This window comes from Domibacillus iocasae (assembly GCF_001750285.1).
Lineage (GTDB): Bacteria > Bacillota > Bacilli > Bacillales > Domibacillaceae > Domibacillus > Domibacillus iocasae.
In genome coordinates, this window is sequence record NZ_MAMP01000021.1 from 288,357 (window position 1) to 346,027 (window position 57,671).

The 57,671-nt window shown below is 41.4% G+C and carries 46 protein-coding genes, 1 pseudogene and 1 riboswitch (1 of these 48 only partly in view); of the genes and pseudogenes, 41 read left to right on the top strand and 6 right to left on the bottom strand.

Features of this window, described 5'->3' with window-relative positions; genetic code table 11:
- The 3 genes from BA724_RS10190 to BA724_RS18620 form a co-directional block, all read left to right on the top strand.
- On the top strand, positions 1 to 282 hold the end of the coding sequence (locus tag BA724_RS10190; RefSeq protein ID WP_069938549.1) for a WecB/TagA/CpsF family glycosyltransferase. The gene continues 447 nt to the left of window position 1, outside the view; 282 of the gene's 729 nt are visible here — the last part of the coding sequence; its start codon lies off the left edge, out of view; the stop codon is at positions 280 to 282.
- A complete protein-coding gene (locus BA724_RS10195) occupies positions 279 to 1,349 on the top strand; it encodes a glycosyltransferase family 4 protein (protein ID WP_069938550.1) in 1,071 nt (356 codons plus the stop codon). Before BA724_RS10190 ends, BA724_RS10195 begins: the two co-directional genes overlap by 4 nt.
- 234 nt (positions 1,350 to 1,583) lie before the next feature.
- The gene (locus tag BA724_RS18620; RefSeq protein WP_169818536.1) at positions 1,584 to 1,739 is read left to right on the top strand and encodes a hypothetical protein; all 156 of its coding nucleotides are present in this window, start codon (positions 1,584 to 1,586) and stop codon (positions 1,737 to 1,739) included.
- Here the strand turns inward: BA724_RS18620 and BA724_RS10200 are convergent.
- Entirely contained in the window at positions 1,725 to 2,597 is an 873-nt protein-coding gene (locus BA724_RS10200) for a hypothetical protein (protein WP_069938551.1), read from the bottom strand. The genes BA724_RS18620 and BA724_RS10200 overlap by 15 nt on opposite strands.
- 820 nt (positions 2,598 to 3,417) lie before the next feature.
- On the opposite strand from BA724_RS10200, the gene BA724_RS10205 reads away from it, so the two are divergent.
- From BA724_RS10205 to BA724_RS10290, 18 genes are all read left to right on the top strand, one after another.
- Entirely contained in the window at positions 3,418 to 6,504 is a 3,087-nt protein-coding gene (locus BA724_RS10205) for an S-layer homology domain-containing protein (protein ID WP_069938552.1), read from the top strand.
- Between the two features lie 152 nt (positions 6,505 to 6,656).
- A complete protein-coding gene (locus BA724_RS10210) occupies positions 6,657 to 7,148 on the top strand; it encodes a tetratricopeptide repeat protein (RefSeq protein WP_169818537.1) in 492 nt (163 codons plus the stop codon).
- Between the two features lie 17 nt (positions 7,149 to 7,165).
- A complete protein-coding gene (locus BA724_RS10215) occupies positions 7,166 to 8,698 on the top strand; it encodes an O-antigen ligase family protein (RefSeq protein WP_069938554.1) in 1,533 nt (510 codons plus the stop codon).
- Between the two features lies 1 nt (position 8,699).
- Positions 8,700 to 9,644 carry a Wzz/FepE/Etk N-terminal domain-containing protein gene (locus tag BA724_RS10220; RefSeq protein ID WP_069938555.1) on the top strand — a complete coding sequence of 315 codons (945 nt, stop codon included), beginning with the start codon at positions 8,700 to 8,702 and terminating at the stop codon, positions 9,642 to 9,644.
- A 349-nt stretch (positions 9,645 to 9,993) separates the two neighbouring features.
- Complete coding sequence (locus BA724_RS10225; RefSeq protein WP_069938556.1) at positions 9,994 to 11,823, top strand: polysaccharide biosynthesis protein; 1,830 nt, start codon at positions 9,994 to 9,996, stop codon at positions 11,821 to 11,823.
- A gap of 22 nt (positions 11,824 to 11,845) precedes the next feature.
- Positions 11,846 to 12,874, top strand: a complete 1,029-nt coding sequence (locus BA724_RS10230) for a Gfo/Idh/MocA family protein (protein ID WP_069938557.1) — start codon at positions 11,846 to 11,848, stop codon at positions 12,872 to 12,874.
- Entirely contained in the window at positions 12,874 to 14,199 is a 1,326-nt protein-coding gene (locus tag BA724_RS10235; RefSeq protein ID WP_069938558.1) for a nucleotide sugar dehydrogenase, read from the top strand. The genes BA724_RS10230 and BA724_RS10235 overlap by 1 nt, the downstream gene beginning before the upstream one ends.
- Before the next feature lie 19 nt (positions 14,200 to 14,218).
- Positions 14,219 to 15,550 (top strand): flippase, encoded by a 1,332-nt coding sequence (locus BA724_RS10240; protein ID WP_069938559.1) that lies wholly within the window; start codon positions 14,219 to 14,221, stop codon positions 15,548 to 15,550.
- A complete protein-coding gene (locus BA724_RS10245) occupies positions 15,547 to 16,692 on the top strand; it encodes a glycosyltransferase (protein WP_069938560.1) in 1,146 nt (381 codons plus the stop codon). Before BA724_RS10240 ends, BA724_RS10245 begins: the two co-directional genes overlap by 4 nt.
- Positions 16,693 to 16,758: 66 nt before the next feature.
- Positions 16,759 to 18,051, top strand: coding sequence for an O-antigen ligase family protein (locus BA724_RS10250; protein ID WP_069938561.1), 1,293 nt, complete (start codon positions 16,759 to 16,761; stop codon positions 18,049 to 18,051).
- 12 nt (positions 18,052 to 18,063) lie between these two features.
- A complete protein-coding gene (locus BA724_RS10255; protein WP_069938562.1) occupies positions 18,064 to 19,170 on the top strand; it encodes a glycosyltransferase family 4 protein in 1,107 nt (368 codons plus the stop codon).
- Between the two features lie 19 nt (positions 19,171 to 19,189).
- Entirely contained in the window at positions 19,190 to 20,302 is a 1,113-nt protein-coding gene (locus BA724_RS10260) for a DegT/DnrJ/EryC1/StrS family aminotransferase (protein ID WP_069938563.1), read from the top strand.
- A 55-nt stretch (positions 20,303 to 20,357) separates the two neighbouring features.
- Positions 20,358 to 21,062: an N-acetyltransferase gene (locus BA724_RS10265; protein ID WP_069938564.1), complete on the top strand. Its 705-nt coding sequence runs from the start codon at positions 20,358 to 20,360 to the stop codon at positions 21,060 to 21,062.
- Positions 21,063 to 21,072: 10 nt separating this feature from the next.
- Positions 21,073 to 22,305 (top strand): glycosyltransferase family 4 protein, encoded by a 1,233-nt coding sequence (locus BA724_RS10270; RefSeq protein WP_069938565.1) that lies wholly within the window; start codon positions 21,073 to 21,075, stop codon positions 22,303 to 22,305.
- A 129-nt stretch (positions 22,306 to 22,434) separates the two neighbouring features.
- On the top strand, positions 22,435 to 23,046 hold the full coding sequence (locus BA724_RS10275; RefSeq protein WP_069938566.1) for a sugar transferase: 612 nt from the start codon (positions 22,435 to 22,437) through the stop codon (positions 23,044 to 23,046).
- Positions 23,047 to 23,146: 100 nt separating this feature from the next.
- Positions 23,147 to 23,785, top strand: coding sequence for an acetyltransferase (locus tag BA724_RS10280; RefSeq protein ID WP_069938567.1), 639 nt, complete (start codon positions 23,147 to 23,149; stop codon positions 23,783 to 23,785).
- A gap of 119 nt (positions 23,786 to 23,904) precedes the next feature.
- Positions 23,905 to 25,068, top strand: coding sequence for a DegT/DnrJ/EryC1/StrS family aminotransferase (locus tag BA724_RS10285; protein WP_069938568.1), 1,164 nt, complete (start codon positions 23,905 to 23,907; stop codon positions 25,066 to 25,068).
- Between the two features lie 413 nt (positions 25,069 to 25,481).
- On the top strand, positions 25,482 to 27,734 hold the full coding sequence (locus tag BA724_RS10290; protein ID WP_083256197.1) for a family 10 glycosylhydrolase: 2,253 nt from the start codon (positions 25,482 to 25,484) through the stop codon (positions 27,732 to 27,734).
- Between the two features lie 72 nt (positions 27,735 to 27,806).
- Here the strand turns inward: BA724_RS10290 and BA724_RS10295 are convergent, their stop codons facing one another.
- Positions 27,807 to 28,514, bottom strand: a complete 708-nt coding sequence (locus tag BA724_RS10295; protein WP_069938570.1) for an SH3 domain-containing protein — start codon at positions 28,512 to 28,514, stop codon at positions 27,807 to 27,809.
- Positions 28,515 to 28,723: 209 nt separating this feature from the next.
- Here BA724_RS10295 and BA724_RS10300 point away from each other — a divergent pair, with 209 nt between their 5' ends.
- Positions 28,724 to 29,077: a hypothetical protein gene (locus tag BA724_RS10300; protein ID WP_069938571.1), complete on the top strand. Its 354-nt coding sequence runs from the start codon at positions 28,724 to 28,726 to the stop codon at positions 29,075 to 29,077.
- Positions 29,078 to 29,454: 377 nt separating this feature from the next.
- On the opposite strand, the gene BA724_RS10305 is transcribed toward BA724_RS10300, so the two are convergent.
- A complete protein-coding gene (locus BA724_RS10305) occupies positions 29,455 to 29,937 on the bottom strand; it encodes a sigma-70 family RNA polymerase sigma factor (protein WP_069938572.1) in 483 nt (160 codons plus the stop codon).
- A 393-nt stretch (positions 29,938 to 30,330) separates the two neighbouring features.
- Here BA724_RS10305 and BA724_RS18875 point away from each other — a divergent pair, with 393 nt between their 5' ends.
- From BA724_RS18875 to BA724_RS10375, 13 genes and pseudogenes are all read left to right on the top strand, one after another.
- A complete protein-coding gene (locus tag BA724_RS18875; protein ID WP_141719918.1) occupies positions 30,331 to 30,615 on the top strand; it encodes a CpsB/CapC family capsule biosynthesis tyrosine phosphatase in 285 nt (94 codons plus the stop codon).
- Positions 30,602 to 30,781: pseudogene (locus tag BA724_RS10315) on the top strand (VOC family protein); the annotation flags it as partial. The gene BA724_RS18875 and the pseudogene BA724_RS10315, both read left to right, overlap by 14 nt.
- 566 nt (positions 30,782 to 31,347) lie before the next feature.
- Complete coding sequence (locus BA724_RS10320) at positions 31,348 to 35,133, top strand: DEAD/DEAH box helicase (protein ID WP_069938574.1); 3,786 nt, start codon at positions 31,348 to 31,350, stop codon at positions 35,131 to 35,133.
- Positions 35,126 to 35,872 (top strand): hypothetical protein, encoded by a 747-nt coding sequence (locus tag BA724_RS10325; protein ID WP_069938575.1) that lies wholly within the window; start codon positions 35,126 to 35,128, stop codon positions 35,870 to 35,872. Before BA724_RS10320 ends, BA724_RS10325 begins: the two co-directional genes overlap by 8 nt.
- Before the next feature lie 697 nt (positions 35,873 to 36,569).
- Positions 36,570 to 37,652 carry a polysaccharide pyruvyl transferase family protein gene (locus tag BA724_RS10330; RefSeq protein WP_069938576.1) on the top strand — a complete coding sequence of 361 codons (1,083 nt, stop codon included), beginning with the start codon at positions 36,570 to 36,572 and terminating at the stop codon, positions 37,650 to 37,652.
- Between the two features lie 56 nt (positions 37,653 to 37,708).
- A complete protein-coding gene (locus tag BA724_RS10335) occupies positions 37,709 to 39,223 on the top strand; it encodes a lipopolysaccharide biosynthesis protein (RefSeq protein WP_069938577.1) in 1,515 nt (504 codons plus the stop codon).
- 109 nt (positions 39,224 to 39,332) lie between these two features.
- Complete coding sequence (locus BA724_RS10340) at positions 39,333 to 39,572, top strand: hypothetical protein (protein WP_069938578.1); 240 nt, start codon at positions 39,333 to 39,335, stop codon at positions 39,570 to 39,572.
- A gap of 104 nt (positions 39,573 to 39,676) precedes the next feature.
- The gene (locus BA724_RS10345; RefSeq protein ID WP_069938579.1) at positions 39,677 to 39,871 is read left to right on the top strand and encodes a hypothetical protein; all 195 of its coding nucleotides are present in this window, start codon (positions 39,677 to 39,679) and stop codon (positions 39,869 to 39,871) included.
- 371 nt (positions 39,872 to 40,242) lie between these two features.
- Positions 40,243 to 40,638, top strand: a complete 396-nt coding sequence (locus BA724_RS10350) for a Rok-like winged helix domain-containing protein (RefSeq protein WP_069938580.1) — start codon at positions 40,243 to 40,245, stop codon at positions 40,636 to 40,638.
- Positions 40,639 to 41,087: 449 nt separating this feature from the next.
- A complete protein-coding gene (locus BA724_RS10360) occupies positions 41,088 to 41,774 on the top strand; it encodes a glycosyltransferase family 2 protein (RefSeq protein ID WP_069938582.1) in 687 nt (228 codons plus the stop codon).
- 16 nt (positions 41,775 to 41,790) lie between these two features.
- On the top strand, positions 41,791 to 42,153 hold the full coding sequence (locus tag BA724_RS10365) for a DUF2304 domain-containing protein (protein WP_069938583.1): 363 nt from the start codon (positions 41,791 to 41,793) through the stop codon (positions 42,151 to 42,153).
- Complete coding sequence (locus BA724_RS10370) at positions 42,150 to 42,518, top strand: DMT family transporter (RefSeq protein WP_069938584.1); 369 nt, start codon at positions 42,150 to 42,152, stop codon at positions 42,516 to 42,518. Before BA724_RS10365 ends, BA724_RS10370 begins: the two co-directional genes overlap by 4 nt.
- A 22-nt stretch (positions 42,519 to 42,540) precedes the next feature.
- The gene (locus BA724_RS10375; RefSeq protein WP_069938585.1) at positions 42,541 to 43,734 is read left to right on the top strand and encodes a glycosyltransferase family 39 protein; all 1,194 of its coding nucleotides are present in this window, start codon (positions 42,541 to 42,543) and stop codon (positions 43,732 to 43,734) included.
- A 1-nt stretch (position 43,735) separates the two neighbouring features.
- Here the strand turns inward: BA724_RS10375 and BA724_RS10380 are convergent, their stop codons facing one another.
- Complete coding sequence (locus BA724_RS10380; RefSeq protein WP_069938586.1) at positions 43,736 to 44,791, bottom strand: acyltransferase family protein; 1,056 nt, start codon at positions 44,789 to 44,791, stop codon at positions 43,736 to 43,738.
- A 409-nt stretch (positions 44,792 to 45,200) separates the two neighbouring features.
- Here BA724_RS10380 and BA724_RS10390 point away from each other — a divergent pair, with 409 nt between their 5' ends.
- Positions 45,201 to 46,115, top strand: coding sequence for an LCP family glycopolymer transferase (locus BA724_RS10390; protein WP_069938588.1), 915 nt, complete (start codon positions 45,201 to 45,203; stop codon positions 46,113 to 46,115).
- 80 nt (positions 46,116 to 46,195) lie between these two features.
- Here the strand turns inward: BA724_RS10390 and BA724_RS10395 are convergent, their stop codons facing one another.
- Positions 46,196 to 46,822: a TetR/AcrR family transcriptional regulator gene (locus tag BA724_RS10395; protein WP_069938589.1), complete on the bottom strand. Its 627-nt coding sequence runs from the start codon at positions 46,820 to 46,822 to the stop codon at positions 46,196 to 46,198.
- A 222-nt stretch (positions 46,823 to 47,044) separates the two neighbouring features.
- Between BA724_RS10395 and BA724_RS10400 the strand changes: the two genes are divergently transcribed.
- The 5 genes from BA724_RS10400 (at position 47,045) to BA724_RS10420 (ending at position 57,199) form a co-directional block, all read left to right on the top strand.
- Complete coding sequence (locus tag BA724_RS10400; RefSeq protein WP_069938590.1) at positions 47,045 to 48,730, top strand: DUF4855 domain-containing protein; 1,686 nt, start codon at positions 47,045 to 47,047, stop codon at positions 48,728 to 48,730.
- 552 nt (positions 48,731 to 49,282) lie between these two features.
- The gene (locus BA724_RS10405) at positions 49,283 to 51,079 is read left to right on the top strand and encodes a DUF4855 domain-containing protein (protein WP_069938591.1); all 1,797 of its coding nucleotides are present in this window, start codon (positions 49,283 to 49,285) and stop codon (positions 51,077 to 51,079) included.
- Between the two features lie 121 nt (positions 51,080 to 51,200).
- Positions 51,201 to 52,664, top strand: a complete 1,464-nt coding sequence (locus BA724_RS10410; protein WP_069938592.1) for an O-antigen ligase family protein — start codon at positions 51,201 to 51,203, stop codon at positions 52,662 to 52,664.
- Between the two features lie 398 nt (positions 52,665 to 53,062).
- A riboswitch (cyclic di-GMP riboswitch) is annotated at positions 53,063 to 53,145 on the top strand.
- 14 nt (positions 53,146 to 53,159) lie between these two features.
- Positions 53,160 to 55,043, top strand: a complete 1,884-nt coding sequence (locus BA724_RS10415) for a S8 family peptidase (RefSeq protein WP_069938593.1) — start codon at positions 53,160 to 53,162, stop codon at positions 55,041 to 55,043.
- Positions 55,044 to 56,209: 1,166 nt separating this feature from the next.
- Entirely contained in the window at positions 56,210 to 57,199 is a 990-nt protein-coding gene (locus tag BA724_RS10420; protein WP_069938594.1) for a glycosyltransferase family 2 protein, read from the top strand.
- Positions 57,200 to 57,233: 34 nt separating this feature from the next.
- Here the strand turns inward: BA724_RS10420 and BA724_RS10425 are convergent, their stop codons facing one another.
- Positions 57,234 to 57,566, bottom strand: coding sequence for a helix-turn-helix domain-containing protein (locus BA724_RS10425; protein ID WP_069938595.1), 333 nt, complete (start codon positions 57,564 to 57,566; stop codon positions 57,234 to 57,236).
- Positions 57,567 to 57,671: the final 105 nt, after the last annotated feature.

A 57,671-nucleotide genomic window follows, 5' to 3' on the forward strand; every position in this document is an offset into this window, starting at 1 on the left:
CAGTCGGGCGCCCAGGTGATTTTCGTCGCACTCGGCAGTCCGCGCCAGGAGTTATGGATTCGCGAAAATATGCCGAAACTGCCGGAAGTGAAAGTCTTTCAAGGCGTCGGTGGCAGCTTTGACGTGTATTCCGGCAACGTACAGCGCGCACCGGAAATGTACCGGAAAGCAGGCCTTGAATGGCTGTACCGGCTAATGAAAGAACCGAAACGGGTAAAACGCCAAATGGCGCTGCCGAAGTTTTTGGCGGCGGTTGTGACAGCACGGGGAGAAAAGCGATGAAGATTCTTCACGTTATCAGCGGCGGCGAAACAGGCGGCTCGCGCAAGCATGTGATTACACTGCTTGAACAATTTGACCCGTCAGAAGTGACGCTCGCTGTTTTTCAGGAAGGCGCTTTGTCAGAAGAAGCACGGGCGGCCGGCATCGGGACCGTCCTGTTTGCTCAAAAATCACGCTATGACCTGTCCGTTTTATCGAGGCTCTCCGCCTTCATTAAAAAAGAGCGGTTTGACATTATGCATACGCATGGCCCGCGTGCTAATTTATTCGGCATCTATATAAAGAAGAAAACCGGCATCTGCTGGGTGACAACGGTCCACAGCGACCCGGCGCTCGATTTTGTGAAGGGCGGACTAAAAGGCACGATTTTCACAAAAATAAGTCTGTACGCGGTCCGGCAGATGGATCATTATTTTGCCGTATCTGAACGGTTTAAGCAAAACCTCGTCTCGCTCGGCATCCGTCCCGAAAAGGTGACCACGGTTTACAACGGCATCCATTTCACAGAAGAGCCGGCAAAAGCAGCGGCCATTCCAGTACCGGAGCAGGCATTTGTCATCGCCATGGTTGCCCGGCTTCACCCGATTAAAGGGCATGAGATCGTCTTTGAGGCGCTTCGCCGTCTTGACGTGAAGCCGCATCTGTTGCTGATTGGCGACGGACCGATTGAAGACGAGCTCCGTGAAAAGGTGAAAGACATTCGCGACTGCGTCCATTTCCTTGGGTTTAGGAAAGATGTCGCCAGCCTGTATGCCGCATCTGACGTGGCACTGCTCGCATCCTACAGCGAAAGTTTCCCGCTGGCGTTATTAGAAGCGGCGAACGAACGGATTCCGCTTATCTCGACCGATGTCGGCGGGGTAGGGGAACTGATCGCAGAAGGAGAAACCGGCTGGATCATTCCGCCGGGCGACGCCGAAGCACTTGCCGAAGCGATCCGGCAGGCAATGAAAGCAGACGTCAAACAAATGGGCGAAGCACTATACGAGCATGCCGCGTCCAACTTCTCGCTTGACCAGCTGCATAAAGCAACAAAAGACGTCTACACAACACTCGCGTCCCGTTAACCCGGGGCGTTTTTTGTATACCTGGCCTGAAGCCGGGTAAATGGGGCTGAAACCGAGCAAATCACGCCGAAGCCGAGTGATTTTTGTCCGAAATCGAGTAAATCACACCAAACCCGAGTATTTCATTGCGAAGCCGGGCAATCCAGCACTTTCCCGTTAAAAAACGCTTTCCATCCCGCCACAAATGCTAGAAAATAAACCCGAATTATCCATTCCAAAAGGAGGCCCCACCTAATGATCTTCCTGAAGCCCGTTCAAAAACCAGCCCGCCTGCTAAAGCTCGAAGCAGAAGCCATCGCTAAAAGGCTCCCCGACCATCAGAAAGCACTCGCCCGTGAAACAGCTGGCTTTAAAGGAGAACAAGCCGTTGCTTTTTTATTCGTCCACTGAAAACGCAGCATAAAGCGAATGACGGTTATCGTTCGAACCAACTTCCACTTGGAGCAGGAAATCACCTTTCTCCTCCGTATAGCCGTCCACCAATAACGTTTCGGTCGTGTCAACGGAAAGAAGCAGCGAATCCAGCTCCTGTCCCATTCGGAGCTCCTTCATCGACCAGGGTGTCTCCATATAAGCGGGACCCGCGGCTACAGGACCATTATAAGGCTCAATGCGGACTTCTTCCAAATCATCCCCGTTTCGCTCAAACAAGCGGTACTCCTCGTCCACAGCTAGATGATTCGGTCCCCAGTTATGAATCACCAAATGAAGCGGCTCACCCTGCTTAACCTCATCCTTGATCAGTGCCACCCCCGCGTGGTAATCAGGAAACGACGTAAACAGCGGATAATAATTCACATCCTTAAACTCACCGGCCGCATCATACACCTTAATCGTATACCGATACAATTTGCCCTCCGTCTGCGGCAGCTTCACTGTCGTCTCTTCCGCGAGATCCGCCGTAAACTGTTCAATTTCTTTCGGCTTCTCCGCACTCCGGTTCACTTCCTCCAGCACAATCCGCATCTCATACCCATCCGGAATCAGCACGGGCAAATCCGGCGTAAACGTATCGCCCGGCATCACCTCAATCGCCTCATCAGACACAAACTGCCCGTGGCGCACAAAAAAATTCCCCGTCGCCTGCCGAGACGTGCCGCCATTTACCACAGTTGCAAACACAGGAAGATACGGTTCATGATACTGGCCCATCGACGAAGGATGCTTTCCTGAAGAACGATCCGACTCCTCACTGCAGCCACTCATTAACAAAAAGATCATTCCCGCAGCAGCCAAGCTTTTTTTCATTTTAGTTCACCTCTCCACTATTCATGCGATATAAATCATTCCAAATAATTCACTTATAGTCATTTTATTAAAAACACTTCATATATTTACCATGCTGAGTCAAAGACGAAATAATGTCAAAAAAAAATCCGAAAAATAATTTATCCTATTAAAAAGAAAAAAATCAAATTCAGTCTTCAAAACCTTACCCAGTCCAGAAGACCCCTACAGCCCGCAACCCTGTTAAACTAGCAATCCAGCTCACATTTCCTTCCTGTATAAAGAAACAAACAGCCGCATACATTATTTTAAAAATATTACATTAGTATAGGAGATACATAAAAAGATAGGATAATATTCATGTGAACAAAAGTAAAAAGGAGCCGATATATAAATAGACTGAGAGAACAAATGATACAAAACTGTAATCTTGGTTTCAAAGGATTAACCCTTATACCATGGTGCTTCAAGACAAATATGACAAAAAGCATTCGGAAAAAACTTTATATTTGGTCAGTATATGGTATATAATGAATAAGCTATGAAACAAAGGAAGGATAAACCATCCGTATATTTTCAATTCTTTACATGATAGTTTCATAAACATTACAAATATTATGTTTTGAATATTTTATGGGAATATAGAAAAAATGGTTGAAAAAACCCTTTTGTTTGATAGAATATTACTAGAGTTGCAATTCTGTTAAATTCTCCTTGCAATACATAATGTTTCAATAAAAGAGAAAAACAGCTAGAGCACTCGCGCACTGTTATAAGGAACGGGCAGCCCCGCTGGCCGATTTCATAAAAAAACCACACACATACAGGAGGAACTTATTACATGGCTTACCAACCAAAGTCTTATCGTAAATTTGTTGCTACAGCGGCAACAGCTACTCTTGTTGCATCTGCAGTAACACCTGCATTCGCAGCATCTGCTGACAAATTCACAGACGTGAATAACACTTACAACGAGGCAGTTAGCTACTTGCTTGACAACAACATCACAAACGGTATTACTGATTCGAAATTCGGAACAGACCTTAAAATCACTCGTGGTGACGCTGCAGTTCTAATTGCAAAAGCATTGAAATTGGATCTTTCAGACGCTCCTGAATCTTCATTCGGTGACTTGAATAATCGTGTGAAAGACGCGGTTAACGCTCTTTATGCAAAAGGCATCATCAATGGCAAAAGCCGTACTGAGTTTAAGCCTGCCGACAATATTACTCGCGCTGAAATGGCAAAAGTAATCGCTCTTGCTTACAAGCTTGAAGCAGGTGAAACAAAAAATACATTCACAGATGTGAACAACACATTTGATCCATATGTAGATGCTCTTCTTGAAGCAGGCGTAACATTCGGTATCACAGGTGAGCTTTTCGGAGCTACTCAAGATATCACACGCGGTCAATTTGCATTGTTCATGTTCCGTGCGGGTAAGATTGAAGACGGCCAAAAAAATCTTGAAGTAAATGGCGTAGCAGCAACAACAGAAGCTGGAAAAACAACAGTTACAGCTAATGTAGCAAATGCTCCTGCAGGCGCTGAAGCAACTGTTGAAATTTTTGCAAATGGCGCTACTGCACCAGCTGCTACAAAAACTGTACTAGTAAACGATGGGAAAGTATCTGCTGAGTTCGATGGTCTTCCATCAGGCGCACACACTGCAAAAGTAACAGTTGAAGACAAATCTGCATCTGCAAACTTCTCAATCGAAGCAGCAGAAGCGGCTATTAAAGAAGTAACTGCTACAGGCGTAAAACAACTTCAAGTTGCATTCGAAGGTGCAGTAGAAAACGGCACAGACGCTGTATTCGAAGTGAAAAAAGGCAACTCTACAATTGGTGTTGTTTCAGCTTCATGGAACGAAGCGAAAACAGCTGCTACACTTGAAATCAACGCTAAGTTGACTGAAGGAACATATACAGTAAATGTAAAAGGTCTTGGTGAGGTAGCTCTTACAGGTTCTGTAGAAGTGAAAAACGAAGCAGTTGCAGAAATTAAGTTCCTTTCTGAAAACCTTGTTTTCACAAACGCTTCTGCTGACACAGCAACAGTTGGATACCAATTGCTAAACCAATACGGTGAAGACGTAACGGCAAACGTAGCTTTAGCTTCTAATGTTGACTTTACTACTTCACGTGGCACAGATAGTGCATCAAATGGTAAGTTAACAATTAGCGGTCTAGGTGCTTTAAAAGCAGGGGACAAAGTAGTTGTAACAGCAATTGACCAACAAGCAGCAGTAACTGCAAATGCAACTTTAACTCTTGTAGATGAAGCGAAAGTAGCATCTGTAACTTTAGGTGATCTTTATAATAAAAATGGTAAAGAATTGTCAGAAGATACAGCGGATGAAGATTTTTACATTCTGTTCACAGCAGTTGACCAATATGGTGAAGCAGTAACTGATGCTGCTGAAGCAATTGATGAAACTACTGTATTAACTTCTAACACAGGTATCGTAGCAGTCGGCGCACCTGAAATTGAAGAGTTGACAATTAACAATAAAAAGCAACTTGCTATTAAATTAAACCCAGCTGCACTTAAAGGCAGCGCGGTTGTTTCAGCAATTGCAAATGCAACTGGAGCTGCTGTAAGTAAAGCAGTAACAGTAGAAGAAGGCGTGAAGGTAGACACAATTACTCTTGGTACTCCAAGTGGAACACTTACAGGCAACTCTACTGTGAAAATTCCAGTTGCAGCTGTAACAAACAAAGGCTTAGAAGTGACAAAACTAGCTGATTTCGCTGGGGTAACGGCTTCTGCTTCTCAAAATAATGTATCAACTGCAGCACCTGTTTTCACTGAAGAAGATGGACAATTCTTCTTAGAAGTAAATACAGCTTCTGTAGCAAGTGGCGTGCAGAATTTGGTAGTTATCGTTCAATCTGAAACAAATCAAGTAGCTAGCAAATCATATCAAGTACAGGCTAATGCAAAAGCAACTGCTCTTGTCGGTCTAAAAACTGATGTCGCTTCTTCGATTTATGATGGAGAAACTCTTACAATTTCAGAGAGTGATTTCATTGTTGAAGACCAATATGGTAATCGCATTGAAGATACATCTACGTACGGTGTAACAGCTGTATCGGCTGATGCAAATAAAATCAATGTAACTGACGCTACTACTAACGATAGTGACGCTATTACTTTACAAGCTACTGCAGATTCTGCAATTGTAACATTCACGTTAACTGATAACGCTGGAACAGCAGTTTCTCCTGCGTCAACATTTGACAAACGCTTTACAACAGTTCAGAACAGCGACTTTACTTCTTACAAAGTAGCAAACTTTGGCACACTTTATGCTACTGCAACTAGCGATACAGCTTACGGTAAAGATGTTAAAGTTTATGGTGTCACTGCTGCAGGAACTGAAGTACTACTTCCAGCTGGACAATACCAAATTGTTGAAGAAAACAATGTTATTATCTCTAGTGGAAAAGTATTTGGAGAAACAGGCGTAGTTGATACTGATGCTAACACTGCAGCTCCAGAAACTGCTAATGCATCATACCAAGTAGTTATTAATGCTACTGGACAAACTTTAACTGCAAGCGGTCAAATTTCTGCTGTCGCTCCTAAAGCTGCTAAAGTAGAAGTTCGTCAAGGTGGACTTGTAGATGGAAAATTATTGTCAACTGTTGAAAGTACTAACAATACATTTAACAAAGCTGATTTTACATCACCAGATTCACTTTACATTGAAGATCAATACGGTGTTGTATTAACTGGTGTTGATGCTAATGTTCGTTTAACATTCTCAAATGTAGTGAATGCAGATGGTGATTCTACTGTTCCAACAATCTCATCTAACGGTACAAGCACTGCAGCAGTAACAAACCTAGAATCAGGTGACACTGCAGTTGTAACACTAACTGTTGGTGGAGTATCTACTACAGTTAATGTACGTGAAAACTAATAAAACTTATTTTTCCTCCGGGCTCCCCAGCCCGGAGTTTTTTATTTTCATATTTAAATAAATAAATAGTTTCCACAATATTATCATGACTTTTGAAATAGGGATGTTTATAATAGAAGAGTGTTTATTTTATGGGTAAGGCAGGTCGTTTTATGTCGAATATAACAGATGGAACCATTAGATGGGTGATAGCTGGATTTCTTTTTGTCATTTTAATCGGATTGATTTACACGTATACAGCAGCAAAAAGCCAAGACGAGGTGTATCTTCAGAATTACAGTAAGTATGAAAAAGCAGTGGAACTGTTTGAAGCGCAGCAGTTCGATCAGGCACTTCCTCTTTTTGAGGAGTTGGAAAAGGAACAGCCACGTTCTGCAGTCATTAAAAATTATTTGGGTATTGCTTATGTGAATACAGGTAATGTGGATGCAGCCATAACGAAGTACCAGAATGTGCTCGATTTGAACCCATATAAAGTCGAGGATGCGCAGTTTATGATTCAATTTGGCGAGATTTTGTTGTTTGCTGATCAGAAAGATGACGCGAAGAAAGTCTTGGAAAAGTGCTTAACGCTGGTGCCACCTGCGGAAATGCCGGATTATCATGAAAAAGTAAATCAACTTCTGGCGCAGACCCAGTCGTAAGAAAGGAACTTTAAAAGATGGAAGGAACGTTTTATCAAAAGAAAGAAGTGTATCGAGAGCGGGAAGAAGACCTAGAGGGTATAAAAAAAGTGGACCGCTGGATCTTTTATTTGCTTCTTGGCGTGATCGGCTTTGTTCCTTTGCTTGTAGGAGGGCATATGGCAGAAGTTATTAGCCCACATATTACAGATATATCGAGCATATCGACTGCATCTAAAGGGGACTTATTTACATTTTATAAGTTTGTTATTATGCTCATTTTAACGATTTTAGCGGTTGCTTTCTTTTTGTACAAATTGTTTTTTCTGGATTACCGTTTTCCAAAGAAAGCGCCTCTTATTATTTTCGGAGGCTTCCTTTTTGTAATTGTTCTTTCAGCGGCATTAGCCCCATACAAGACATTGGCTCTTTTCGGCCAATACAACCGGACAGACGGAACGCTTTCATACATATGTTACATAACGCTAATGTTTATCGCGATGCATATTAATTATCCCAAAAAAGCGGTTCAATTCATCCTTTTCAGCTTGTATCCATTCGTGATGATAAATGTTGTGCTCATGACAATGAATTTTACAGGACATGATGCGATGAATTATGAACCGGTACAAAAATGGATGTCGCTTACTTTGCCGGAAGGTGCTAACCTTGGCGAAGGATCCATTCTTCTCGGTACGCTCAACCAGTGGAACTATATGAGCGGAATGTTTGCAGTGATGACAGTGTTATTTCTTGCTGCATCTATGGCAGAAAAACATCTAGTGAACAAGATTCTTCATTTTGTTATGGCACTTTTGTCGATTTCAACGATGCTCATGTCTGTTTCGACGAGCGGATTTTTAACCGTCTGCCTGCTTAGTTCATTTCTCATTCTTTTTGCTTGGAAGCTTCCGAACAGGAAAAAAGCGTTCATAACGCTTGCTGCTTTTTATATGTTATCAATCCCTGTTCTGCACGTTTTATCCGAAAAAAACCCGCGTGTATGGAATGATTCGATCGGCTTTTTCATTTCGACAAATCCCTACGTACCGGAAGTGACAGCGAACGCTGCCAGCTCGACTGTTTTTGCGGCAGACAACAATTTCCAACTTCCTGAATTACCGGAATCGAGCGTTGCGGCTGGATCGGGGAGGACTTATATTTGGGGGAAAACACTTGAATTGGTAAAAGAACGCCCATTATTTGGTTATGGGCTGGATACGCTTGTGTACCATTTTCCGCACAATGATATTGAAGCCAGAAGCGGATTAAGGTCAGAAACAATCATTGTCGATAAACCGCACAGCATGTACATGGGAATGCTTTATGGAACAGGTATTATAGGCTTTGTAAGTTTTCTGCTGCTAATAGGGGCGATTACATGGAAATGGCTTGTAGCGTTTGTGAAGAATAAACAAGTTTCTACAGTCTATGTGTTTGGCCTTGCCTGGATCGCTTTTGTAGTACAGGCATTATTTAACGATACGCTGCCTGGAACAGCCGGTCCAATGTTTGCGATCGCTGGAATAGCTATCGCATTGTTAGATAAAGAAACGCTGAGGGAGAAGTGAGATGGAAGAGACCATTGAGTTGCGAGAATTAATTGATATTGTTTTAAAAGGAAAATGGATTATCATTATATGCATCATTACAGCTGTACTTTTGTCAGCGACTGTCAGTTTTTTTGTTATGAATCCAGCCTATGAATCAAAAGCAACTGTCTCTATTAATAATGGTCTAGTGGCAGGAGCTGCACCACAGCCAACTGATTTTTATTTTAATGAGGTTATTACACCAGCTGCTTATATAGAAAGAATCAAGTCTGCTCAAATTATTGAACAGGCCATTCAAAAAAGTGGCTTGGAGCAGTATACAGTTACTGGTGTCCAGGGGAATATAGCAGTAGAAAACACAGCGAATACAAACCTTGTAAACGTGACGATGAAAGCTGGATCTCCCGCAGATGCGAAAGCTCTTTTGGATGCAGTGCTCGTCACGATGCAAGATTCATTGCTTACTGAGATCCAAGGACGCATCCAAGAAGATATTAAATATTATGCAGCTCAAAGTGAAGCAGAAAAACAGAATCTCGAAGTATTGCTAAAGCAATACCGTCAGCAGGCAGAAGTATTGAACCTGCCAAAATCATTGCTCCTAGATGCCGTTATTTCCTATAACAACCAGTATATTTTGAACTTTGACCAAGACCGTTTAAGTGAAATGACGGACATTTCCGAACAAGATCTGATCGGGTTAAATGAAGTGAGCAACGAAGTGAAAACGACCGCTTCTGTGTATCGGGATTATTCAAATAAAGAACGTCAGTTAAGTGCATTTTCAGAAGTGTTTCGCGTTGACAATAAGCTGCTGACCATTTCCGGGCCGGTTGAAAATGAAGGCCCTATATCACCACAGCCACTTTTAAACATAGCTATAGCGCTTGTGATTGGTTTAATTGCTGGAACAGGTATCGTGTTTTTTCGACATTATTGGAAAAATTCCGGGCAACAACGTTAAAAAGAGCCATTGCGGCTCTTTTTTTGTGACAAAATAACCGGTTTATTTTTAAGTTTCCCTAATTTTATGTATGATTTAATGATATAATGTAGAAAAAAGTCATTTTTTTGGTAATGTCTCCTTTACCAGTATCAATGGGGACACTCGGCTGCGCGGTGGTGTTCTGAGAGACAGAATGCTTAGACGCTTGTCGTCAAGCGCGGGGTGTGAGGATGGGTTAAATGCCCAAATTTATTGTTTTTTTAAAATAAAGAAAAACAGCTAATAAAAGCACATTCACCGTAGTGTGTTTCTATTAGCTGTTTTGCGTTTCACACCCAAGACTATCAAACGAAAGAGGTGCAGCCTATTGGCTTATCCGGGAAGAATGTCCTTTTTAATTGGACTTGATTCGGCCATTGTTTTGTTTTCCATATACATCGGCTATTTTATCTTACATCCATATATGAACATTTACAGCCCGAGCACGCTGTTTATTAGTTCCTTAACACTGCTTGCCAGCCACCATTTGTTTGCGGCCCTTTACCGGCTTTATCATAAAGCGTGGGAGTATGCGAGTGTGCGGGAACTGATTGCCATCGTCAAAGCAGTCTCGTTTTCTATTGCCGCCACGGCTATTGTGCAAATGGCCGCGTTCCAGGACATTTATTTCCGCGTCTTAATGATTACCTGGATGCTGCACGTCATTTTAATCGGCGGCTCGCGCTTTTCATGGCGCATGTACCGTGACCGCTACATAAAAAAGGCGAACGATCAGCGCAAACGAACGATGATCGTCGGCGCAGGGGCAGGCGGCTCTACCGTCGTTCGCCAATTGCTGTCAAACGAATCCGAATTTAAGCCGGTTTTATTTGTTGATGACGACTTACATAAACTGCGCCTGCAAATTCACGGCATCACCGTACTCGGAACAACACGCAATATTCCATACCTGGTTGATGAACACGCTATCGACAACATTATTATCGCCATTCCGTCACTGAAGCGCCAGCAAATCAAGCACATTTACGAACAATGCGCCAAAACAGCCGCAAAAGTGCAGATTATGCCGCTCATTGAAGACGTCATGACTGGCAAGCTGTCCGTCAGCCAGCTGCGCGACGTCGCCGTCGAAGACCTGCTTGGCCGCGAGCCAATTGAACTCGACATCGAATCGATTGCCGAAACCGTCACAGGCAAAACCGTTCTTGTTACCGGCGCCGGCGGCTCGATCGGCTCGGAAATCTGCCGGCAGATCAGCATCTTCCAGCCGGAAAAAATTGTCCTCGTCGGTCACGGTGAAAACAGCATTTACCAGATTGATATGGAAATGCGCAAAAGTCATAAAGATATGATTGAAATTGTTCCGGTTATCGCCGATGTGCAGGACCGTGAGCGCATGTTTGAAGTACTTGCCGAACATCAGCCGGATATTGTGTACCATACCGCTGCGCACAAGCACGTGCCGTTAATGGAATACAACCCGAAAGAAGCGGTCAAAAACAACATCTTCGGCACAAAAAACACCGCCGAAGCATCCGCCGCAGCAGGGGTCAAACGGTTCGTACTTGTCTCAACTGACAAAGCGGTCAACCCGACGAATGTGATGGGTGCGACCAAACGAGTGGCAGAAATGGTCATCCAGCAGCTCGATCGGGAATCCGACACGACCTTTACCGCCGTCCGGTTCGGAAATGTCCTTGGTTCACGCGGCTCGGTTATTCCGCTGTTTAAAAAGCAGCTCGCAGAAGGCGGTCCCTTAACTGTCACACACAAAGACATGACCCGCTATTTTATGACGATTCCAGAAGCATCCCGGCTTGTCATCCAGTCCAGCGCACTCGCACACGGAGGCGAACTGTTTGTACTTGATATGGGTGAACCCGTTAAAATTGTCGATCTTGCCCGTAACTTAATTAAGCTTTCAGGATACACAGAGGACGAAATTGGCATTCACTTCACTGGGTTACGGCCAGGGGAGAAAATGTATGAAGAGCTGCTGAACGAAAATGAAGTTCATCCGGAACAGGTGTTTCCGAAAATTCATATTGGGAAAGCTGGAGTTGTGGAGGGAGAAATTCTTTGGCGTTTTGTTGGGTGTCTAAAAGAAAAAGACAGTAAAACATTAAGAGATCAGTTGATTGAAATCGCAAATACGAAAGATAATTTAAAACAAGTAATGAAACAAGCAGTTATATAAATAGGAAAGAAGGAATCATAAATTGAATTTTGCCATCGTCGGATGCGGCTTCATTGCCAAAAAGCACGCAACAGCCATTCAAAATATTGAAGGAGCAAAACTTGTCGCTGTATGCGATAAAGTAGAGGTGGCTATGCAGCCTTATACAGAAGAATATGGAGCGAAACTATACACTGAATTATCGGATATGCTGCAAGATCCATCAATCGATATTGTCTGTATTTGCACACCGAGCGGCCTTCATGCACCGCTTGCAGAACAAGTCGCAGCCGCTGGAAAACATATCGTGCTTGAAAAACCAATTGCTATGACAATCGAAGAAACGAATCGGATTATTGAAGCTGCAAACGCGAATAACATTAAATTAGCAGTCGTCCACCCGAACCGTTTCCGTCCAGTTGTACAAGAATTGCGTAAAATTCTGGACAGCGGCAAACTCGGCAAAATCAGTCACGCGAATTGTATCGTAAACTGGAATCGAAATCAGGAATACTATGACCAGGCTCCTTGGCGAGGGACGAAGCAGCACGACGGCGGCGTTCTCATGAATCAAGCGATTCACAATCTCGATCTCCTTCTTTGGTTCATGGGTGATGCACAAGAAGTCTTCAGCATGGAAGCGACCCGCCTACGTAATATTGAAGCAGAAGATGTTTCAACTGGCATAGTACGTTTTAAATCAGGCGCCTTAGCTAATGTACAAGCTTCAACAACTGTTTATTCGAAAAACTATGAAGAATCCATGACGATTTTTGGTGAAAAAGGAACTGTTAAAATAGGTGGTGCAAATGCCCTTTATTTTGAACACCTTCAAATAAAAGGCATGGATGAGGGCGAAGCAGCATCGTTAAAAGAAAAAGTAAAAGCAGAACCATGGGGGACACCGGGACATGAGCGGATTATTGCTGATATGATCGAAGCGGTTAAAGAAGAACGCACGCCGGCTGTTACAGGAGAAGACGGAAAAAAAGCTCTCGAACTTGTTCTTGCTTTTTATGAGTCCGCCGCATCAAACAAACTGATTCAGTTAGATAAAGGAGCAACAGTATAATGGAAGAAATTACATTAAATAGTTTAGCCGAAGAACTTATTCAAAAGCTTGAAACAAAATCAGCGACAATTGGTGTCGTTGGTCTTGGTTACGTTGGATTGCCGCTTGCTGTTGAAAAAGCGAAAGCCGGCTACAACGTTATCGGCTTTGATGTACAGGAAGAAAAGGTATATAAAGTAAATAACGGTGTGAACTATATTGGAGATGTGATTCCAGCAGATCTTGAGGAGCTCGTTAAAAGCGGGAAGTTAAAAGCAACATCTGACTATTCTTTTATTCAACACGTTGATGCACTTGCTATCTGTGTACCAACACCGCTAGATATTTATAAGCAGCCGAACATGAAATACGTTGAAAGCTCAGCGAAAGCTATCGCCGAAAACTTTACAAAAGGGACATTGGTAGTCTTAGAAAGCACAACATACCCTGGAACGACAGAAGAACTCATTAAGCCTGTCCTTGAAGCAACGGGGCTTGTTTGTGGTGAAGACTTCTTCCTTGCTTACTCACCGGAACGCGTCGATCCAGGTAACAAAGATTTTAATACAAAGAACACGCCAAAAGTGGTCGGCGGTATGACGCCATCATGTACAAAAGTAGCCGCAACCATGTATCGCTCTGTGCTAGAAGGAGACGTACACGAAGTATCCAGCCCGGCCGTAGCGGAAATGGAAAAACTACTTGAAAACACATTTCGGAATATCAATATTGCGTTAGCTAATGAGATGGCGATTCTATGTAAAAAAATGGGGATTGACGTATGGGAAGTAATCGATGCAGCCGCCACTAAACCATATGGATTTATGCCATTTTATCCAGGCCCGGGGCTGGGTGGTCATTGTATTCCGATTGATCCGTGGTACTTAACGTGGAAAGCACGGGAATACAACTATCATACAAAACTGATCGAAACAGCTGGTGAAATTAACGACAGTATGCCTGATTTTGTTGTGCAGCGCTGTATGGAGATTTTGAATGAGAAGGGTAAAGCATTAAAAGGAGCTAATATCCTTGTCCTGGGCGTAGCCTACAAAAAAGACATCGACGACTACCGAGAATCTCCTGTATTACCGATTCTGGATAAACTTACACAATTTGGAGCGGATTGGGCGGTCGTTGATCCGCATGTGGAAGAATTTAAATTGAGTGGTCAAATGCATAAAACAAAAAACTTAGATCGAGAGATTCTTGAACAGGCGGATTTAACTGTACTCGCAACGAATCACAGTGGATATGATTATAATATTATTGGTGCATTTGCTAAAGCGATACTAGATACAAGAAACAGTAAAGAATTAGATGGTGAAAATTATTTTAAATTATAGTTTGTAGAAGAGGATTTTCATGAGCGAAAATAGCAGCTTTTTAAAAAACAGTGTCATGAATTTCAGCAGTAACATTTTAACAATTATTTTGGGTTTATTAACGACTGTCATTATTGCGCGGACATTAGGCGTTGAAGGTCAAGGTCTTTTTACACTAATCACACTTCTTCCAACTATGTTAGTTACCTTCATGAATTTCGGTATTGCACCGGCGACTGTTTATTATATTGGTCGTGAAAAATATTGTATGAACATTGTAGTTTCAACCAATATTATTTTAGGATTAGGAATAAGTTTTTTGGCGATAAACGTTGGACTTGGAGCGGTTTTTCTTTTTAAAAATACTTTTTTTGACGGAGTTCCGCTTTTAGCACTATTATCTACTTTATTCGTATTGCCGTTTCTTTTCTTCAATAGTTTTTTACAAGCTGTTTACCAAGGGACGCAAAACTTTAGGCGATACAATGCCATTAACTTAACGAGTAAATGGATTCAAGTTATTTTTTTGTTAGTTGTGTTTCTCGTTTTAGATCTTTCATTGGGAAAAGCATTACTTTCATTTGCAATTGGATCAATTTTACCATCAATTTTTATTATTGAATATATGCGAAAAGATGGGATACGATTTGGAATTAGAAACTTTTCTATGGAATTGACAAAAGATTGTTTTAAATATGGATATAAAGCGCATTTGAGTAATATTATATCATTCCTCAATTATCGACTTGATATCATACTGATTTCATACTTTATCAACCCGGCAGCAGTAGGAATGTACAACGTAGCAGTCTCGATTGCAGAAAGGTTATGGGTGTTCTCCCAGCCTGTTTCCGCAGCGTTATTTCCTAGAATCTCTGCTACTAAAGGTGAAAAAGAGCGAACAGAGCTCACTACAATGGTAGCAAGAAATGTTCTGTATCTTTCAGCTGTATTCGCAGTAATATTCTTTATATTATCTGACTTTATTGTATATCTTTTATTTGGAACCGAATATAAAGCTGCCTCTTCAACAATAAAAATTCTATTAGTAGGTATAACATTATTTTCTGCGGAAAGAATACTTTCGAATGATTTAGCGGGTCGTGGGAAACCAGAAATTAATTTATATACTTCGCTAGTTACTGTAGCATGCAATTTGGTTTTAAATATACTACTTGTACCGAAATTTGGATTTAACGGAGCGGCTCTTGCAACATCAATTACTTATGGCTTAACTTTCTTTTTGAAACTGTTCATTTTTTCGAAAATAACAAAAGCAAAGATAGACGATATATTATTCTTAAAAGCGAGAGATATAGTAACTTATCAAAAAATGCTTAATCAATTAATTAAAAGGACGCGAAAATCATGAAAGTATTAATTGTGCCATCATGGTATCCAACAGAAATAAGCTCCATTTCAGGTGTGTTCTTTCAAGAACAAGCGCTAGCTCTTCAAGAAAATGGTTTAGATATTACAGTTGCTTATCCCGAAATAAGAAGTTTGAAATCTTTCAAAAAATTTCAATCTAAAGGTGGTATTCATTATGAGCTGGAAAAAGGGTTAAAAACTTACCGGTATAGGGGATATAACTATTTGCCACGCATGAAAGGTCAAATTAGAAAAAAATTCCTTGAATGGTTCGAGGTCTTATTTAATAAAATAGTTGAAGAACATGGAAAACCAGATATAATTCAAGCTCATTCAATCCTATGGGGCGGCTGGGCATCTGCACAGGTTGCGAAAAAATACAATATACCTCTAATAATCACCGAACATTCATCTTTATTTACGAGAAACCTAATTGCAGATTCTCAGAAAAAATATATTAAAGAAGCTTTAGATATTGCTGATGAAATAATAACTGTTGGTCCAACACTAAAAGAAAAAATTAGTGAATATACTGCAAAGAAAATTATTATTATTCCTAACAGTGTTGACATGACAAAATTTTATCCTGAAAAAATTAACAACAAATCAGGAATGTTTCAATTTTTCAGTTTGGCTTTTTTAACTCCGAACAAAGGTATGGATATTTTAATAAAAGCATTTTCAAAAGCATTTCCAGATGATGATGAAGTTAAGCTTGTTATTGGTGGAGATGGGCAAGAAAGAAATAGATTAGAGATGCTGGTAAAAGAACTCGAAATAGAAAGTAAAGTAAAATTTTTAGGTTTGCTTACAAGAGAAAGAACAATTCATGAAATGAAGAAATGCAATTCATTTGTACTAGCGAGCAAAAGTGAAACGTTTGGTGTAGTTTATATAGAAGCATTAGCTTGTGGCAAACCAATTATCTCCACTAGGTGTGGGGGACCAGATATGATCGTGAATGAAAATAACGGGTTGTTGGTAGATGTGGATGACATAGAGGAATTGGCCGCTGCTCTGAAAAGCATGGTGCGCGACTATAAAAGTTATAGTGAGCAAGAAATTGTTGAAGATTGCAAAAATAGGTTTAGTGAGAAGGCAGTGAGTAAGCAATTAATTTCATTATTTGAAATGTTAATTTAACTTGCTTAAACTTGTTGAAACAAATAAAATTTCAAGTTTTATATCATATTTCAATAGGAGCAAGAAATGAATTATACAAGAATTCTTTTTTTTATCACATATATCTTTGCTTTTATAGGATCTGCTCTTTTTGCATTTCCTTTAGGTGGAATCAGCGTGTTTCCGTTTAGAATATTAATGATTATACTTTTAATAATTATGGTATTTCAAGTTTTTTACCAAAGAGAAATTAAGAGTACTATATTTAAAGATAAATATTTTTGCTTTTTTTTATTATGGTGGTTTTACTCTATAGTTCAGTTGTTTTGGAGTTTAGATTTAAATAGAAGTGTAGAAAAGATATTCTTTTTTACTTTGATGTTATTATTATTTATTTTTACTAGCTATTTAATTAATGAAATTAATCAATTTGTTGTCCTATTTTATATTATAGTAATATCGGTTATAATAATTAATCTATTTGGATGGATAAATGTTTTTTCAGGAAAGTATTTAAGTAGTTCCCGCTTCTATAATTCTGATTTAATCTCACTAGTTCCATATAATATCCCTACAAGTGTTTTTACAAATGAAAATGATCTTGGTGTGTTTTTAGCTACTATGGTTCCCTTTTTTCTTTCTGCGATTGAGTTTAATAAAAAAATAAAAATTAAGTTAATATTTATTTTTTTATTAATTTCTAACATGATATTGATTATTCTTACTGGTTCCAGAGGGAGCTTTTTAGCTTTAGGTATTGGTATATTTTTATATTTAATTTCTTTATACGCTTATAGATCTAAGCTTACTGTTAAGCAAATATCTGGTAATGTATTTTTGGCTTCAATCTTGATAGTAGCGTTTACTGTAATTATAGCGAATATAGGGACTGCTATTAGTTTTACCTATAATTTTATATATAATGATGCATCTAACGACATAAGAATTAATCTTATAAAAAATGGTTTTCAATTTTTGCAATCTACATATGGTTTCGGTATTGGTTTGGGATCTTTTGAATCGTATATGCTAACCAAAGGTCCGAATTATTATGCTTCTGATATAATAAATATACACAATTGGCTGGCGGAAATATTTGTAGAATCTGGCTTTCTAATTGGGACTTTATATATTTTGGTGTATGTGTCAATACTCAAGAATATATACAAGATTTATATTAAAACACAACATAATAATACTAAAATGATAACAAAGACATTATTAATTGCTTTGCTTGTATTATTAATAGCCAGTAATGTACCTAGTAGTTTCTTTCAATTTAGAACTCATTGGATTTTAGTGTCCTTATCGGTAGTTTTTTTAACCGTTTATAAGAAACACATTGAACCAAATAAAGAGGAAATTATTAGAAGTAAATAAGGGGAGAAATAGATGAAGATCTGCCATTTAACATCAGTACACGCACACACAGATACAAGAATCTTTCTTAAAGAATGCCGTTCACTGAAAAAAGCGGGATATGAAGTGCATTTTGTGGTTCCTAGTGTACAAGATACTATAATTGACGGCGTTCAAATACATGGATTAAGAAAAGAAAAAGGCAGTCGTTTGAAAAGAATGACAAAAACGGTTAACCAAGTATTAAAAATAGGACTAGAAATAGATGCTGATGTATATCATTTTCATGATCCGGAACTTATTCCCGTTGGTCTGAAATTGAAAAAGCAAGGTAAGAAGGTCATTTATGATGTACATGAAGATGTCCCAAAACAAATAATGACAAAGAATTGGCTGCCTAAGAATCTTCGTAAAGTAATTTCAAAGACTTTCGAACAATACGAAAATCGAGCTGTGAAAAAATTTGATAAAATTATCACAGCTACGCCATATATTCGTGATCGATTTTTAAAGCTGGGGTGCGCTGTACAAGATGTCAACAATTATCCATTGTTAGAAGAACTTAAAATTGAAGACGGCAAATGGGCTGAGAAAGAAAATGTTGTATGTTATGTTGGAGGAATTTCTGTTACTCGTGGAATTAATGAAATGACAATGGCTCTCACATATACAGAAGATATTTCTCTGTTATTAGCAGGAAAGTTTGCGTTCAACACAGAAAAAGAGGCAGTAAAAAGTCTAGATGGCTGGTCAAAAGTGAAAGAGCTCGGCTTTTTAAATCGTGAACAAGTGAAAGATACATATAGAAAATCTAAAGCCGGCATGGTGGTGCTGCATCCAACACTTAATTATGTAGATGCTCTGCCTGTAAAGATGTTTGAGTATATGGCAGCTGGTATTCCGGTCATAGCTTCTAATTTTCCTTTATGGAAAAGTATTATTGAAGAAACTGACTCTGGTGTATGTGTCGATCCATTAAAACCAAAAGAAATTGGACATGCCATAAATTTTCTCATGGAAAACCCTAAGGAAGCTGAACGTATGGGCAAAAATGGTCGTATTGCAGTTGAAACTAAGTTTAACTGGGAATCGGAAAGTCAGAAATTAATCGATGTTTATGAAAACCTTTTACAGAATTAATATAGTTAAGGAGTTCAATATGAAAATTCAAATGCTCGACCTATCAGAACAATATTTATCAATGAAGGATGAGGTAATCGCAAAGCTTGATGAAGTTATGTCTTCTTCTCAGTTTATTTTAGGAAGCAATGTGAAACAGCTTGAATCAGATGTTGCAAAGTACAGCAATGTCGCTCATGGAATTGGTGTGGGAAATGGCAGTGACGCAATACATATTGCATTGCAGGCGGCGGGAGTCGGTTTGGGTGATGAAGTGATTACAACTGCATTTACGTTCTTTGCGACAGGCGGCGCTATTGCCCGTGCGGGAGCAACACCTATTTATGTGGATATCGATTTAGATACATTTAATATTGATCCATCTAAAATTGAAGATGCTGTTACGGATAAAACGAAAGCGATTATTCCGGTTCATTTGTATGGACAGATGGCAGATATGGAAGCGATCAAGGCAATTGCAGATAAGCATAATCTAGCGGTTATTGAAGATGCAGCACAGGCGATTGGTGCGAAGCAAAATGGGAAAAGTGTTGGAGAGCTTGGTACAGGCGCTACGTATAGCTTTTTCCCGACGAAAAACCTTGGAGCGTATGGCGATGGCGGCATGATAGTGACAAACAATACAGAACTGGCTGAGAAAGCAAGTGTAATTCGTGTGCACGGAAGCAAGCCAAAGTATTATCATCATGTATTAGGTTATAATAGCCGTTTAGATGAACTACAGGCAGCGATTTTAAACGTAAAGTTTCCTCATTTAGATGAGTGGTCCAATGCACGCCGTCAGCGGGCGGCCTATTATACAAAGAAATTAAATGAGCAACTGGCTGAGATGATTCAAACACCGGTTGAAAAAGAAGGAAATCATCATGTATTCCATCAATATACATTGCGTGTTCCAAACCGTGATGAACTGCAAAACTACTTAAAAGAACATGGTATTGCAACGATGATTTATTATCCAATGCCGCTTCATGTTCAGCCGGTTTTCGCAGAACTCGGTTATAAAGAAGGTGATCTGCCAAAGACAGAAAAAGCAGCGAAAGAAGCCATTTCACTGCCGATGTATCCAGAACTAAAGCAGGCGGATCAAGATTATGTTGTCGAAAAAATCATTGAATTTTATACAAAATAATACTAAGCGAAGACCGCCTGCATATGCAGGCAGTCTTTTTTAGGGAGGAACAGATTTGCAACAAGGACAAAATGTAATCATTGGTGAGAATGTAACTTTTGGAGAAAATGTAGTCATCGGTCATAATGTGGTTATTTATGATGGAACTATTATTGGAAGCAATTGCATTATTCAAGACAATGTGGTGATTGGAAAGCAGCCTACACGTGCAAAAGCATCAATTTTGCCGGAGACCAAACAATTGCCGCCAGCGGTCATAGGTGATGGAGTAACAGTTGGAACTTCCGCTGTTATTTATGCCAATGCAGAGATTGCGGATGAAGTATTTGTGGCGGATTTGGCGACAATTCGTGAGAGAGTAACAGTTGGTGAACGGACAATAGTTGGCCGGGGCGTTGCGATTGAGAATGACTGTAAGGTAGGAAAGCGTTGCAAGCTTGAAACAAACAGCTATATTACCGCTTATTCGGAACTCGGTGATTATGTTTTTATCGCACCGTATGTGGTAACTACGAATGATAATTACATGGCACGCAGCAAAGAACGTTACGACAAGTTTAAAGGTGTCACAATTAAAGACGGCGGTCGTATCGGGGCCAACTCAACCATTTTGCCTGGGAAAGTGATTCATGAAGATGGGACAGTTGCTGCTGCAAGCGTAGTAACGAAAGATGTTCAAAAAGAAGAGATAGTTGTTGGATCACCAGCGAAAAAGTTACGGAATGTACCTGAAAACCAACTATTGAGAAATCAGGAGTGAAGGTTTTAACGTGAACATATGGATCTTTAATCACTATGCAGTTGCGCCATCACATGTCGGTGGCACAAGACATTTTGATCTGGCTAAAGAGTTATCTAAAAAAGGATACAAAGTATCAATTTTTGCATCTTCTTTTAATCATTTTTCGAAAAGAGAAATGATTTTTGAATTTAATAACAATCCTTATTATGCTGAAAAAATTGATGGTGTAAATTACGTCTGGATTAATACCCCGCCTTATGAAAATGCTATAGGAAGAATCAAAAATATACTAAGTTATTCATCCAAAGTATACAGAAAAGCAATAAAAGATTATAAAATAGAAAAGCCGGATTTAATTATTGGCTCTTCAGTGCATCCATTAGCAGCAATGGCAGGTTATTTAATTTCAAAAAAAGCGAAATGCAAATTTTACTTTGAGGAAAGAGATTTATGGCCTCAAACTTTTGTGGATTTCGAGAAATTGTCTCCTAAACATCCTGTAGCTCAAATTTTATATAAATTAGAGACATTTTTATATAAAAAGGCAGACCGTATAATAGTGCTATTCGATAAAGCTACTAATTACGTTCAATCTAAAGGAATAGATTCTTCAAAAGTCATTTATTTGCCTAACGGAGTTAGTTTAGACAGGTTTGAATCTTTAAAAAAAGATAAAGAAATTGATGTTATGTTTGAAGGATTAGACAGGAAATTTTTGATGATTTATACTGGTTCACATGGTATTGCTAATCATTTATCTCCCTTAATTGATTTGATGGGTATGTTAAAAGATAATCCGCAAATCCACTTATTAATGATTGGAAATGGTGATCAAAAGAATTCTCTGATTGAAAAAGCAAAGAATGAAAAAATTAATAACATTACATTCAAAGATTCCGTCTCTAAAGAAAGTATTCCTTTTTTGTTGAGTAAGGCAGATGTAAGCATTATTTCTATGTTAGAATCTCCGCTTTATAAATGGGGTTTCAGCATGAATAAGCTTTACGATTATATGGCCGGCGGGCTTCCAATTATTATGATCGCGAATCCTAAAATGGTAGGGGAATTGTCTGAACAAAAAGGTATTCAGGTAAGTAACGACTTAAGCAAACTTTCTGAAAAAATAATAGAATATAGTAATTCGCCAACTAATGTTAAGGATGATGGCAAATTTTTAACAACATATGTAAAGCAACGCTATTCTTGGGAAGTGCTTGCTTCTAAATTGAATGAATATCTACTTAAGGATATTAAAAAGTAAGATCAAACTATTTTAAATAAATGATTTGAATTTCAAAATAAACTCTTTATAAATAGATTTTTAGAAAATTAATTAATGCTCTACCCTATAAATAGAAAATTGATAGAGTAGAACGAAAAAGGTGCAAAAATGAAAAGGCTATTCGATTTTATATGTGCATGTGTTGGCATTTTAATTTTATCACCGTTAATTTTAATTACAGCTGTTTTGATCCGTTTAAAGCTTGGATCACCGATCGTTTTTAAACAACTACGGCCTGGCTTGCACGGCAAACCTTTTTTCGTATATAAGTTTCGGACGATGACAGATGAGCGGGATGAATTTGGAGAACTGCTGCCGGATCATATTCGACTAACGCCATTTGGCAAATTGCTGCGGAAGCTGAGTCTGGATGAACTTCCACAGCTGTTTAATGTGCTAAAAGGGGATATCAGTCTTGTTGGCCCGCGTCCGTTGTTAATGGAATATTTGGAGCTGTACACGCCGGAGCAGGCGCGGCGTCATGAGGTGCGGCCGGGGATTACTGGCTGGGCACAGGTAAATGGGCGCAATGCGATTTCGTGGGAAGAGAAGTTTAAGCTGGATGTGTGGTATGTGGAGAACCAGTCGTTTTGGCTGGATTTGAAGATTTTGTTTATGACGGTAATGAAAGTGTTTAAGTCAGAAGGTGTCAGCCAGCAGGGGCATGTGACGATGACAAAATTTACAGGAACGAAAAAGGATACATTTGGATCAAAATGATTTCGCAAAAATGGCAAAGTAGCATTTTGGGTTGAAATATAATAAAATGGTAGATGGAAGATTGATAGGGAACGTTATAAAGCGAAGAGGCGGTGAAGGCGTGAGAAAGATTGTAGTGATTGGGCACGGTGGTCATAGCAAGGTCGTTCAGGATACGATTCAGTCATTAGGTGGGTATGAGTTCATTGCTATATTAGATGACCGTTATACGGATGTTTCATGTAAAAACGGTATACAATTCGGCCCGGTTTCTGAGGCGAAGAAACTGGCAACAGACCCTGGGGTGGTTTTTACAATTGCCATTGGGACAAATTGGGTTCGTGAAAAAATTGCGAAAGAACTGTTTGATTACGGTGCAATGTTTGAAACGCTTATTCATCCGTTTTCGTTTGTTAGCCCTTCTGCGCGTATTGGGCCTGGATCGGTTGTGATGGCAGGAGCCATTATTAATGCGGATGCAGTGATTGGCTCACATGTCATTGTTAATTCCGGCTCGATTGTGGAACATGACAATTTTATTGCCGATTATGCGCATATTTCGCCGGGAAGTGTGATGACTGGGAACGTAACTGTCGGGACGGGTGCTCACGTCGGCGCCGGGGCAAAAGTAATTCCTGGGAAAACGATCGGTGACTGGTCCGTTATTGGGGCCGGGTCGGTTGTGATTCATGATATACCAGATGAAGAGACAGCCATTGGTGTGCCTGCTGTTGTTAAATCCAACGTATTATTAAAGTGATCATATCAGTTGATGTATAAATTATAGCATCACTCTCAGTAAAGAACAATATCTTTCTTTATTGAGAACATTTTTCAAAAGTTTCTGCTAAGCAGAAACTTTATTTTCTTTTTAGGAGGGTGATAAAGGTGGCAGATTCATCAAAAATTTACTTGTCATCACCGCATATGAGCGGCCGGGAGCAGCTATACATAAACGAGGCATTTGACCAAAACTGGATCGCGCCGCTTGGCCCGAATGTGGACAACTTCGAACGAGAGCTGGCAGTCTATGCAGGGGTAGCGGATGCAGCAGCCGTTAGTTCGGGGACAGCGGCGATACATTTAGCGCTGCGCCTATTGGATGTGCAGGCAGGAGATACGGTGTTTTGTTCGAGTCTTACGTTTATTGCTAGTGCTAATCCGATTTTGTATCAAGCGGCGACACCTGTTTTTATTGATTCAGAACCCGATACATGGAATATGTCGCCAGGCGCACTAGGACGTGCATTACAGGAAGCAGACGTATTGCCAAAAGCAGTGATTGTGGTGAATTTGTACGGCCAGAGCGCAAAGATGGATGAGATTATGGCCATTTGTGATCGCTACGGTGTGCCGGTTGTAGAAGATGCAGCTGAATCGCTAGGTGCTGAATACAAAGGCAAAAAAAGCGGATCATTCGGAAAGTTTGGCATCTTTTCGTTTAACGGGAATAAGATTATTACGACGTCCGGCGGCGGTATGCTTGTTTCGAATGATGTAGAAGCACTTCGGAAGGCACGCTTTTTGGCGACACAGGCACGTGATCCGGCTCCTCATTACCAGCATAGCGAATCAGGATATAATTACCGGATGAGTAATATTTTAGCAGGTGTGGGCCGTGCGCAGCTTGAAGTGCTCAATGACCGTGTAGGCGCTCGCCGTTCGGTATTTGACCGTTACGTGGAGGCGTTTAATGAAGTAGACGGCTTTGACTTTATGCCTGAAATGGACGGTACGAAGCATAACCGCTGGCTAACGACACTGACGATTGATCGGGAAAAGGTGGGCTTTACGCCAATGGAGCTGATTGACCGCTTGGCGGAAGATAATATTGAAGCGCGTCCGGTCTGGAAGCCGCTTCACTTGCAGCCGCTGTTTGAAGGGATGAAATATTATCCGCATACGGGAGAGTACAGTGTGTCAGATAAGTTGTTTGAGAATGGTGTGTGTTTGCCTTCCGGGTCCAATATGACAGTGGAGCAGCAGGAGCGTGTAATCGCGGTCATTCAGGAAATGGTGGAACGTGTGAAGGTTTCTGAGTGATTTTTTTAATATGGAAGTGAACAACCTGGCCGTTAGTGTTACGGCCGGGTTATACTTGTTAGCTATATTTACTTTAGTCCGGTGATTAAATAAAGAAAGATGCGGTGCGGTGCCAAAAAGCATAAAGTATGGGTTTGTTGCGATTATTGGCTATGTGGCTTCTAATACTTAAGCGAATAAGCTATTATACTTAATTTTTGCTTTGGACATCCGCTTTTTATGTACGGAAATATGAGAGATTTACGATTTGTTAACGTTCTGTGATTTTTTAAGAATAATTACCAATTAAATCATAAATTATCGTATGATAGTAAAAAAGTATATGGAGGAAAAAAGTTGAAGAAACTATTTTTTAAGGTGTACGTGGAGGGGCAAAAAGACCAGTGAAGAAGAAAGATAGATTGAAAGCAGTAATGTCTGCAGTGATGATTTTTGTTTTGTGTATGTCTATTGTGCCTTTTCAGCCTGAAGCAGCGAGCAGTCCGCTTCCGAAGAGGGAAATGCGGGCCGCTTGGATTGCGACTGTTCAAAATAGTGATATGAAGGCGGGTATGAACAAGGCTCAATACACGGCCTGGGCGCGCCAGACGCTGGATGGATTAAAAGCGAGTAAATTTAATGCGGTTATTTATCAGGTAAAGCCGACCAGTGATGCATTGTATCCGTCAAAGCTGTCACCGTGGTCCTCGTATATCACCGGAAAAAAGCAAGGAACAAACCCGGGTTATGACCCATTGCAGATTATGATTGAGGAAGCACATAAACGCGGCATGGAGCTGCATGCGTGGCTGAATCCTTACCGCGTCACGATGCCAAAACAGACGCTAACAAGCCTTGCGCCGAACAACGCCGCGCGGAAAAATCCGGGCTGGGTTGTGAAATATGGACAGCAGTATTATTTAAATCCCGGTCTTCCTGAGGTGCAAAACTACTTAATTTCCTCTGTGAAAGAATTGGTGTCCAATTATGATATTGATGCCGTTCACATGGATGATTACTTTTATCCGTACAAAATCAAAAATGAAACATTTCCAGATCAAGCTGCTTACAAAAAATACGGGGCATCTTTTAAGAAAATAGAAGACTGGCGCCGGAATAACGTGAATCAGCTTGTAAAGAATCTTTATGCTGCGATTAAGGCGACGAAACCACATGTTCAGTTTGGCATTTCGCCGTTTGGTGTATGGCGCAACAAATCACTTGATCCAACGGGCAGCGCCACACAAGCCGGGGTGAATAATTACGATGATCTGTATGCCGACACAAGAACGTGGATCAAAAACGGGACGATTGATTACATTACGCCCCAAATTTACTGGTCGAAAAATTTGTCCGCAGCGAAGTATGGTACGCTGTTAAATTGGTGGAGCCATGAAGTCAAGACGTATGCGAAGGTTCACCCTGTGCATCTTTATATCGGGCTGGCCGATTACAAGGTCGGTAATGATACTGATCCAACGTGGAAGAATAAAATGGAGCTGCCAAATCAGATCGCTTCAAACCGGGCGGGCAACACAGCGAAAGGTCAAATGCACTTTTCACTGAAAAGCATCCAGAAAAATTCGCTTGGCTACGCAACGATCGTGAAGCAGCAAATGTACAATTATACGGCTGTTACGCCAGACACGCCATGGAAAAACGCGGCAGTGCCTGTAAAACCGACTTCTGTTCAGGTGAAAAAGGAAACAGCGGGAAGAAAGATCGAAATTAAGGATCAAACGAGTAAACAGCCGCGTAAATACGTCATTTACCGCTTTGAAGGAAACAAAGAAGGTTCGTACCAGGATCCGCGAAATATTCTGGATGTCGTGTATAACACGAAAGGGAATACCGTGTTTGTGGATAAGACGGCCCGTTCCGGCGGCGTGTATACGTATGGCATTACTTCGTTGTCCGCAACTGGCGTTGAAAGCAAAGACGCTTTCGTAGTGAAAGAGGGAAGCCAGGCAGGAAGTGCTGGCTTGTTTTATGATCTGCCTGCTGCTCACCGTGCGTATAAAGAAATTGCCTACCTGGCACAAGGAGCCATTGCAACTGGTGATGAGAACCGCTATTTTCATCCAGGCAAGTCTGTTACACGCGCTGAAGCAGCTGCCATGATTGGCCGTTCGTTAAGTCTGAACGGGACAAAACGGGAGAATACTTTTAAAGATGTGAATGCGGGCATGTTTGCCTCGGGGTATATTCAATCTGCTGTTGAAAAAAAGATTCTCTCAGGCTATCAAGATGGGTCATTCAAGCCTTATGAAAAGGTGACGCGCGGTGAAATGGCTCTCATGATCAGCAGAGCGTTCGAGTATGAATATGGCCATACAACTTCTGGAGCTCAGCAAGCACTTACCTCAAGAGGGATTGCCCAAGGGATGGGTGATGGTCATTTCGGCACTCATTTAAGTATTATCCGAGCCGACTTTGCGGTCTTTTTGGCAAGAGCCATTGACTACAATCTGCGGATAAACAATTCGCCGGTTTCGTTTAGCGACGAGATGCAGGTGAATGATGAATCTCTTCCTCTAAGAAAAGGGCCTTCTGAAAAGTATGCACAGGCTGGAGTTCTTCAAAATAATGAGAAGGTCCAAATCGCTTATCATGTCGGAAGCTGGACGCTTGTGAAATCAGGCTCCAACGTTATTGGTTTCGTTCCCCGCTCTTCTTTAACGGAATGATCTTTCTAGGCGTTAATCAATACAAAAAAGGCTGTTGAGGTTTTCCCACAACAGCCTTTTAGCATTCTGTTTTTATTTTTTTGTTAATTTCACTAGTTCAGATGTTGTTTTCCCATTGTATGTTCCTTTGACAAAACCGACATTTGGCGCGTAATGGCTGATATAGCCTTCACTTGATTTCACGGTTACCACGTTTTTAAATGTACCGGCTGATGTTTTAACCGTGCCGCTCATGCCGGTGATTTTGTAGGTAATGGCTTCATCAAAGTCATCTTTCCATGTTTTTCCGCTTTTTAATGGATAGACGAGCTCTGTGTAGTATTCTGATTCCGGCCAGCCGACGTACAATCCTTTATTGTTTTCATAGACTATAAATGTGCCGTCGCTGCTACTCCACTCGTCCCAAACGTCATATTTTCCTTTGTAAACGTTTTTGGAAATAACGCCATCCGCTTTATACGTGTACACTTTTGTTTTGTCCATGAGGAAGCTGTACATCCGCAAATAGTTTGTCGCGACGTACGCGCGTTTTTTCTTGTATGTAATTTCTGTCCAGCCGGTTTTTGTCTGGCTTGAAACGGTGACAGCTGTATTATTTGCGAGTGAGCCAACCACCTTATAGCTTGAGCCCGGACCGCTTCGTACATTAAGCGTGCCGCTGTTTATATTCACATAGCCGACTTTTGCGGCTGCTTCGGTTGGGGCAGGAGCTGCATGAAGCGAGGCTGTGAGAATAAAAATAAGTGCTAATGCAACATAAAACATTTTTTTTACATTCAAGAGAAACCCTCCTATATTCTTCTTTTTCTCATCATAACATGGTCAATTCAAAAAGGTGGATTTTTTTTCATTATTTTAATGTCTTAAGAACTAGAAAATCTATTTGGTAACAGGAAATAGTATTTTTTGTATGTTATACACGAAAAAAGAAGGATTATTTCTATTTTTGTCGAAATGTCTCTCTGGATATATTTTCAAGGAGGGATTGGGTGGATCAAATTATTCGGGTGAATCGGTTTGTCGGAGTGTCATATACGAAAGGCAAGATTGCGTTTGGATACAAGAAAGCGATTGTTCCGTATGAGCTTGGTGTTCATGGAGAGCAGGCGTATCATGTGGACATGGATGATTTAAGAATACTTATTGACAGACATCCGAATTATTTATCTTATTACAACAAACGAATTCACATGACCCGCGCATACTGGGGCAAAAACAACATTGAAGTTGGGTTGTACTGGCTTATGCAGGATGGCCACTTGACGCTGTATCGAAAAAGGCAGCTCGTGCAGTTTATATGGTCAGGTCCGGTTTGGGGGCCGAATCACCCGGAGTGGAAATAGACTGTCTAATTCATTCGGCATGCTGTCTTATTATGAGCTAGCGCCGGTATATTTCTGATTGCGCCGAAAAAATAGGTGCTAACGCCGAAAAAACTCATTTTCCGGCGTTAGCGCCCAGTATTCCGGCTTTATTTTTCTTATTCCGGTGTTAGCGGGAAAGGGCATATAATAAAAGGCTGTCCCTAAAATCCAGATTGCCTGATTTAGGGGAGAGCCTCTTTGCTTAAAATAGAAGCCGGCGGCAAACAAATGGCGCATATGACAGCAGTCCGCCAGCTACTTTATGAACATACAGACCAGAACCTGATTGGGCTTGTCGCGGCTGACAACTGAATTCGCCTTTTGGCGCCTTGTTCAGTTGTATAAGGAAGGAAAACTTATCGGTCGCCGCCAAATTGGTTTTTCAGTGCTGCCTGGGCCGCAATTTGCCATTTTCGTACAGCGGCCGGCGTGACACCGAGCTTTCGCGCAATGTCCGGGTTCGTTAAGCCTTTAATAATCGCCAGGTCGTACCATTCTTTTGCCCGGCCCGTTAACCGGTCGCCGCATAAGCGAATCAGGGTGATTTCATCAGGTGACGGCCCTGGATCTGCTCCTTCGAACAAAACGGGTTCCCCTGTTAAAACAGTTTCATCACTAAAAGACGCTTCTTTTGTTAGTGCGTGTTTCATTCGCCCCTGAATGTAAGAATAAGCGTAAGGAGGGAACGCTCCTTTTGCCTCATCAAACCGCTCATGTGCTTCCCAAAGGGCGATCATTCCCACTTGAACAAAGTCTTCTTTGTTCTTGTAAATGTGCAGCTTTTTCATGATGCGGTGAATCATCGGCGTATACTGCTCGGCTAGCTGTTCAAATTGCATGTGAAACATCCAATCTGGCCAGCGCGCCAGCCGGGGTATTCCCGGGTTGCTTTCAGCATATAACGAATGGATGAAAATGTTAATGTCCAGTCAATTTGGCGGGATGCATAGGTACCGTATTTGAGATGTGGGAAAAAGGTCATTTTTACAATAGAAGGCTCTAAATCAAGGCTGAAGCTTTTTTTAAAGAAATTATTAAGATTTCGTAAAAATTTTCAATATATTGTTAAGTGTTTAAAGTAAAGAAGAGTGGATATTGATCTTTTGTGAATGCCGTGAAAACAAAGTTTAAAAAGTAATTCTGATAACGATATTTTTGAAAAAGGAACAGATAAGATGATAATGTTCATTAATAAGAACCTATTAGGAACAGGAACGGAGGAGCAACGAGGAATGATCGATCTTCACTCTCACATATTGCCGAATCTCGATGACGGTGCAAAGGACTTAATAGAGAGCATGGCAATGGCGAAGTTGGCCACAGAGAATGGAATCACTGCGATCGCCGCAACGCCTCATCACAAAAATGGCCGGTACAACAACGAAAAAAACAGTATCGAAGCAGCAGTAAAGGCATTAAACGCAAACATCCAGACGATTTATATGAAGGGACTTGCCCATCTCCTCAAGATTACTTGGAAAACAGGTATTTCAAGGAGGAGTAATGAAGATAAATAAAATACACCATGTAGCTGTCATTTGTTCAAATTATAAGCGATCCAAACAATTTTACATGAAGGTTCTCGGTCTGGAGATCGCAGAAGAAATCTACCGTGCACAGAGAGATTCATACAAGCTGGATTTGAAAGTGGGCGGCGAGTACCAAATTGAGCTGTTTTCATTTCTGAGATTGAACTATATGAAAAATAGTACCTAAAAAATGAATATTAAAAGCTATTAATGGATAAAATAAAGTAAACGCTTACATTTGAGCGAAATTCCTTTAAGGAAGTGATATTCCATGGATGAGCATTATGAAGACGGCAATATCTTTCTAGGCCTTCAGTGGGGGATTGGCTTAAGTATCCCGTTATGGATCTCATTTTTTGGGTGGATGAAGATTTTCGCTCAATATTTATGTATGATATGCCAATAGCTTATTTATTTCCCGGAAAGGATTGTCTTTCTAGGGGTTTTTATTGAAAATAGATTGATGGTTTGGATCAAATGTGCCGCTGACCCAGGGCGACATCGCGATCGTCCTGGATCGTGCATGGAGCTGTTTCCTTTATGGGGCGGCTTTGTTATTTTTAATGAACATATGCATACAATTTGCTTTGTTTATATAGATAAATTGCCTCTCTAAATAAAAGGATATTGCTATGATCGATGTGCTATAATTCAGGAAGGAAAAGATAAAAAAGATTGTTTCGAATACCATGTATTCGGTTTTATAAAGCGGGTGAACACATGATCAAAACAGGCACCAACACATATCGATGTCCGGTAACACTGACAAATAAGGCAAAGAACAAAATGCGGGAGCTCGGCTTAGATGAGCGCTCGTTTTTTTCGTTGGAGGAATCGTTTAAGGTTTATATAGAGAAATATCCTCAGACAGCGGATCGGCTTATTTCAGCTGCGCTTTTTTTTGACAATGAAGCGAACAGGAGAATGACTGAGAAGAACAAGGGTCTGGTCGTTGTGATGCATTGTGTGGTGGAGAAGAACCGCTTTATTGCGACAAATATAACAACGAGAGCGGCACATACAGCAGTGCAGACAAACTGGCGACGTCCGGTATTTTTAACGTTTGACCAAAAAGCGCAGTCGGTTCCAATTGGACTGCTCAGCTTAATTCATGAAATGCCGGTTGCACAGGAAAGTTCGGCGTATGTGAAAAAACGCATTGCGGGCTGGGAAGGCTATTTGACAATCCAGGAGCGAGATGCAGATATTGCAGATATTCTAACGCGCTATTCAGGGCTTACGTTTAATGGCGATTTCAGCCGGGTCACCATAACGGGATGCCAGATGAACGAAAAAGAATGGAAATCGCTGAAGGATTTAAGTGTCAAAATTAAGGGGCTTGATGGAGACATCGGCAAGGTGCTGAAAGCAAATCCTGCCGCCCGGACAGTGGAAGTGGAACTGCACGGACATATGATTGAACGGGCCCGGCAGCAGCGATTCCATGCGAGCCAGAAAGAAGTTGTGTTCAGCAATTTTGCGGCGTTAAGCCAGGTGAAAAGGCTGCGGCAGGGATTTAAGCATCTGGAAAACGGCCTGGCAGCGAATCCGGATTTAGAGCGGATTTTATTTGAAAAAAAACCGCCGGTCCGGCCGCCGAAAAAGCTGGCTCCGCTGGCATTTCATAACCGGTTAAACGACTTTCAGAAAAAAGCGGTCACGGGTGCAATGGCGGCAGAAGATTTGTATGTGATACAAGGACCTCCCGGAACGGGGAAAACAACGGTTATCTCTGAGATTTGTCTTCAGAATGCAAGAGCGGGGCTGCGGACATTGGTTGCGTCTCAATCGAATCTAGCTGTTGACAATGCCCTTGGGCGGCTGCTGGCGAATAAAGACATTCGGATTCTTCGGGTCGGGCGCACCGAAAGCATCGAAGAAGAAGGCAAAAAGTTTATTGAAGAAAATGTTGGGCAGTACTGGAAGGACCACACGCTGCAAGAAGTATCGGTTCAATTTGAAGCGCGCAAAAAACGGGAAGCAGAAATTGAAGAACAATGGACGGCAAATGAAAAGGAGATAGAGCAGCTGCAGCCAATGCTTCAAAAAGCGGAAACGGCCGTTGAAACGAAAAAGAAAGCGGAAAAAGTGTATAGTGACATTCAATCTGTGATTGATAAGCAGGAGAAAGAGGTCCGGCAGGCTGAACAGGAGCTGCAAACGACGCAGCAGCATGTACGGGAAAACGAGCGGGCTGTTCATTCGTTACATGCTTCTATTGAACAGGACGAAGTATTTCTGCATGAAGAACCCGCCAGCGGAGCGATTCAAAAAGAACAGGAGGCCATTGAACAAACAATCCAGAGACTGAAGCATGCCATTGCCTGCGATGATCTCAAAAATGAAGTTGATCAAAAGAGAGAAAGCCTGGATCAAGTAAAGGCTCAATGCGAGCAGCTGGCGGAAGCATTGAAAAAGGCGGATGCAGCAGCCCAAAAAGCAGCATCGGCCAAACGGATCGGCGGCTTAAAGTGGATCATGCTGGAGCAAAACATCGAGCGTTCACTGCGTATTGGGCATCTGATGGACGAAATAGATGATATTCGGACAGAGATGAACCAGTTCTCGAAATTAAAAGCATATAATGATCAATTAAGCCGTGCAATCTCCTATGTGGAGAAGCTTTTAGCACCGCATCGTATGCCGGTTGATGGGCTGAAGCAACGGGCGGCAGGCATGACGGTCTCTTATACGTCAGATGAAATCGACCGATTTTTAAATGAGCTGCGGGAAGTGATCAAGGGAAGCCAAAACGCTGACCCTCGGATGATGGCGCCGTATCTGGGCGGTCTGTACAGCCGGAAGTATTTTGTATGGAAGAAGGCGAAACGCTTAAAGCCATATGATGTTTATAAAAATATAGCCCGGGAAATATTTCAGTTTTTAAAGCAGGAAATTTTAGCGCAGCTCGAGCAAAAACATCTTGAAAATGAAACGTCTTACAAACAGAGTTTGCGGACAATGAAGGAACAGGAGACGGCGCTGCATTCGCTTCAAAACAAGCATAATCAGATGATAGCGTCGGGTGAGCCTATTCCAAACGCAAAGGAAATTCTTCAGCAGAATGAAGCAAAAGTGCTCCAGCTGCAGAAAAAGCAGGAGCTGTACAAGCAAGTAGCGCAGCGGGTTGAAACGAATCGGAACGAACAATTAAAACGGACTGAGCAGTTGCGGACAGCTGAGCAAAAACTTGGTCAAATTGAAGTGAATTTAGCAGGGCTTCAGAATACCATCTGTCAAAAAAAAGCGGAGCTGGTGCCTTTAAATGAAATCCTGTCCACACAGCCAGAGCGGGAGCATGAAAAGCTGCTCAAGGAAATGGCGAGCCTTTCATTCACACGGGAGTCACTCAAGCAGGAAAAGAAAAAACTGCCCCTGTTTCAGTCGGTACAGGAAAAATGGCTGTCTCTGCTGGAAGAAGCAAGCGAGCATGATCTGGATGAAATTCGCAAGCTGTACGTGAAACACGCTAACGTCATTGGTACGACATGTGTCGCTTCCGCGCGGAAAGATTTTATCGATCATTATCCGGTTTTTGATGTCGTCATTATTGATGAAGTATCAAAAGCGACACCGCCGGAGCTTCTTTTGCCAATGCTGAAAGGAAAAAAGATCATCTTAGTCGGCGACCATCACCAGCTGCCGCCTTTGCTCGGAAACGATACGCTGGAAGAAACGCTTCAGGAAATGACTGGAGGAAGCCAGGACTTCGATGGAAAAGCGGAGCTGAAAAACCTGCTGAAAGAATCGTTGTTTGAGCGGCTGTTTAAGAGTTTGCCGGACAGCAATAAAACGATGCTTGCTATTCAGTACCGGATGCATGAAGGCATTATGGAAGCTATTGCACCGTTTTATGAACAGGAAACCGACGGGCTCCAATGCGGCCTGCTGGATTCTGACGCAGATCGGGACCACTTGCTGGAATCGAAAACTGTGCAGCGGGGCAATCATTTACTGTGGCTCGATATGCCGAACGAACCGGATTTTTATGAAGAAAGAATGAAAGGCGGAAAAAGCCTTTATAATCCGGCTGAATTACGGGAAATCGGTGTCCTGCTGAAAGAAATGAATGAAGCGGCCGCGCAGGCAAAGCAGGCTGGAAGAATGAAAGACAACGAGCGGAAAAGCGTTGGCGTGATCAGCTTTTACGGGGAACAGGTGAAAAAGCTCGACCGCTTGATCCAGCAAGAGCTTCAGCTGCCGCATTTAACAATCCGTACAGGCACAGTCGATCGATTTCAAGGAATGGAAATGGATGTGATCCTGCTCAGCATGGTCCGCAATCACAATAATAAGCACGACGATATCGGTTTTGCGAAAGACTACCGCCGGCTGAATGTCGCCTTATCGAGAGCAAGAGAGCTGCTTGTGCTAGTCGGCAGTACGAAAATGTTTACCGAACGGACAAAACAGAACGATACGCGAAGTATGTATAGGCATGTATGGAATGCAGTTGAAAAACAAAATGGCTTACGGACGCTTGAGGGGGTACAGCCGCATGGATAAACTTGAAAAAAGGCTGCGTGCGGGCCTGCTTGAGAATGCCGCTGTTGAAATCAGACACGCTGCTGTATGGCAGCTGCCGGTCATCGGGTATGATGCGACGTTCAAGCGGGTAAAGCGGTTGAAAATGGATATCCTTATGAAAATGCTGCTGCTCACTTTTCAGCAGGCGGATATCCGGCGGGCGGCTAGTTTGTCTGAAATGCTGCTGGTAGAGGAGCTGTTTGTTGCCGATTTAATCCAAAAAATGCAGCGGACCGGATTAATTCGGCTCGAAAAAGAGGGCTACAGGCTGACGGCAAAAGGATACGAGCATTTGAAGCGGGGCATTTTCGAAGAAGAAATGAAGGAAGAAGAAACGGAGCTGTTTTACAGTCCGGCTCACGATGCGTTTTGGACGGAAAAAGTGAGGGGAACGGAAAAAGAACGGCCGCTTTATCGCTATGCGCGTGATCGATCAGCGGATGCGGACCAAATGCTGCGAGCGCTTGCTGAAAGAGAGGAAGGCGTATTGCGGGACGGTTTTCAAACAGTGGTCGCAGAAATTACAAACTTCAATGAACAGCTGACCGAACACGTTTTATGCCTGGAATTTCAGCTTTATAATAAAGAACAGGATCTTTTTTACGCGCGCGTCTGGAATACTGCACTTAACCGGTGGGACGAAACGCTTGAACAGCAAATAGAAGAGCAGGAGCGCTTAGAATGGCGGGTCGAAGCAGAAAAATTGCTTTCAGATTAAAATAAAAAAAACAGTCCCCTGAACTGCACCCTAATTGTTAGACACCATCTAACAATTGGAGGTGCTTTTCTTATGGCTAAATTTACAGACCAATAGAAAATCAATGCCGTAAACTGCTATTTAGCCAGCATAGAAGGGGAATGCAGCAGAAGCAGTACTGCCACTATCACCAAAGCGGTAATACCGGCCACAATCATTGGAGTAGTCCGTCCAAGCCGAAATCGCTTACCATTTTAATAGGATCTCCATACGTTGGTGGTGTGTAATCAAAGCATTCCATGTCGTGCATGTTTTGTGCGGGAGGTTCCTTTTTGTTGTGAAAAAAGCGTCATAACGGCCACTCTAGTTTATAAAGAAAGCAATAGAAGTTTTTTTATTGTATTTTTGTTCGTTATAACGAATAATTGTGTTATAATAAATTCCATCATCTATTGAAGTAAGATATTTGATGAGGTGATTCGGATGGACAATGTCTCTGAAGAAGATGATATTCGTGTCAGAGCAGCTTGGACATGTGTATTCAGTTTACCACTTTGCATTTTGATAGTTGGCTGGATCGAAATCATTAGGGTGATTTCAAATGAAAGAGGGATTTACTGAGTGAAGTTGAGCCGCGCTTTTTTCCATAGTAAGAAGATGCGGAAAGGGAACTTGTATTGTTGTTTAACTAAATAAACAAAAAGGTTGGGTATAAAAGATGAAAAAAGTTATGACTTACGCGTATACGAGTTTTAATTTAGGTGATGATCTATTTCTTAAAATTTTGTTTGAACGATATCCTCATACTAAATTTGTTTTATTTGCAAATCATGAGTACAAAGAAATATTTAAATCTCTTACTAACGTAGAAGTCATTTCAAATAATTCATTATTAATGAGAGGCAGTAACTTTATTTTTCGCACATTAAAAAAACCCGTTTTGATTCAACGATGGATTGCAAAAAAATGTGACTTAGCGGTATATATTGGCGGATCACTGTTTATTCAATCCGAAAATTGGGAGTTGAGTTTGCGAAAAAACAAAGACCTTTTGATCAAGCGGCAACCGTTTTTTTTACTGGGAGCGAATTTTGGCCCATTTCAAGATGAAACCTTTTATTTAGAACATAAAGAGCTTTTTAAGCATTATGAGGATGTTTGCTTTCGTGAAAAACACTCTTATACCATGTTTAGTGACTTGGAGAATGTGAGGCAGGCGGACGATATTGTCTTTCAATTGAAGCGATCCAGTGTTGGCCTTTCAGGTAATAAAATTGTTATTTCAGTCATTAAGCCCTCGGTTAAAGAGAACTTAAAATCGTATGAGAACATTTACTATGAAAAAATGAGCGAAATCAGTAAACATTTTATTGATCAGGGATATAGGGTCACATTAATGTCTTTCTGTAAATATGAAGGGGATATGGAGGCTATAAATAAAATAATAGAAAAAGTACCGGCTGACTATCAAAAAAGCATCGATCAATACGTTTATGAAAAAAATATCGATGAAGCTTTATCGGTCATCGCTGACTCAACATTTGTAGTGGCTTCTAGGTTTCATGCGATGATATTAGGCTGGGTTTACAACAAGCCGATTTTTCCGATTGTGTATAGCACCAAAATGACAAATGTGATGAAGGATGTAGGATATTCGGGTGGATATAGTGAATTTGATCAGTTAATAAACCTGAAACCGGAAGTAGTATTTGAAAACATGTCACAAGAGCTTCTTCGTATTGAAGAACGGCAAAAGACATCAGCAAAACATTTTAAAATACTTGACGAAACTCTATCTTGAAAAATTTCTTCATTCATTTTTCTAAAAGATAGTGCTCATTTATGGAGCTGACTAAAATGAATTCAAAGCAATTAAAATTGGCCACAGCTTTAGCTTATTTATCAACCTTTTTGCAGAATGGAATTAACTTGTTTTTCACGCCTTTTTTGTTAAGGGTATTAGGGAAAGCGGAATATGGTTTGTACGCGTTAATAGGATCGTTTGTAGGATATATCGCTTTATTGGATTTTGGTCTCGGAAACACCGTTACTCGCTATATAGCACAGTACGAAGAGAAAGGTGAAAAAACCAAACAGGAAAATCTGATTGCGATTTGCTTGATCGTTTATGTATTAATAGGGCTCATTATATTGGCAGTAGGCTATGGCTTGTTTATAAATTTAGAAACCATTTTTAAAAGAGGATTAATGCCAAGTCAGATGGAATCAGCCAAAATTATGTTTGCGTTATTGCTGCTAAATATTGTATTGTCGCTGCCGATTAATATTTTCAATGCAGTTATGCAAGGATATGAAAAGTTTACTATTATTCATATCAATTCGATTATTCGCGTTATTCTCTCTCCAGTGATCATCACGGTCCTTTTGGTAATGGGATACAAGGCTGTAGCGATTATTGTCGTCAATACTATTTTGAATGTGCTGGTTGGTTTATTCAATATTTTTTATGTGCTTGTTTATCTTAAATTAAAGGTAAAGCTGCATCATTGGGATGCTTCTTTTTTAAAAGAAATAGGCAGATATTCTTTTTTTATCTTTTTAGGGGTATTTGTTGATCAAATTTACTGGCGGACCGGTCAGGTTATTTTAGGTATTTATACAGATTCAAGTACCGTCGCAGTGTATGCAATCGCGATGCAATTTTGCCTTTATTATATGACAATCTCCACAATTATTTCAGGCACCCTTTTTCCGAAGGTCAATCAAATGGTAGCAAGAGGTGTGACGAAGCAAGAGTTATCTTTGTTTTTTGCCAAAACAGGGAGCCTCCAATTGATTATACTTGGAATGGTATTAGGCGGCTTCATCGTTGTTGGCAGAGAATTCATCTCATTATGGGCTGGGAAAGATTATGCTGAAGCTTGGCTATATGCGCTGATTATTATGATCCCGCTTACGGTCCCGCTTATTCAAAGCGTTGGCATTGGTATTATTCAAGCGAAAAACCGCCATGCTTTTCGTTCTATCATGTACTTTATTGTAGCCCTAATAAATATAGCTATAAGTTTAGCAGTGGTTGGAAAGTATGGAGCAGTTGGTCTTTCTATTACTACCGCGTTAAGTCTTATTGGCGGAAACATTATCATTATAAACTTGTATTATCATTATAAAATAGGGATAGATATAGCGTTTTTTTGGAAATATAATGCTAAAAACCTTTTAGCTATTTTTCTTTCAACCGTCTGTTCCTTTTTGTTGTTAAAAAATATTTCTCTTTCAAATGAATACGTTGAGTTTATGTGTAAAACGGTCATTTTTTGCAGTATCTACTTCTTATTTGGCTGGTCAATCGTTTTAAGAAAAGAAGAAAAAATGAAAATTATCGGCAAAATGAAGTGGGTGCATTCTTAAACAAATAACATATGTAAAGAGGTTGTCTCAATGGGCTTTTGAGACAGCCTCTTGTTTTTTTAGTGATCAAGCTATCTGGAAAATAAGGATGTACCTGAAGTCTTTATCAATGTTAATCGTAAGCCAGCGCGAACATATATACGTCCGGTTAACGGGCCGCCGCACAAGAGTAAGAAAAGGAGGTGTGGTAGATTATGATGCTGCCTTTTCAAGTATGGAGCAGACCGATATCCGACGGGCGGCTAGTTTGTCTGAAATGCTGATGGTAGAGGAGCTGTTTCTTGTTGATTTAATCCAAAAAATGCAGCGGACGGGCTTGATCCAGATGAAAAAGAGGGCTATAAGCTGACATTAAAAGGGATTGAGCGGGCGGAGGCAGGTATCGTTGAAGAAGAACTGCCGCTTTATCGGTATGCAGGTCAAGAGGACGCATTTGATGGCGAGCTTGTAAATGTGGACCGGATTATGCAAGTGCTGGCAGAGTGGGAAACGGAAGTGCAGGCTGACGGGTTTCAAGCAGCAGCGGCTGAGGTAACGAACTTCGAACAGCGTATCATCGGACATGCCCCATGCCTGGAGTTCCAAATGTACAATAAAGAGCAGGATATTTTTTACGCGCGGGTGTGGAATACATGGCTTAAACGCTGAGATGAAGCTCTCGAAAAGCAGATAGAAGCACAAGAACGGCTAGAATGGCGGAAAATAGGAGATTGGAGACTTGGTGGTGTCAGGCCCCAGGTCTGCTAAAGCAACAAAAAGCAGGAAAGCTGCCCGAGCTTCCCTGCTTTTTCTTATTGTTTAGTCATAGCTAACGTTTCTTTAAAGGGAAGTTTGGGTAACATGAAGAGATAATATCGACGTCACTTTCTGCTTTTTTTATTTATACTTTTGATTCAAAAAATTTATTATTTTTCAGTATCTTATATAGTACTAAAGTATTACTTTATAGTATAGTATAGAATATAAAGAATTTTGCGGATAGTTTAACTATTATTTGCTAAGGAGGAAATCAGGAGATTGTGGGCGTAGTGTTTGATGAACAACAAGCGATTAAGTTGCGATTAAGGCAGATTGATGAAATCGAATTACGAATGGTGAAAGAATTGGAACTGGAACGGGAAATCCTTTCAAACAGGCTGCGGGATTTGGAGAATGGCGTGAGTTCCAGCAATGAGGAAAAAGGCAAGAGCCGTCGCCCGCAGGAAAGTGTACGCACATTACGAGAAATAGCGGTAGCTTATTTGCGAGAACGAAAGGTACCCGTTCGTGCGGTAGAGATTCAGCGATTTATCGAGCGGGCAAATGGAAAAAAGATTACAAACATGAGCGCATTTATGAGAGCATTGCAACCGGAATATGAGCGTGTCCAAAAGTTAGGGCGTGGTTTATATATATATGAGTACGGCGGCAAATGACAAAGAAGCATTGGCGAAAAACAGGTGGATGTTGAAAGTTTCTGCGAGGGCAGAAGCTTTTTTTGTATATAGAAAAGGGAGAGTGGCAGAACGGGCCTGGATGGATCCAGTGAAGGGTAAGGAATTTGTGTTTGTTGCTGACCCGTGTGGGCTGCCGTTAAAATTTGAATCGTTTTAAGTCTCGACAAATTGGATTTTGCTGAAGCTTGGGAAAGGTGAAGCGTTATGATAATACGGTAGTATTGATAGTCCTTCATTTGTTCGATTAAATGGCCGGGAATAGAAGGACAGCTGAAAATATTAAGGCCCTCTAAATATTCTTTCTGCCAGCCAACTAAAACAGGCTGGTTATTTTGGTGTGAAAAGCAATTGGCAAAGAAACGTCGCTTGACACTGTTGTTTTCTGCTACAATGGTGAATGGACAAAATAAAAAGTACAGGGAGTTAACATGCGTTCGAATGTGCTCATTATTGTGCCTGCTTATAATGAAGAGCAGGCGATTTTACAGACGGTGGATCAGTTAAAAAAATTCAATTATGATTTTGTTGTCATTAATGATGGTTCGTCAGACGGAACGGGGCGGATTTTGTGTGAGCATAACGTGCCGCACATATCGCTTCCGGTGAATCTGGGGATTGGCGGCGCGGTGCAGACAGGATACCGGTATGCGGAACGGCATGGGTATGATTACGCCATTCAGCTGGATGCGGATGGTCAGCATAACCCGGAAGACTTGCGGCATTTAATCAGTGAAATGGAGCGTCTTCAGCCGGATTTGTTAATCGGTTCGCGCTTTTTGGAAAAGACGAATTATAAAGGGGACGTGTCGCGCCGAATCGGCATCCTGTATTTTTACTATCTGCTCCGGCTTATTGCGGGGATTAAAGTAACCGATCCGACGTCCGGCTACCGAATTGTGAACCGGCGGGTGATTGAATGGTTCGCGCGTGACTATCCGGTCGATTATCCGGAAGTGGAAGTGCTTGTGAAACTGGCACGTAAAGGGTACACGATCCGGGAAACGAAAGTGGAAATGAATGCGCGCCAAGGCGGCGTATCGTCGATTAATGCGCAAAAATCGGTTTATTATATGGCGAAAGTGACATTTTTATCGCTCATTCGCTCGTATTTGTAAGAAAGGAACACGATACATGAATATCATTCAGCTAATTGTATCAGGCGCCGCACTGCTGCTCTTTATTCTGACAGTGACGATGACGGCGAAAAATAAATTAACAGACCAGTATGCGTTCATGTGGCTTGCTTTTTCTCTTCTGGGCGTGTTAATGAGCTTTGCGCTTCCGTCGTTAAACCGATTTGCAACGGCACTGGGCATTGCTTATATGCCATCTCTTATTTATTTAATAGCCTTTTTGGTTGTGCTCGCGCTGCTTATTTACCATACTCATTTACTGTCAAAGCAGGAAGCGCGTACTCGTGTACTTGTGCAGGAAGTTGCTTTTTTGAAAAAAGAAGTGGCGGAAATGAAGAAGAAAGAGGACAGAGGATTATGACAATCGTTCATTTCTTGCTGGTAATGCTGAATACGTTTATTTTAGTATGCGGCCAGTTTTTATGGAAATATGGAATGGAAAAACAGGCAGATGCATTTTCATCGATTTTTTCGATTATCCGGCTGTTTTTTACGCCGTATATTTTTACCGGACTGGTGATGTATGGGTTAGCGACTGTTCTGTGGCTGTTTATTTTAACAAAAGTGCCGCTTAGTTCAGCTTATCCGCTTCAGTCGCTTGCTTACATCATTGCAGTGTTTGGCGCTTTTTTTATTTTTGGCGAAGCGATTACCTTTTGGAAAATAGCAGGCGTTTTGTTTATTATGATTGGCGTGTCGCTTATCGGCGTATCGGAGCTCCGGTGAAGAGAAAGAAGGGTTTAAAAAGATGAACAGGTTTTTGTATATTGGATTGTTTTTGTTCATTGAAGCGGTTTTAATCGGGTATTTAGCCTGGACAAATACGCCTTTTATGACCATTTCACCGGATGGACAGCTTTATTATAATCTGGCCGAAAATGTTGCATCCGGCAACGGCTTAATCAATACGGTACGTCAGGAAAATATTATTGTCCCGCCATTCTTTGCGTTGGTTATCGCGCCATTTGTTTTCTTTTTTCATGCACCGGAAGCATATATGGTGTTTCAGTATATTGTGTACGGACTGAATGGCGTTTTTCTTGCATGTGTTGGAGCAAAGCTGTTTCAAAGCCGGGCTGCGGGCGTATGGAGCGCGGTGCTGTATGCTGTTCATCCAGTTTTGCTCCTAAATGGGCCGCAGTTTTTGCTGACGGAGACGCTTTTTGTCACGTTTTTATTAACAGTTGTGTATCTTGTCATGCGGCTGTTTGAAAAGGAAAAGAAAAATGGCCTCTTTGCAGCGCTGTTGTTCGTTCTGTCGCTCAGCCTCTTATACCGGCCGCATTTGCTGTATGTATTTATTTTAGTGTTTGGGTTATGGGTGCTGTTTGCGGCGAAAAAAAAAATGCGAATATGGTCGATTGCGTTTTTTGCGATTCCTGTTGTGCTTCTCGGGTTGAATGGCCTGTATAATCAGTCGCTGCACGGTACGTTTGTTACGCTGGAAAATTACAGCGGGCAAAATCTGTATATCGCGAACAACCCGGAGACAAAGGTTGATTTTTACGCATCAACAAGGCTTTCGCAATTTGTTGAGCCGGAGTATTTTGAGTATGAAGAGCTGACGCTTTCGGAAAGAAGCAGTGTACTGAAGGAGAAAGCATTCAGCTATATTTTAGCGGATCCGCTTGCGATGGTGGAGCGAATGGTGCTTAAAATGGGCTTGTTTTTTAAAGGCATTTTCGTTATAGATACGATTACACTCGTATTGGCGCTTGCCGGTATGATCCTGGCCTTTTGGAAAAGCGGCATGAATAAATGGATGCTCAGCTTTTTTGTCCTGTATATCGTCGGTTTTGCGGCGATGACATCACTCGGCCTCCTTGTTGGCGGCCAGAGATACCGCGCTCCGATTGTGCCGGTATATCTTCTTTTTGCGGGCTATGTATTAGGATCGGTCTCGCTCTTCATTAAAAAGAGAAAAACAAAAGAAATCCGCTGATTCAGGCAGTGGATTTCTTTTGTTTTTTATTGATTTTCCCTACGATATAGGCGCCAAAGGGAAGGCGGTTAAGTACGCTTGTCAGTAGAATTGAGATGAGAATGCCGACAGTCCATAACAGGATGGTGAGTGCTGCGGGGTGTTCACTCCAGTCCAACGGCTTTACAATCCACTGAATGATTTTTTGTGCAAACGGGTGGAGCAAATAAATGCCGAATGAATATTGACTGATAAGGAGAACCCAGCCTGGCAGCCGCTTTACATGAAAGGCGAATAAAAACAATACGAGAATGGTGCTGATTGTCAGCAGCATCACATCTACCCGCTTGGAACTGATTTCTGTTATGAGCCCGCTGTGGTGAAGCGCTAAAACAAGTCCGGCCGCTGCTGGCCAGGACAATAGAATCCACATTTTCCGGCGTGACAATTTCTTCTTAAACACTTCGAAATAAAAACCCGCATAATAACCGATTGTAAAATAAACAAGCCATCCCGGAAACGGAATCCAGTAAAGAAAACGCCAAAGATCGGCAGAAAGAATCGGTTCCGTAAAATGAAAGAAGCTTAAATAGCCCGCATTGATGAAAAGAGACAGAGTGATAATCGGAACAGGAGAAAGGCGTGCCAGAAAACGGGCGAAAAGAGCATGAAGCAAATAAAATTGGAAAATAATCAAAATAAAATAACCATGGTACCGGGCAAGAAACAGGTTTTCTACTGTTCTCTCCCATACGGCTCCTATGCCATCAGATGAAGCAGTAAGAAAGGCATAAAATAAAGCCATTACGACAAAAGGGATGAAAATAAACCGAATCCGCTTTCCGAAAAATCCTTTCGGCACAGACGTTTTATAGTTATAAGAAAGAACAAATTCTGAAATAAAGACAAAAATCGGCGTCGCAAACATGAGCAGCAGCTGGCCGGACATCATCATAGACCTGGTCTGCTCCGATGCCGGCGGAAAATTCCAGACGACAACGGTCAGCGCATGAATGAGAACAACACATAAGCAGGCAATCGCCCGAATCAAAAAAATCTCTTCTACCGTTGATTTCATTGCATATTTCCTTCCCTGTAAAATTCTTGTACTAGTGTAGCGGAAGAAAGGAAGAAAAGCAAAATGCATGTCTATTTCCGTCTCGAAAAATGCCGAAAATGAAACAAATTTTGTTTTTCTCCGTATAGTAAATGCAGATGAAAGGCGAAGAGATATGGTATCTTTAAAGAGTGATGGATTTAGATTTGTTCCTTTATTTATAACGACAATTTTCTTCATTGTAATGGGGACCATTCTTTTTACCAGGATGAAAGGCTTTCTTGAGTGGAAAAAGAATAATGAAGCATGAAAAGAAACGATGCCGGCGGTGGTTATGGGACAGCGGAACAAGACTACAGTGAACTAGTTTATCAAAAAACGAGGTATAAAAAATTTTACCGGCAGATTGAAGGGAAGGGGAAAGAAGGATATGGAAAGACGAGAACGGCGGAAGAAAAAAGGAAAACTTAAACGAATTCTATTGATTGGCTTCCTGCTTGTTTTATTTTTAATAAGCGGAATTGTTTTCTTCGCGTACCAATCATTTCAGCAGGCGTTAGGCGGCGAAGAGTTAACAAGTGACAAACGGACGGAAGAAGTAAAGCTTAACAATGAAGACGGCTTTACAGTCCTGCTTCTTGGCGTGGATGAGCGTGAGAATGACGGAGGACGTTCAGATACAATGATTCTCGCATCAGTACGCAGTGATTCAGTTAAAATGGTTAGCATTCCGCGCGACACGCGTGTTGAAATTGCGGGAAAAGGCACACAGGATAAGATTAATCATGCATTTGCGTACGGCGGGATCGATATGGCAGCAAAAACGGTCGAAAACTTTTTGGATGTGCCGGTCGATTATTATGTTGAAATGAACATGGAAGGACTTCAGGAAATGGTCGATGCAGTCGGTGGTGTGGATGTCGATAATCCGTTTGCATTTTCGTATCAAGGAGATAATTTTGCGGAAGGATCCATTCATTTGAACGGGGCCCAAGCGCTTAATTATGCACGTATGCGCTATGAAGATCCACAGGGAGACTTTGGCCGGCAAGCCCGTCAGCGCCAGGTGATTCAGGGCGTGATCGCCAAAGGATCAGATCCGTCTATGCTGCTGAAGTATGGGGATGTGTTGGATGCGATCGGGAATAATCTTAACACAAACCTCTCAATCGGTGAAATTGCCTCCATTCAAAAAAACTACGGCGATGCCCGAAACAACATAGAGTCTGAAGCTGTTGAAGGCGATGATCAAAAAATAGAAGGAGTTTACTATTACATTGTTTCTGAAGAGGAAAGGGATCGGTTATCAGCAGTGCTGAGAGAACACCTTGGTCTTCAAGAGTAAATGAGTGAAGTGAAAAACGAGCAAAAAGCTTGTTTGAGAAAGTCCTTTATCCGACTTTTTCAGACGAGCTTTTTTATGTATTATAATTTATCGGTTATGGCCTCGGAGCCGGCACAATCTTTTTTCAATCCGTACAATACGATTGAAACGATATCTTTTGCGAGTTCGTCTGCTGACCGCTGGCCTGTCCACAGTTTGGAAACGGTCAGCTGTTCAATCATGCCGACGAGTCCGTTGGCGGCGATACTCATGTCAAAGTTTACATGAAAGTAACCTGCGTTTGCTGCTGCAAGCAAATTTTCTTCAATTTTCCTGGCTATTTGCTCTTTCAACTGACCGGCGCTCGGAGAAAGAAAAAAACCAATTCGTCCGAGGCTTCTATTTTGTGTAAAGAATCTTAATATCGCAGACAGTCCGTCCCCAATCCGCTCTGGTAAGGATTCCTCATCAATGCCTGTATCAAGCCGGGTGTCATTCGCCAATTCAGACAGCTTTGATCGGAACAAATCCTCCAATTCTTCGAAAACCGCTCTCTTGCTTTTAAAGTATAAATAAAAGGTTGGCTGTGTCACCTCTGCTTTTTTGACGATATCGCTTATTTTTGTTTCATGATAGCCGTTTTCTGCAAATTCATCTGCGGCAATTTTTAATAGTAATGCCCGGCTTGCTTCGCCGTCCGAGCCTTTTTTTCGTCCGCGTTGTGCCATGTTAACCGTCATCTCCCTGCTGGCATGGTTTTTTAACTGTTTATATGTTATTGCAATTGCCACCCGACCTTGTAACAGTTAAAACTGTTACAAGGCATCAATACAACAGTATACAGGAAAAAGGCGTTATACTGCAAAAGTACAAAAATATTCCAAACACCTTCTATTGTCATGGGTTGAATGATAAAATATACCTGAAAACTAGATATAGGAGACTGATTTATGAAAAAAGCATTAAGTCTATTATTTAGCTGCATCTTAGTCATTACTTTACTGCCGGGCCCGGCTGGGGCAGCAGGCTTTAAAGATGTGCCCCGTGACCACTGGGCACATGATGAAATCCGATTTTTATCAGGCAAACAGGTGATTAAAGGGTATGCGGGGGGCACATTTCAGCCGCTGAAAACGTTAACACGAAAAGATGCAGCAATCATGGTCGTCCGGGCGCTAAAATGGCCGAAGCCGGCAAATCCTTTGGTGAAGCCAGCTGATATGAAGCCGACGATGGGCGGCTATAATGAGATTATAGCAGCAGTGAACAAAGGATTGTTTACGCTCTCCGGAAATAAATTTAATCCAAACGGTGCGCTCAGCCGTGAAGAAATGGCGCGTGTAATCGCCGTTGCCTACAGTTATAAAGGAAAAGGCGTATCTTCGTTTAAAGATGTGGCTAAAAGCAATTCATACTATAAATACATAGACGCGATTGCGGAAAATGAGATTACGTCCGGATATAAGGATGGCACCTTTAAACCAAAAGTGAATGTCAACCGGGCGCAATTTTCTACTTTCCTGGCACGGATTTACGGACAGCCGCTCGAATATGCGGTAAAACAAAATGGCAAAATTATTGCGTCGTACCGGGAGGAAGAGACGGCGATTCAAAAAGCAGTGCAGACGGCAAATGCGACTGTACACCCTGTCAGCAACTCTTTAATGACGTATGCGCAGCAGCCGCAGCCGATGACGAAATCAGGCATTAAAAACGGCGTCATTATTTACAATGGAGCGGAAAACGAAAACGGCTCATTGTTCAGCAAAGACTTTTTTAAACCGTATTTAGCTTATAAGCAAGGGAATAATTCGTATACGGGCAAAATGTTTGACTCGTTTCTAGTTATTGGACGGAAGTACAGCAGCAACGGGGAATTTGCGGAAGCGTCCGGCAATAAAGCGAACTATAAAGAATTTATGTGGTATGCGGACCGGACATTTGCAAAAGGCGGCGCTTTGGATGTGCTGAATCAGGATGCAAAAGCGCTTGGCAAAAAGCCGAATGTGTATATTTCGATTCCGTATCCGAAGCGCGGAGAAGCCATTGTACTGTCAAATGGAAAGAGTGTAAAGAACACATTGGCAGAGCGGCAAAAGCTTGTGAATGCCTATCGGCAGCAAGTAGAAGCAAAATGGAAATCATCCGGCTATACGAACTTAACCTTTAAAGGATACTACTGGCTGAATGAAACGGTTATTTCGCTTGAAGATGAGCAGCTTGTTGAACAAACAGCCACAGCGATTCATAAAACGGGAAAAACATTTATTTATTCCCCGCATGCCACTTCGACTAATTTTGAAAACTGGCAGACATACGGCTTTGACGCAGCATATTTGCAGCCAAATGCGTTTCGTTTAACGTTGAACGATACAGAAGCGCGCCTTCATAAAGCGTTTCTCCGGGCACAGGTGAACGGCAGCGGCATTAATATTGAAATTGACTCGTACTCCCCGCATCAAATGGGGAGCGGAGCGGTGAATTTCAGGGATTATCTAGAGATGGCTGCCCGCTATCGCCTGCCGGGTCAAAGCCTGATTATGTATCAGGGAACGGAGATGGTCAGCCGGATGGCAACATATAATGATCAAACATACAACAGCTTATACAAAGAACTGTATGAGATGATAAACTAATTAACTTAGCGGAAAGAGGCAGCTGAAACGTCAGACGTACGGGCATTTCAGCTGCCCTCTTTTTTTGAGTGGATTGCGGAAATCAGCGCCTTTATTTGCCCTAAAAAGAAACAAAACTGCACGAACAGCCTTCAGGTCAAAGTAAAGCCCAAAACCAACGAGTAACGTGGATAGGCACCCAGACAGAAGGTGGCTTACTATTCAGCTTTGTATAATAGTTACACTTGAATGAAATGCGGATATTGTCAGGAGGTTTAGTCCAGTTGCATTCATTGATATACATATTCGTGGCGTTGATTGATTTTTCATCAATCAAAAAGTTGAATAGGAATAAATTAATTAAAATATAATAACCAGCAATCTAGGAAAAATGTCATTTTTTTATAGTGAATATACGTTAAAAAATCTACGTTGTGAAAAATATTGAAAGAAAAGATTGAAAACTTTATAACATTTACGCCAATAATTTGAAAAAAATATAATTTTTTAATTATTAACGAAAACGCTATGGTAAACTAAATGTAACAAACTTGTCATACATAGGAGGAAAGAATGAAATTTAAAAAGGTGTTGTTTAGTTTAGCCGCGGTCAGTTTAATTGGTACTTCCATCCAGCCGTTGTCTGCAGATGCGGCAAGGTATTCGGATGTTTCATATAAATATTGGGCATATAAAGATATTCAATTTCTTTCATCTCATAAAATTATTGGCGGATATGGGGATGGGTCTTTTAGGCCGGGGTATACCATTACACGAAAAGATGCAGCTGTTATGTTGAAGCGTGTGCTTGACCCGATTGAACCAGTGATTGATGATATTGAAAAAACAGAAGCTGCACAGGCTCAGGAAGATGAAGCGGAAACGCCTGAAGTGCCTGGTGACATCCCTGAAGAACCCGAAGAACCTGAAGTACCGGTTGATCCGGATGGCATTTTGGACATGACAGAAAAATCCCCAGGGTTCGAAGCGGTTAAATCCGCTGTGGATGCGGGCCTTCTTTCGCTAAAAGATGGTGCATTTTTGCCCAATGAATCGCTGACACGTGATGAAATGGCAAAGGCTCTTGCCGCAGCTTTTGTCTTTAAAGGAACTGAAACATCTTCATTCACGGACGTTCCAGTGGAAGATCCATATTATGAAGCAATTGATGCCATTGCTTACCGGAATATTACAACAGGATATAATGACGGTACATTCCGTCCGCTTGAAAAGGTAACACGCGCGCAGTTCAGCGCCTTTTTATCACGTGTTTTCCAGCAGCCGCTCAGCTATGAAGTAAGAGCGAATGGACAAGTGATGGAGACTGTTTCAACGATTGAGGAAGCATTTGTGCGGGCTGAACAATATACAAACGGCACCATTCATCCGACCAGCAATAAGTATAAATCGTTTTCCCAAGAACTAGCTTCTGAAGATAAAACCGGTATTAAAAGCGGTGTGCTTATGTACAATGGCATGGAGCGGAAAGCTGATTTTACGCCGGAGTTTTTCAATCATTATTTAAGTTATACAACGCCGGAAGGCAAAGAGATGAGCATGTTTGATACGTTTATCGCCCTTGGCCGCACGTATGACGGCGGTGAACTCGTTGAATCGCCTAAAAATAACGCCAATTATGCAGACTGGCAGGCATATATTGACCGCACGTTCTCAGAAAAGGGCTTGCTGCAGAATTTAGATAAAGCAGCGGAAGCGAAAGGCCAAAAAGCGAATGTGTATATTTCGATCCCGTATCCGAAGCACAACGGTTCATTTATTGATTTAAATGGCCGGGAACTTGCGAACAGCGTCTATTCGCGTTATGACATTGTGAACTGGTATATGAGACAGGTAGAGAAAACATGGGATCAATATAATTTTTCTAACATCACATTTAAAGGATACTATTGGATGAATGAAACAGTCAGAGTTGAAGACGATGGACTGCTTCTTTCAACGATTTCACAAAAAATTCACCAGCAAAATAAGTTTTTAATTTATGCGCCGCATGCAACATCAACGAATTTTCACAATTGGAAGTCATACGGATTTGACGCGGCATTCTTACAGCCAAATGCATTTCGTTTTAATGTAAATAATAAAGTGGAGCGTCTTCATAAAGCATTTGTGAATGCTCAGTTGTATGGAACAGGCATTACGATGGAAATTGATTCTTATGGCTTAGCTCAAGCGTCTGAGGGTGTTGAAACCTTTACGCTGTATACAGACTTTGCAAAGCGTTACGGACTAGATGAAAAAGGGATGATTTTTTATCAAGGCGTTAATATGGTTGAACGAATGGCCACATATGACAGCCCAATTTTTCAAACGTGGCACCGACAATTGACCTCGACCTTTTTCAGTGAATGACAAAGAAAAAACTGCGATGAAGCAGTTTTTTCTTTTTTTTGATCGATGCACGCTTATTATTTTTCTGATACAATGTTGTGAGTGTGTTTTAAAGACGAAAAGGAAAGGATAGCTTACTAGAATGAATAATCGAATCTCATACAGCATTGCGGGTGCGGCCGCCGCCTTGTTCTTCCTTGCGGCTGCTATTCCTTCGACTATATTAGCGTTTGCCATTTCAGTTGTTGTGGCAGCCATTGCTTTTTTGCGTCCAAAAGAAGGATTATTATCAATTCTTATTTATTTCCCGATGCGTTCCTTTTTGACGGAAATGTCACCTGGCCTGAAAATGGCAGGTGATCTCATTATTATCGCCATTACACTGCGCGTGCTTTGGGATACACGGCGCGATGTTCGTTCTTGGTTTCACTTTCATGCATTTGAATACGGATTTTTCGTGTTTTTGCTGATTGGATCGGTTTCAGCTTTTTTGACCGGTGTTGAACCGGCTGCGATTATTTTCCAGCTGCGCGCATTTGTCATTACGTATCTGGTCTTTTATGCAGCGAAACGACTTGATCTGACAAAAGAAGACATCATCAGCTTCTTGTGGGTGACGACGGCAACAGCGATGTTGCTTGTTGTACAAGGGTTAGTTGAAAAGTTATCCGTCCGGACGTGGATGATGCCGGAAGCGTGGGTAAATCGGGCATTGTCGCCAAATAATCGGGTACGTGTTTATGGATGGCTCAACAATCCAAATGTCCTTTCCGTTTATTTGACAATTGCCTTTATGTGCGCCCTTTATTTACGTTCAATGGTTACATCCAAGTGGCTGAAGGTGGCGCTCTTTATCAGTGCTGTTCTGATGATGGGCGTGTGGACATTAACTTATTCACGGGGTACATGGATTGGCTTTGCAATTGGGTTTATCGTTTTTATTATCCTTTCGCGCAATTGGCGGTCGACAGTATTGGCCCTCACCGCAATTGTGCTTGGAGCAGTCGTTGTCAGTGTGCCGGTTACATCGGCGTCGCGGTATATTGAAGCCAATATTATAAACGATGTGCCGCGTACAGGAACAATTTCGGACAATGACACCTCGGAAGACGTTTCTTATGAAAGTAAACGTATTAAAGAAACGTTTGAATTAAGCACGGTTGAACTGAGTCAGCAAACTGGACGCCTGTTTGTTGTGAATAAAGGCTTCGAAATTTTCAAGGATCATCCTGTCATCGGGACTGGGTTTGCGACGTTTGGCGATTCAGCAACAAAAAGCTACAACTCGCCTATTTATGAAAAGTATGAGATTTTGCCAAATATGTATTCAGATAATCAATATATCCAGGTCATTGCGCAGACAGGTGCACTCGGTGTTATCGCATTTGCAGCCTTTTTGCTCGGTATGCTAGGGATTTTGTGGAAAAAGCGTCATGATAATCCGATTGTCATACCGGTATTGTCGATGCTGCTCGGCATTTGTGTGTGCGGGTTATTGTACAATATTTGGGAAGATAAAACATTTACAACTTATTTCTTTTTAATAATGGCGATTATTGTTTCTTTGAAAAACCAGGGGGAAAATATCTGGTTTCAAAAAAAGTGATTTAAAAAGCAAAGTGCGATCCTTTTGGAAAGAGTTATAAAAATTAAAAAATCTCTGTTTGTTGCGCGGCGCTGCCAGAATTTTTCTGTGCTGATTGTCAAATATAAAATGAAACCTCATCATGTGCCCTTTATGCATATGATGAGGTTTTCTTTTTATTAAGGTGAATGGGCCGGCGGAGTTCTTCAATATAATTTGACACTCGTACTGATTTATCCGGACTAGCTTATTAAGAACCGGGTCATTATTATCGGATAAATGAATGGTATGAAATTCCATTAAGGCAAGTAATGTGTGATTGGAAAGTTACTGTCATTGATTTGAAAAAAATATTTTATGGACACTTTATTTTTGTCGAAATTCTCCGATATATAAGTAGGTACATAGATACGTACTTTAATTTGAAAAGGCAAATCTGTGGAAACGCAGAGACGCAAAGCTATAGGGGCTAAGCCGTTTGGTATGCCAGCCAGCTGTCAGGAGGAAATAGACATCATGAAGAAAGCTGTAGCTAGTTTGTTAATCACTGGTTTAGTTATTGCTTCTTTTGGTCCGAATGCCGTGCTTGCCGTACCGGAAGAGGAACAAAAAGTTATTGTGGTATTTGATGAAAAAGTTGATAAAAAGGTGATTGCTCAAGCGGAAGGTGAGATTCACCAGGTGTTTAAGCAATTGCCGATCGCCTCGGTAACGCTCCCGGCGGATGAAGTCCAGCAGCTGAAACGGGATGAAGATGTTGTTCGTGTAGAAAAAGATATTGTCGTCCATACTTCTGCTCAAAGGCTGGACTGGGGAATTCAAGCGACAAATGTGCCTATTTCGTGGAATGCCGGCTTGACCGGCAAAGGCGTAAAAATAGCGGTTGTGGATACAGGGATTGCAGCTCATTCTGATTTAGCGGTTGCAGGAGGTACATCTTTTGTTCCCTACACGACTTCTTATGAGGATGATGACGGGCACGGAACCCATGTCGCCGGTATCATTGGCGCGGAAGATAATGGATTCGGTACAAAAGGTGTCGCGCCCGATGCGGACCTATATGCCGTGAAATCATTAAATAAAGACGGTTCAGGTAATTTATCCAGCATTATAGCGGGGATTGACTGGGCGATTACGAATAAAATGAACATTATTAACTTAAGTCTCGGTACGCAGACCCATTCCGCCGCTTTTCAATCGATGGTGGATAAAGCGTACGCCAATGGGATTCTTGTAGTCGCTGCAGCCGGAAATGATGGTTCCGTTTCGGGAATAGATGATACAGTGGATTATCCGGCACGGTACAATTCGGCGATCGCAGTTGGCGCGGTGGATGCATCCTTAAACCGTCCTTCTTTTTCATCTACAGGAAGTGCAGTGGAAATCGCGGCACCGGGTCAAAGCATTGTGGCTCCTTATTTAAATAATGGATATGCACGAATGAGCGGGACATCAATGGCTGCCCCGTATGTATCTGGGATTCTTGCTTTAATGAAGCAGGCGAACCCGGCGGCCGGTCACATTCGTCTGCGGGCAATGCTCGCAGAAGCAAGCAAGGATTTGGGACCGACTGGAAGAGATTCGTCGTTTGGGTATGGATTAATGCAGGCTTATCCGGCTCAAGCGGTTCAATCTGCTCCGGCTGTAAGTCCGGTTGCCACAAAGCTGAATGCCAATGTTTCGTCTGTTTATGCGCTGCCGGGTGAAACAAAAGCTGTTTCAATTACTGCTTCTTATGCAAACGGGCAAAAAGCAGACAGGACAAAAGAAGCCGTTTGGACATCCAGTAATCCGGATGTGGCAACAGTAGAGGGTGGTATCATCACCGTTCATCAATTTGGACGGGCTGTGATTCGAGCAGCAGAGGGCGGAAAAACGGTGAAGGTAGCTGTGGATTCAACCGTGAGGGCGATCACTGCCAGCACTACGCGTGTAATGGGGAAACCCCAGGAGACAAAATCAGTCCAATTAACAGCCATGCTTGCGAATAGAAGCAAAGTCGATGTAACTGAAGCGGTCCAGTGGAAAACGGAAAATGATAAAGTTGCAACGGTCAATAAAGGTGCTGTAACCATTCAAAACTATGGGAAAACCTCGATTGTCGCTTCATTTGGCGGAAAAACAACCAAAATTGCTGTTGACGCAAGTGTAAAGAGCTTAACTGCCGGCACAAAAAAAGTGGCTGGAAAACCAGGCACAAGTCAAAAAACAGTCGTAACAGCTCTGTTATCAAATGGACAAAAAACCGATGTGAGTCACCTTGTTACGTGGAAAGTGCTCAATCCAAACGTAGCGGCTGTAAAAGACGGTGTTATTACGATTAAGCAGTATGGAAAAACGTACGCCACACTTTCTTTTATGGGGAAATCAGTGAATATTTTAATAGAAAGTAAAAAATAAGCAAGATCCAGGACATGTTTCTTCTATTAAAAGAATAGGAGAGCACGCGACCCGAACTTTTTTGTGCCGGGTTGTTCTTATTAATAAAAATTTCGGTATTTCAGAAACTCAAGGTATTGGCCTGCAAAACGATTATATTTAAAGAAAGTGCCCAGAAAAAATTTTTCTTCTGGGCATTTTTTGATTTTTTTAACTATATAAGTTGAATTAAACTTCCTGCTTTCACCGCTTCCTATCATGAAAGGATCCCTTTTTAAAAAGCGGGGTAAGGGTAATGAGCTGCAGGCTGGCGGCTGTGCTAACAACGGGGGCGAAGGCTGAACCAGTCATCGCTTCGCGCTGCCCGCTTCAGCCTGTCCGCTCGTCCTGCAGGAGTCTCCGCCGCCAGCCCTCCGCCATTTCGCCTCTCGTTAAAAGAAGCAAGCCAAAATGATCCTTACACAAAAGAGACCGCCACAATGGGTATGAAGCTGATTTTTGTTAAACAGGCCACTTTTTAAAAGCGTGGATCAGTCACCCGGATGGCAGAAGGCAAAATGATAAGGTCAATTTATAGAGAAAATACTTCGCTGATTATTATTCTGTCCACCTGCAAAGGAAATTATTATTGTTATTTAAGCATGGTAGTTAGTTAATTATTAGGTCTAATTTCACTGTTGATTCAGTTAACAGACTATATAATGAATATATATAACGAACAAAAATGTTTTATTTGTTCTTTTTGAAGAATTATTTATTGAGAAACGGGAGGGAAATCATATGGACTGGAACAATACTGGTGAGGACTAAAAATTCAGGTTTTAATATTGCAAGCTCCTTCACAGCAGGCTAACCGCTGTTTTTAAGAGCGCAAGTTGTGCTGAATATAATAAATAATATGATTATTACACATTTATTTGATCGGCGTTATCGATATTTGAGAAAAGAAAAAGCGCAAAATCGGCCCATTATAGTAACACTGAAATGAAAAAAATATATTTACGATGATGTTGCACTGAATGGGAGGATATACGGGATTTTTTTAGCTAAAGATGCCGTTTGTCTTGTTTTACCAAATATGTTCTCCTTTGCGTTATGTCTAAACCAAGCGGAGTTTAGGTATATACAAGATGCCGGGCGCACGTTGTTAAGAAAGAAAATGGCATGAGAAAAATGGAGGGATTAAGGTGAGTGTGGATATTTCTGTGATCATACCTATGTATAATTGCACGGCTTATTTAAGGGAATGCCTGCAGTCTGTAGCGGATCAGAACATGGGCAGGCAGATAGAAGTGGTGATGGTAGATGACGGATCTACAGATGACAGCGGTGATACGGCAGCAGAGATTTTGCGCCAATTGGGTCTGAATGGGAAAGTACTGTATCAGAAAAACAGCGGTGTCAGCCGTGCGCGTAATCATGGATTGCAGCACTCATCCGGCCGGTATGTCACGTTTTTGGATGCGGATGATACGTTTACATCCAAGGCGCTTAGTCGGCTGCTCGAACAAGCGGAACGCATAAATGCGCCATTTTGTTATGGTGGATTTGAACACGTCGATGAAAAAATGGATAAGACAGTCCTTCCTTATACATATGAATACGTAGACGGAACAGGTGCTGAGGTAATGAAAGCGTATTTGCTGTCAAGAACGTGGGTGAGGCTTGGCGCGTTTATTATGAAAAAGAAATTGATGGAAGAAAACAACATTTTATTTGAAGAAGGGTGTAAATATGGAGAAGATCAGGAGTTTACGTTAAAGTGTATGGCGGTATCGCCGGTAATTACTTTTGTACCGGCGGCTTGTTATCGTTACAGGAAGCACAGTGGTTCTGTGATGAAAAAGTTCAATGTATCATGGTTTCATTACGTAGATGCAATGATCCGAACGGCTGATTTTTGCCGGCAGCATATTGGAGCGGATGAGGATTTACTGAAATGCTCCAGAAAAAAAATTGAAGAAGCTTATTTTACGACAGTGAGAGCGCTCCTCGCTCAAAATGTCAGTGTAAAGCAAATTCGAAAAACGATTTATCAAAATGGTTATAAAACCATTATTCGCCCGAATTCAGAGAAAATGACGAAAGTCCGCCTGTTTCATTTTATCTTTTTTTATCAATTTCTTCATGCTGGCAGGGGATTGTACAAGCTGCGCAATCGAATAAGGCCGGTTTAAAAAAAATGCCTGGCGCTCCCCGTGCCAGGCATTTTTAATGGGTTTTCCGGTATTTCAAAAATTCAATGTATTTCTGAAATTCTTTAAAATCCTCTTTTGTCATTCCGTCTTCAAGCCCATCAATTAAGACATTAATCCACTCCTGGTTGTTTTCCTCTTTGACCTCTTCTTTAGTTTCATCAATAAAATAGTTAGGAGAAGTATCAAGTGCCGCAGCTATTTTAGATACGATTTGAAGAGAAGGGTTAGTGGCTGGATTCTTTTCTAAATAAGATAAATAAGATTTGGAAATATTCGCTTTCTTAGCCAGCTGTGTAATAGAAAGGCCTTGTTGAAGCCGCATATATTTTATTTTAATCCCGATCATTTTTACCCTCCTTTGCTTTGGATAATATTCATTATAACGCACAAATTAAAAATAAAACATTAAATAAATGCAAAAATAGTCATTTTGTTCTTTAAAAAGAACAAA

Bases quoted from the DNA above. Each gene is read 5' to 3' on its own strand.
- BA724_RS10195 (WP_069938550.1), top strand. From the start codon at position 279: ATGAAGATTCTTCACGTTATCAGCGGCGGCGAAACAGGCGGCTCGCGC.
- BA724_RS18620 (WP_169818536.1), top strand. From the start codon at position 1,584: ATGATCTTCCTGAAGCCCGTTCAAAAACCAGCCCGCCTGCTAAAGCTC.
- BA724_RS10200 (WP_069938551.1), bottom strand. From the start codon at position 2,597: ATGAAAAAAAGCTTGGCTGCTGCGGGAATGATCTTTTTGTTAATGAGT.
- BA724_RS10205 (WP_069938552.1), top strand. From the start codon at position 3,418: ATGGCTTACCAACCAAAGTCTTATCGTAAATTTGTTGCTACAGCGGCA.
- BA724_RS10210 (WP_169818537.1), top strand. From the start codon at position 6,657: ATGTCGAATATAACAGATGGAACCATTAGATGGGTGATAGCTGGATTT.
- BA724_RS10215 (WP_069938554.1), top strand. From the start codon at position 7,166: ATGGAAGGAACGTTTTATCAAAAGAAAGAAGTGTATCGAGAGCGGGAA.
- BA724_RS10220 (WP_069938555.1), top strand. From the start codon at position 8,700: ATGGAAGAGACCATTGAGTTGCGAGAATTAATTGATATTGTTTTAAAA.
- BA724_RS10235 (WP_069938558.1), top strand. From the start codon at position 12,874: ATGGAAGAAATTACATTAAATAGTTTAGCCGAAGAACTTATTCAAAAG.
- BA724_RS10240 (WP_069938559.1), top strand. From the start codon at position 14,219: ATGAGCGAAAATAGCAGCTTTTTAAAAAACAGTGTCATGAATTTCAGC.
- BA724_RS10245 (WP_069938560.1), top strand. From the start codon at position 15,547: ATGAAAGTATTAATTGTGCCATCATGGTATCCAACAGAAATAAGCTCC.
- BA724_RS10250 (WP_069938561.1), top strand. From the start codon at position 16,759: ATGAATTATACAAGAATTCTTTTTTTTATCACATATATCTTTGCTTTT.
- BA724_RS10255 (WP_069938562.1), top strand. From the start codon at position 18,064: ATGAAGATCTGCCATTTAACATCAGTACACGCACACACAGATACAAGA.
- BA724_RS10260 (WP_069938563.1), top strand. From the start codon at position 19,190: ATGAAAATTCAAATGCTCGACCTATCAGAACAATATTTATCAATGAAG.
- BA724_RS10275 (WP_069938566.1), top strand. From the start codon at position 22,435: ATGAAAAGGCTATTCGATTTTATATGTGCATGTGTTGGCATTTTAATT.
- BA724_RS10290 (WP_083256197.1), top strand. From the start codon at position 25,482: ATGTCTGCAGTGATGATTTTTGTTTTGTGTATGTCTATTGTGCCTTTT.
- BA724_RS10305 (WP_069938572.1), bottom strand. From the start codon at position 29,937: ATGCAATTTGAACAGCTAGCCGAGCAGTATACGCCGATGATTCACCGC.
- BA724_RS18875 (WP_141719918.1), top strand. From the start codon at position 30,331: ATGATCGATCTTCACTCTCACATATTGCCGAATCTCGATGACGGTGCA.
- BA724_RS10320 (WP_069938574.1), top strand. From the start codon at position 31,348: ATGATCAAAACAGGCACCAACACATATCGATGTCCGGTAACACTGACA.
- BA724_RS10325 (WP_069938575.1), top strand. From the start codon at position 35,126: ATGGATAAACTTGAAAAAAGGCTGCGTGCGGGCCTGCTTGAGAATGCC.
- BA724_RS10330 (WP_069938576.1), top strand. From the start codon at position 36,570: ATGAAAAAAGTTATGACTTACGCGTATACGAGTTTTAATTTAGGTGAT.
- BA724_RS10335 (WP_069938577.1), top strand. From the start codon at position 37,709: ATGAATTCAAAGCAATTAAAATTGGCCACAGCTTTAGCTTATTTATCA.
- BA724_RS10340 (WP_069938578.1), top strand. From the start codon at position 39,333: ATGTTAATCGTAAGCCAGCGCGAACATATATACGTCCGGTTAACGGGC.
- BA724_RS10360 (WP_069938582.1), top strand. From the start codon at position 41,088: ATGCGTTCGAATGTGCTCATTATTGTGCCTGCTTATAATGAAGAGCAG.
- BA724_RS10365 (WP_069938583.1), top strand. From the start codon at position 41,791: ATGAATATCATTCAGCTAATTGTATCAGGCGCCGCACTGCTGCTCTTT.
- BA724_RS10370 (WP_069938584.1), top strand. From the start codon at position 42,150: ATGACAATCGTTCATTTCTTGCTGGTAATGCTGAATACGTTTATTTTA.
- BA724_RS10375 (WP_069938585.1), top strand. From the start codon at position 42,541: ATGAACAGGTTTTTGTATATTGGATTGTTTTTGTTCATTGAAGCGGTT.
- BA724_RS10380 (WP_069938586.1), bottom strand. From the start codon at position 44,791: ATGAAATCAACGGTAGAAGAGATTTTTTTGATTCGGGCGATTGCCTGC.
- BA724_RS10390 (WP_069938588.1), top strand. From the start codon at position 45,201: ATGGAAAGACGAGAACGGCGGAAGAAAAAAGGAAAACTTAAACGAATT.
- BA724_RS10395 (WP_069938589.1), bottom strand. From the start codon at position 46,822: ATGGCACAACGCGGACGAAAAAAAGGCTCGGACGGCGAAGCAAGCCGG.
- BA724_RS10400 (WP_069938590.1), top strand. From the start codon at position 47,045: ATGAAAAAAGCATTAAGTCTATTATTTAGCTGCATCTTAGTCATTACT.
- BA724_RS10405 (WP_069938591.1), top strand. From the start codon at position 49,283: ATGAAATTTAAAAAGGTGTTGTTTAGTTTAGCCGCGGTCAGTTTAATT.
- BA724_RS10410 (WP_069938592.1), top strand. From the start codon at position 51,201: ATGAATAATCGAATCTCATACAGCATTGCGGGTGCGGCCGCCGCCTTG.
- BA724_RS10415 (WP_069938593.1), top strand. From the start codon at position 53,160: ATGAAGAAAGCTGTAGCTAGTTTGTTAATCACTGGTTTAGTTATTGCT.
- BA724_RS10425 (WP_069938595.1), bottom strand. From the start codon at position 57,566: ATGATCGGGATTAAAATAAAATATATGCGGCTTCAACAAGGCCTTTCT.